We start from the raw sequence: 57,671 nt of genomic DNA on the forward strand, positions 1-57,671 counted from the left end.
AGTCCTGACAATACTTGCAAACTAGGTTATAAATTGTCTTCCTCCATGCTACATAAAGGATATGCGCAAGAAGCAATCTCCTTTCTGATACCAAGAATATTTCATGAATACAATCTATATCGAATAGAAGCTGATATTATGAGAAATAACCTTCCTTCCATTCGCCTTATCGAAAGACTAAACTTTCATCTGGAGGGTATTTCACGCGGTGGATACGAAGTGTGTGGACAAAGAGAAGATCATTTAAGGTATTCACTGCTTTATACAGAAATTTAATCATTCATAAGTAACATTCCAAAAAAGGTGGTAAATCTGATATTAGACTTACCACCTTTTTTTCATAAATTATTACAATTACCGATGATATTACAAAATTAACAAGTACTGTTATTGCTATAATCAATATAAATATACCAATATCCGAAATCCCCATCTCTTAATTTACGGCGTCTTGAACATTTAAAATCCTTAAATCCAAACATTCCTGCCATATGTTTTTCCCTTGCGTTATAGGCACCTGGTACCATAACCATATAATAAATTCCTTCTCGTGACATCTTTTTTGCAAAAAGAAGATGACGATAGGCAGAAAACGAATGGAGTATAAAGCTGTTATTTCCGAGAACCCAGGCATCAATAGGTAGTAACCCTAGATCTTTTGGTTCAATACGAACACATTCCGTTATTTCTCCGTCATCAAAAGGATACATATGAGGAAAACGATCCAGGATGGATCTTGCTGACGGGTGATCGCACCAGCCTTCTTTCTCGGACAAACTGGGTATGGCATTACAATTTGCGGCATTTACCATTTCATCATTATCATCAAGTACAAGTTCATCCTCCTCTAATAGGGCTTCTTTCTCTCCAATTCCTTTTGCAGCCTCAATCGATGAGACCATAAACTCCTCCTCAGTAATCGACCCTTTTGCTTCCTCATTTTCTTCCACCTCTTTTGTAACCTCAAAAACTTCTTCCTTTACACTAGGTGGAGCTATAATTGTTGCAGCTTTAAGTTCTCTCTCTTCCGATTCTAATGATAGCTTTATTGATTGTTCTAGTTTAACTTCCTCTTTTACTTTTTCTTGTTCTACTAAATCCTCTTTTAAGAGACCCCCATCTTCTATTTCTACTGTAGCTTCTCCTACTGTTACTGCAACTTTATCTTCATCTACTTTAGCTTCTTCTTCGACTACATCTTCTCCGATTAATCCTGTGTATTCTATTTTTTCTTTTGTTTCCACAACATCCCCTAAGACTTTATTATTTTCTAACTTAGTCGTTTCTGGTTGTACCTTGACAACCTCAATTACCATCTCTGATTTCGTATCAACAACTTCTATAGTGGAAGGTTGTTTTGTTGTTTCAACGTTATCTTTTACTTCCTCTTTGTTACCAGTATTCTTTGCTTCAAAAGCAGAAACCTGATGATATGTAATCGGGATATTATCCCATTCTGTTACAAAATAATTATCCTTAGAAAAACAAACGACTATGCCGGTTATGTCATAGAAACGTACCTTGGTATCTTCCATAACACCTCTTGGCATCGTTACTCTTGCCTCGACTCCATCGGCCTTTGTTATTGCGGTTCCTGTTAAAATTCCTTCCGTTTGATCACGGTTTCTTTTTACAAAGTATACTCTGCATACCCGTCCAGGAATCGTTCTTAGATTACAATTAAGGGAAACCTTACACATTTCATCACTAGTTTCTATTCTAGCATATCCAGTATTGTTTATTTTTCTTCCCGAATCATATTGATAAAAATACGATACAAAACGTTTGTAATTGGTCATACAGCACCCCTTTTCTTTCCACTATACCGTTCTTTCTCTATTACGCAGAATATTTACTATGAGCCCGTCTTATCCTAATATATGTTACGTTCCAATAACCTATGACAAAAATACTTGCTGGCACCAAACTATAATTACTAAAAATACCTAAAGATTGCGTTTAAAATGCAAATAGTGTAAAATGTGTCTAGTTATAACCCTCAAGATTAGAATGGAGTATACAATGAATTTATTAACCATGGAAAATATCAGCAAAAGCTATACCGAACGTATGCTATTTGATAAAGTAAGCCTTGGAATTCATGAAAATGATAGAATTGGCGTGATTGGAATTAATGGAACCGGTAAATCAACGCTCTTAAAATTAATTGCAGGAATAGAAGAACCAGATGAAGGTACCATAACCAAAGGAAAACAGGTAAGAATCGACTATCTGCCTCAAACCCCGCAATTTGATGAATCAATTACAATTCTAGAAAATGTAATTGAAGGAAAGACAGCTAGAGAAGAATATCGAAACCTTGCTGGAGAAGCAAAAGCAATGCTCTTTAAGCTTGGCATTGAAGACTGTGACCAAAAAACTACCTATCTTTCAGGTGGACAAAAGAAACGAATTGCTCTCGTTCGTACCTTATTAACCGAGGCAGACATCTTAGTACTCGATGAGCCTACCAACCATTTGGATAGTTCCATGACTGAATGGCTTGAAGAATACTTAAGTAAATTTCGTGGGGCTTTTATTATGATCACTCACGATCGTTATTTCCTTGACCGTGTTACCAATCGAATCGTGGAACTGGATAAAAGTAAGCTGTATTCTTACACTGCTAACTACTCAAAATTCTTGGAGTTAAAAGCAGAACGTGAGGAAATGGAGCTTGCTACAGAAAGAAAGAATAAGAGTCTTTACCGTGTAGAACTTGAATGGATGATGCGTGGTGCAAGAGCCCGTTCTACGAAGCAAAAAGCGCATATATCACGCTTCGAAGAATTACGAGATCGTAAGAAAATTGAAGTAGATCAGTCCGTAGAGATGTCTTCCATCTCTTCACGCCTTGGTAAGAAAACGATAGAATTAGATAATATTTGTAAAAGTTACGAAGATCGTACCTTAATTAACGATTTCTCCTATATCTTTCTTCCTGGCGATTATATCGGAATTGTGGGACCTAATGGTTGTGGTAAATCTACATTGCTTCGAATTCTTACGCAGACTATAGAACCAGATAGTGGCTCTGTGATCATGGGAACAACGGTAAAAATCGGCTATTTTTCTCAGGAAAATGAATATATGGATGAAAATCAAAAGGTTCTTGATTACATCCGAGCAACCGCAGACTATATTCAAACCACAGATGGAACCATCACTGCCTCCCAGATGTGTGAAAAATTTCTCTTTACTGGTTCCATGCAGCATCAGGTCATTTCCAAGTTAAGTGGTGGGGAGAAACGTCGTCTCTATCTGCTAAAGATATTAATGGATGCGCCAAACGTTCTTGTACTAGATGAGCCTACCAACGATTTAGACATTAAAACTTTAACCATTCTGGAAGATTACCTCTCTAGCTTTCAAGGTATAGTTATCACGGTATCCCATGACCGCTACTTTCTTGATAAAATTGCAACCCGTATCTTTGCTTTTGAAGAAAATGGATCAATTCGTCAGTATGAAGGTAATTTCTCAGATTATAAAGATGCGCTGGAACTTTATCCACAATCCCAAGGAGATAATGGGACCTCTATCAACAATACCAGTAATTCTTCCAATTCTTCTGTGGACAATACAAATACCAAAGCATCACGAACTACAGAAAAGAAGCTAAAATTCAGCTACAATGAACAAAGGGAATTTGATACCATTGATGCTGACATAGAAGAGCTCGAACAAAAAATTTATGATCTTGATAACGCCATTGCAGCTTCCGCTTCTGAGTACACAAAATTAGATGCTCTCATGAAAGAAAAAGAAGACCTAGAGTTTCAGTTAGAAGAGAAGATGGAACGCTATCTTTATCTTCAAGATTTGGCTGATAAGATTAATGAGCAAAATAGCAAAGGATAAATCGTATCTGTTCAACGGTTCGCGGACTTTTGACATATTAAATCGATGAGACTGTAAACTTTTAACTTTGATAAGCATAATAATCCAAGGAACGTACTAAGCATTTCCTTGGATTATTCTTTGTCATAAAATCAACCGCATTAAAAGATTAAACTAACCTTCAGATATCCGTTTCATTTTCATGTGGTAATGATTACTGTTCCGGTTAGGAATTTATTTTTACCTATTTATCCTATTACATTACGATATAAAAAATCAACTTCTGCTCAATATGAAAACCAAACTCTTTATACAGGTGAAATGCAGCTTCGCTTCTTGTACTAACCTGAAGTATTACGTCTTTTAACGGACTATATAGCCTTTGCAGAAGCATATCTAACATCTGTCTACCATAGCCCTTACCCTGTTCGGTTTTTCTTATTGAAATATCAAAGATGGTATCTGATTTCGTGCCTATATAAGCTCCGCATGTACCAATTCTCTTATTACCACTTTTCACAACATATAAGTTACAATCACAATCCTCGAAACATTCTTCTATATGTTGATTCGCAACTTCATCGTCCATCAAAAAAATGTCTTTTAAGGATTCAAGATAAAACTGAACCTCTTCATTCTGCGTTTTATTAAATTGTTCCATATGGAATAAAGTTTTATCCTTTTCCTCATCGCTACAACACGACTTAGCTTTTCTTTCTTCTGTAATAGCCTTAGTATTAATTGTCCCTCGCTCTAAAGCTTTCGCAACATTATTGCTACTTTCTCTCGAAAGACGCATAAAGCACTCCATATAATGAGGATAACTAGTCAGAAACGAAACTTCCTCTTCACCTATTACCGACAGATGCTTTATTTCTTCGTATTCTTTCTTAATACTTTCAATCAGATAATCTGCATATGCTTTCTCATTCTCACGAATATAAAATCTTCCTTCTGCAACAAGCTCCCCGTCACTATCCTCTTCTACACATTGTAATGCAAAAAATCCTACCACCATTTGCCCTTCCCCCTCATAAAGAAGGGCAAACGGTGGCAGGCCAAATTCTTCATATACTTGTGAACCAGCTATCATAGCTTCTCTTATTCTATCTTCACTGTCTAAGGTTAGTAGGTGATCTATCTGTTGCTTATGGCGATTTAATAGACGGCATAAGAATTTTACTTTCACGAATAACCTCCATTCTTATTATTTCGTTTTTGCATCAATAATATCTGCTAATTTTGCAAACTGCTCTAACGTAAGAGCTTCTCCACGAATCGTAGCCACAACGCCAAGTTCTTCAATTGCTTCGCTTATCATTTCTTTTGGAAGTGATATCTCCGGTGAGTTATTTAAGCCATTTGCCAATGTCTTTCTTCTTTGGTTAAAGGAAGCACGGATTAATCGAAACAGTAATTTCTCATTTTTTACCTTAATTGGTTGGTCTTGGTGAAGTGTTAAACGAATTACAGCAGAACCTACATTAGGACGGGGCATAAAGCAATTAGGAGGCACATTGGCAACAATATAAGGATCGGCATAATACTGAACTGCTAAAGATAAGGCTCCATAATCCTTACTTCCAGGCCCCGATTGCATACGGTCTGCAACCTCCTTTTGTACCATTACTGTTATATTATCAATTGGAACATGCGCTTCAAATAAGCCCATAATAATTGGCGTTGTGATATAGTAAGGTAAATTTGCAACCACCTTGATTGGCTTACCACCGTTCTTTTCTTTTACAATCTGATTAATATCAACTTTTAAGATATCCTCATTAATAATCGTTACATTGTCGTAGGCAGATAGCGTATCCTGCTCTAAAATTGGAATCAGGTTCTTATCAATCTCTACTGCTACAACCTCTCGCGCATTTTCACATAAATATTGTGTCATCGTACCAATACCAGGTCCAATTTCAAGCACCAGATCATCCTCTGTAATCTCGGCGGAACGAATAATTTTCTCCAGTACATGAGTATCAATTAAGAAATTCTGTCCAAACTTTTTTTGGAATATGAAACGATACTTATTAAGTATTTCGATTGTCTGTTTTGGATCTCCCAAATATGCCATTCATTCTCCTCTTTCTATGTCTTTCTTGCTTCCATACTGCTAAAATAGATACAAGCTTGCATGTAAGCTACTGCTGTATAAACTTTAAACTTCTAAAGCTTACCGAAGTCTATTGCTATAACTGATATACTTTCCTTGCATTTTCCGTTGTTTGTCTAATTACTTCTTCGGTACTTATATTCTTAAGAAGGGCAATTTCCTCTACCACGTGCTGTAGGTAGCCTGAATAATTTCGTTTTCCACGATAAGGAACGGGTGCTAGATAAGGGCAATCTGTTTCTAGTACAAGGCTCGTTAACGGAGCCTTCTGAACAACTTCCTTTAACTTTCTACCGTTTTTAAACGTAACGACTCCACCAATGCCAAGGTAAAATCCTTGCTTTAGATAATAATCTGCTATTTCCGTTCCGTAGGAAAAGCAGTGTATAATTCCTGTTAACGTATGATTCTGCTCTTTTGCAAAGGAAACTGCTTCCTTCATCATATCAAGTGTATCAGCAGCTGCATCTCTACTGTGAATAATTACAGGAAGTTTTTCTTTGATTGCTAAGTGTAATTGTTTCCTAAACCAGTATTTTTGTATTTCTCTGTCCGTAGCATCCCAGTAATAGTCTAGACCAATTTCTCCGATTGCAACCACTTTCTCTTCTTTTGCCATCTCACAAAGAGCTTGAAAATTTTCTTCATTTAATTCTTTTGTCTGATCAGGATGTACTCCGACAGCCGCATAGACAGTATCAAACTTCTTTGCTAGCGCTATGGAGGATTGTGAACTTTCTAAATTCGCTCCAATATTAACAACGTTTCCAATTCCCTCGTTCTTTAAATTATGGAGTATCTCTTCTCTATCTAAATCAAATGCTTCATCATCATAATGAGCATGCGTATCAAATATCATGTTTTCCTCTTTTCTATTATGCTTTTACGCATACTAACTATTGTGCCTCAGATTAATACAGGCACAGTACTTTTTCTTCTAACATTACAGTGATTCGTTATTTATTTTAAGAACCTTTTTATTAGAAGCCGCTTTGCATCTTCTAATAATCTATATTTTGTATTATAGAATGCCTATAATTATAAGGGCATATCCATTATTTGTCCATGAATATTTGAGGATATTGCTCTTTCGTTGGTAGCCAATTACTGAATGCACTTGCACTTCCCGTTTGTACCGATAGCTCAAATGCTTTCTGATAACTCCCTGTTTTTAAGTACCCTGCAAGAAATCCTGCCAACATGGAATCCCCTGCACCTACTGTGTTTTTTACCTCTCCCTTTGTTGCTTCCATTTGATAAGCTTCTTTTTGTTCTGTTACAAGAATTGCACCTTTTTCACCAAGAGACACCAATACATTTCTTGCCCCAAGTTCCTGTAGCTTTTCTGCGTAATAAATTACTTCTTCGCTCTTTGTTATATCTACCGAAAACAGTTCCTTAAGCTCTTCTTCATTTGGCTTTATTAAAAATGGATGAAACGGTAACACCTTTCGTAGCAGATCACCTTCAGCATCCACTATTGTTTTCACACCTTTTGATGCTAAACTTTCTAAAATTTTCTCATAGGTATCACTATTTAAAGTCGGTGGAATACTCCCTGCAAGTACTAGGAAATCATCTTTTTTAAGATTTGAAATTAAACTCATCATCTCCTCGATATATTCTTTTGCTATCACAGGCCCACTCGCATTAAGATCTGTTTCCTCGTTATCACGAATTTTAACATTGATTCGTGACATTCCCTCCTTGGTATAAATAAACTTAGTTTCACATCCTTTATCCGTTAACAATCTCTCAATCTCTCTGCCAGTAAAGCCAGCTAGAAATCCCATTGCTATATTCTTAATTCCAAACTCTGATAAAACAAAGGATACATTGATTCCTTTGCCACCAGGGTATAGTTCTTCCCGTTTGGTACGTTGAATTTTCCCCTTCGTTAGATGTTCCACATGAAGTATGTAATCAAGTGCTGGATTCCATGTCACTGTATAAATCATATTTACCCCCATTTGCGTGCGATAGCACGCATACTAATTATGACGTTATAATTTATTAATCAAACTGACCTCTATTATCCCTCTTAGATACCCCTTATAACATAGCAACTTTGTACATTATCAGAAGTTACTTAACATCACATATATAAGTTAGCTTAACATATATAAACTAACTTAGCAAAAATGACGTTTTCTGGAATTTGATTGCGTGATCTATTCTTTTTTGGTCTTCCTCACTAAACAGACTTGTTAGTTGTTTTATTTCAGACTCGAGAATCATCGGAAAACTAAAATAATAGCCACTCTCAATAGGAATACGAAGCACCCTACCATGGGTAACATCTCCAACGGATATTGTATTTAATCCCTCATGATAAATCGCCTTTAAGTCTCTATTAGAATTTAAGCACTCCAATTTCTGATTCATCTGTAGTAATAACTCTTGCACCTGTTTCATATCCTTTTCCTTTCCATCCGTATTATTTAATCGTTAGCAAAAGAGTTTCAAACTTATCAGTAAGATTTATCGGTAAACCTACTTGCCTTCTTGTTGATTTATTCTTCGAAACTCTGTTGGAGATATCCCTACAATATTCTTAAATAATCTCAAAAAGGTTGCCCTGCTAGTGATCCCTACTTCTTCCGCTATAATACTGATGGAATCTTCACTATCTAGCAATAATTTTTTAGCAATAGCGATACGATATTGTGCAATGTAATCACTTAAATTTACATTGGTATATGTCTTAAATATACGTGATAAATAATGAGATGAAATTCCAAAATAATCTGCGATTTCAGTCAGCCCAATATTCATTTTATAGTTTTTATGAATATAAATAATAATGTCATCCATTCTTTCTTTCAGGTTGTTAGTTTTTGACTTATAAAAATTGCATAAATTATTTGCTGCCTTACTTACTAGTTCAACATAGTTATCGAGACGCTCTGTAGCACTGCTGATTCCAAAGGTAAAATAATCCTCTTCTATCTCAGTTACTTTATAAAAATCTAATTTTTCTTCATTTACTAATTTATATATTCTACGATATACAGCATACCAAAAATGCTTCTGTTCCTGAACAAGTACTTTTCTCTGATTAAGTTCTTCTTTCCAGTCATTTAATTTCTTATTTAATATTTCGTCATTTCCAGACTTAATAATATTATCTATATTCGATAATTTATCCTTATCATAATTGGCATTATACGAAATTTGCCCCTTTTTGTAAGCAAAAAACTGAAACTTTTTATCATTCTCATATAAACTCGCCATTGTCTCTGCAATAAAATAACTTTTTTGAATTTCACGGATGCTTCTCGTTTTTGCACCGACACCTACTTTTATTTTACAATAAGTATAATCATGCTGGAAAATCCGTTCCAACCCTTGGATTGCATCATAAATCTTTTTATCTGTAATCTCTTCATCTCCTATTACAACAATATAACTTAAGTAATTTCTTGCAATTACATAGCCGTTTATCTTTTTTCGCAAAATATCTTCCAATAAATAGGAAACTGTGTCTTCAAATAAAAACTTTTGCCTGTTATCAAAATCCAACATTGGATTATCTCCCATCGGCTCAGGTAATATCTCTACCGCTACACAACAAATATCTTTTCCAAAGAAGGTTAACGATTTTAACAATTTAGTCTGCTCTGATTCTGATATTGGATATCTATTGTTAAACACAATCCTTTCCAGATTTGTTTTATAATAACTTCCTAATACCCTGTTTAAATTTTTTTGAGTACTTGTCCAGTTATTTCGTAAGCTTTGGACCTCACTCGTCATATCTTTAAATTCACTTCCATATCCATAGCACTTACTTTCTTCCATTATAATTTTTCTTAGATTAAGTATTGGATTATATAATTTAAGACTCATCACAACAATGAGAAAGCATAGCACTATAGCAAATAAAGTAAATAAAATGGTTAAATATCGGTATTTCTGTGAAATTTCCTGTTGTAAATTCTCAAAATCCAAGACACAATACACATTCATTTTATAGGACATCTTAGCTTGTAAAACAACACCATCCCCAGTTTTTTTAAATTCTTCTGACAAATAATAGGACAAATCTTTCGCATTACCATCGCTCTGATAGATAACATTATCATTACAGGTTATCCAAAAGTCTTGATAGCTTTCGCTATATTCCAATAAAATATTACCTATCGCAGAAAGTTCAATATCTTGAACTAGTACCATCCCATTCCAAAGTCTAGTAATAACCATTGGCAATACATAGGTGGTTTTATTTCCCCTCTTGAGATCTGACGGTGCCAGCAATGACATTGTTTCAGACTTCGTCCTAGTAGCGATTAAAGATTGCGTATCTGACGATAAATATCTATGATTTTCACTAAAAATATTCTTATCATAAATGCCACTTTCCGAGTATACCTTTTGATCATCAATAAAGAGATATGCATGTGATACGCTCTCTTCCCTTATCGTTAAATTTGCAAGCATATGTATTACATTAGGTAAGGCTAATCGATTTTCTATAGTCAGATTATCGTATTGCTTAACATTCGCACTTACCAAATCATCCTGTAATAAAATAATTCCGCTCTCATAGATATCCTGTAGAATATTATTGATTTCGTTTGTATTTCTAATGAATTTTTCATTGCATTGCTCAATAGCATCTTCCTTTGTAATTCTATTTAATTTAATAAAGAAAATTTGAATTAAAATTAAAAATCCAGCAAACAATACCCCAAAACTTAGTAATAGCTTCACTAAAAAACTCTTATCCATAAGTTTATTTTTTATCTCTATCATTCGTCTTCGCATAATACTCCCCCTTTACTCTTTTGCTGGATTTATATTATGTATTATCACCTATTTACAAAACACTTGAAGGGGCTGCTACAAAATAAATAAATTTTACTTGTAACAGTCCCTCTTATAGTATAATTCTAATAATTTGTTATTTCAATCTGGAATAAGCGGTATTATAAATTTCCTCTACTTCCGCTACTCCCATGCCTTTTAATTCTTCGACAAAGGATCCCCATTCTTCCATGGATCGTTGTCCTGTAATAAATTTATTAATTTCCTGATCGAAAACGGTATTCAAATTAGTTTCAAGAGTCGTTAAGCGCTCCGTCTCTTCGTTGGTGAAACTTGGGAAACTTTGTGTGTGAACTAAAATACCTTCCTCTTTTAATTTTTGGATACGGTCTGCCTGTGTCATATTTACAGGAGCAATACCTGTGACTTTTTCTTGATATTTAAACATATCCATATAAGTATTTTCGTTAACAAATCTTGCAATATACCAGGTACCTAAACCATAATTTGCACGAAGTGTAGCATAATCCCCTATTGCACTGATAGAATCTAATAATTTAGGTGTACCCTCTACCATTTCATAAGTTTCCCCTTCTACACCGTAATTCGTTAGTAAAGCACCCTCCTCAGTATATAGCCAGTTGAAGAACTTCACTAAGTCTTCTGCTCTTTCAACTTTTGAATTAATTACCGTAAATTGATCCCAGTCCTTAGAGAAAGTTACCTGTCTAGCTTTCGTATTACCACCATAGGTCAATGGATCTAACATATCAAAATATGCCTCAGGATACAGCTCTTGAATCGCATTATTATACGAATTAGTAAATGTTGTATTGTCGATTACTACAGCTAAAGTACCACTTGTAAGATACGAAGTTACCATAGTACGGTCCATAATATTATAATCAGGATGCAATAATCCATCTTTATAAGCATTCGCTAAATATTGTACGGCATTTTTAAATTCATCTTTTGCAGGACCATAAATATAACGGTCTTGGTCTGGTTCATAATAAACAGGAAATCCGTTCTGTGTTGCTCCATATCCACCAGCGCCCATGGAATATGCAATATTTCCAAGTAAATATGTGATACCATTTCTAGTTGAGAAAACATAGTTATTTGGATCATTCTCTTTCATAATTAGCATTGCATCATATAGTTCTTCCCAACTAGTTGGAGTTTTTATGTTGTATTTCTCTAATAAATCGGTACGAATAACAGGAAGCGGAGCAATACCTACGCGGTAATCTTCTAGTATTTGGAATCCATAAATATCCCCATTATATTTATAAGTTGCAGTATTATTCGCACGATCTTCGCCCTCAATCAAAGCAATATAATCTGGCATACTTTTTTCGTAATCCGATAAATTCAATAGCATTCCTGAACCTGCGACAGATTCAATTACATTACTGTCCACATCGACTACATCTGGAAGTGAATTCGTAGCAGTCATGGTCGACAACTTTGTTTCATAGTCGCTATCAGGGACAGCCATGATATGAATATCTACATTCATATTCTCACGTAGCCAGTTTAAGGTTAAGATGTCATCCTTAAGAGGAATATCACTTTCTGCTAGCATCCAGGTAAATGATAATGTGTCTTCAAAGTAGAGACTACTCTTTTTTTCACCTTCCGGATTGTTTTGCTCCTTGTCTGAAACACCTTTCGTTGGAGTAATGGATGGATTATCATTCGTTGGCTCTTTCTTCCCAGAACACGCAACACACTGCATAACCATCAACATTGTCAACATGATTGCCCCAAGTCTTTTCATTTTCTTCATATAATTATCCTCCTTTTCATTGGTAGTGCCATAGTATGACACTCCTTATTTAAAATCTTTACTGAAAGATTTTATTTCCTTAAAACTCCTATCCCTTTACAGCTCCAACCATTACACCTTTATTAAAATATTTTTGAATAAATGGATAAACACACAGAATAGGTAAAATGGATACAAATATAACTGCATATTTAATATTCATTGTGGATATATTCATTGCAGCTATGTCACCGCTCATTGATGACATCTCATTACTTATTACAATGTTGCGTAGGATTAGCTGTAAAGGATACAGTTTTTTTTCATCCAGATAAAGCAGCGGGCTTAAATAGCTATTCCATATACCAACTGCATAAAATAATGTTACTGATGCAAGAACTGGTTTTGATAACGGCAACATGATTTTGAAAAAAATTCTTAATTCACTTGCACCATCCATTTTTGCAGACTCTAGCATCTCCTCTGGTACATTTTGAAAAAAGGTTCGTATCATAATCATATAATAAACATTGATTGCACTTGGAAGTAAAATACTAAATACGGTGTTTCTTAAATGAAGAGCATCAACCACAAGGAATTTCGGTATCATTCCTACATCAAAGAGCATTGTAAATACAATAAAAAATGTTAGAAACTTTTTTCCAAATAAATTTTTTCTAGACAAAGGATATGCACACAAGGCTGACATAAACAAACATATTGAAGTTCCAGCCACTGTATAAAATACCGTATTAAAATAAGATCTTCCTAAACTCTCATTATTTAGTATCGTTTTATAGGAATTCCAGTTTACGTTAATCGGAAACCATTTTACTTCTCCACGCACAACATTCGCTGAACCACTAATGGAAACAATAAACATATAATAGATGGGATACAAAATGATTAGCACAAACAAAAGTAATAAGAATAAATTTATAAATCCAAAAATCTTATCTCCTGATATGCGTCTATTTCTTTTTTGCTTCACTATGTACATCCACACACCTCCTACCATAAACTTGCTGTTTCTGCTTTTTGAGCCGCCTTATTTGCAAGTATAATTGTTGTCAATCCTATAATTGCCTGAAATAAATTTACTGCAGTACCATAACTAAAATCTGCGGATATAATACCTCTGCGGTATACATAGGTTGATATTACATCTGCGGTTTCCATCGTAGCACCATTATATAAAAGCATAATCTTCTCATACCCAACCGATAATATTTCTCCAAGCGCCAACAATAGCTGTATCGATATAACAGAAGCTATTCCTGGTAAACTAATGTGAATTATCTGTTTCAATCGGGATGCACCATCAACTACAGCTGCCTCATATAACTGCACATCAACACTAGATAACGCTGCCAAATAAATAATTGAGGACCAGCCTGCCTTTTGCCAAATCTCAGACAGCACATAAATAGGTCGGAACCATTCTGGTTTATTTAAAAATGATATCTTTTCCATACCAAAGGCGGATAAAATCTGATTGATTAATCCGTCTAAGGAACATACATTTACAATAAGTCCACAAATGACTACAACGGAGAAGAAGTACGGTAAATAACTAATTGTTTGTACTACCTTCTTAAGTTTCTTTTGACGCACCTCATTTATCATTAGTGCTAAGATAATAGGAACAGGAAAATAAAACAGCAGACACCACACATTCATTAGAACTGTATTTTTTATGAGTGTTAAAAAGTAAGGATCTTGTAAAAAAGTTTTAAACCATTTGAGTCCTACCCATTCACTTTTAAGAACTCCCTTAATTGGATCATAGTCTTCAAATGCAACTACCATCCAAAACATTGCTCCGTATTTAAATATAATAAAGTACAAGATTGGTAAGAATAGTAGTAAATAAAGTTCTTTACTTTTCTTAAAGCTTTTCATTCTTTTTATATGATGTAATTCATCATGCCTCTGATATGTCTTCACCTTTTTGTCCCCCTTCTTTTCTTTTATCACACCAGTATTTACTCAGGAGTTTAACCTACAGATAGAATTGAGTTATCTTTGCAAATACTGATTGTTTATTTAATTATAACAAGAGATACCCTTTTTACAATTTTCAATATGTGCACTATGCATCATTTGTCCACTTTTGCGATGTATCAAAAATTTACGATAGCTCAATATTCCCTAATGGATTGACTTAGAATAAAAGATTAGAGTAGATTGAATTATAAGTTAAAAACTATTCGGGATATCCCAGAAAGGACAAAAAAATGTCAAATAAGTCTTTAATCTTGAATGCAGATGATTTTGGTATGTGCCACTCTTATAATGTGGCTATTTTTCATCTATTGGAAGAAAACAAAATATCTTCCAGTACACTTATGCCAGTAACTCCAGGATGCGAGGAAGCAATCTGTTGGTGCCAGAAGAAAAAAATTCACTGTGTTGGACTACATACTACCTTTACAAGTGAATGGAAGAATTTTCGCTGGAGAAGTTTAACTCACCTATCCTCGCTGGAGGATGCTGATGGTTTTCTTTATTCTGACATTGAAAGTTTTCTAGAGCACGCAACAACAGAGGATATAAAGAAAGAGCTAGAAGCACAATTTTCATTTTTTGAGAAAACTGGTATTTACTTTTCTCATGTAGATAATCATATGGGAAGCATATATCCTTACCCAAATTCAGATATTCCTGGATTTCTATCTGAGGTGTTTAAGCTATGTAACAAATATGGTAAGCTGCCATTTCGCATGTATCAAAACGCATTGTATGAAGACACTGTGATAACACCGGCGTCCTCAGTCGAATCAACTATCAATACGGCAATGCAGCTGCAAATACCTCTCATTGATAATTTATATTCTTATCCTTTTGCTCCAAAGGAGAATGAGACTTATACTTCTTTTAAACAAGAAATTTTAAATCTAATTTATAAAATACCAGCTGGTATCAATGAACTATATTTTCATCCTTCCGTAGAATCCGACGAAGTAAAAAAAATATGCTCCACATGGCAAAGGCGTGTTTGGGAACTGCAGTTACTATTTGACGAGGATTTTACTTATGCATTAAAGGATGCCAATATTCAACTAATTTCTTATTCCGATATAAAGTAGACCTTTGATCAAGGCTATTTAAGATAACAGTCGCAGTATGGAGGCGAAATATGAGCTATAAAATAGGAATAGATGGTGGTGGAACGAAAACAGAATATGCACTCTTTTCAGACTCTAGTAAGCCTCTTTTCAATCTGATTGGATGCAAAAGCAACCATGAGGTACTAGATGATGGAATTCCAGAAGCTGCAAAAATTCTTCATCAAGGAATATCAAAGCTACTTTCCATAGCAAATCTTACCCTGCAAGATATAGAAAAAGTATCGATGGGTCTTGCAGGTATGGACCACCCAAGCCAGATAAAAGAAATGAAGCAGCAACTTTTAAAATACAAGATACACTCACCAATCATATGCAATGATGGCTTTTTAATTATAAAAGCAGGGAGTCCCACAGGTTATGGTATCGGATATAATGCAGGGACAGGCACCTGCTGTAATGCAATCGATGATAAAGGGAATATGATGCAACTAGGTGGATTCTCAGAGTTTTCCGGTGACGTTGGAAATGCGAATTGGAATGCTACTAGAACTTTTCGAGCAGTGTATGATGATGTTGTTTTACATATTGAAAAATCAATGCTGACAGAGGAATATTATAAAACGTTTGCTCTCTCTAATACAGAAGAGTTTGTTGCATCGGTTGAGTACTTGCAAACAGATCATGAAAATAACAATATCCCTATTCTCAATCAGATTCTTTTTGATTGTATACAAAAAGGAGATGCGGCTGCCTTGCGTATACTAACTGAGATTACAGATCGTGCTTCTGATTTTATCGCTTGTCTTGCTCTTAAAATGACAGAATTAAAAGAACCAATCCCAGTTATACTTTCAGGTTCTGTCCATCAAAAACAAAATTGTTCTTATTATATGGACATGCTAAAAGAAAAATCGGTGCTAAAATGTGGCAAGCAATTAAGCTTTCATATTCTCGATTGTCCTCCCGTGACAGGTGCTTATTATCTTTAGCACACGTAATTCTCGAAAGGATAAGAACTCGAATTGTTATTCATCAATGTATTAAGTTCACAAATTATATCAACTGATAGGAGGAGTAAGATGAAAGAAATTAATGTAACGATTATTGGGTCTGGCAGTACATATACTCCAGAACTAATGGATGGTTTCTTAAAACGAAAGGACTCATTAACTCTTAAAAGAGTTACTTTTATGGATATTGATGAGAGAAAAAGAACTATCGTTGGCAATCTCTGTACTCGCATTTTGAGAAATGATGGTTGCGACTGCGAAATTGTTCATACAGACTCGCTAAAAGAAGCTATTACTGGAGCTGATTTTGTACTTACACAATTTCGTGTCGGTAAACTTCCTGCCCGTTATCTTGATGAAAATATTCCAATCAAATACAATCTTATTGGTCAGGAAACAACTGGAATTGGTGGATTTTTTAAAGCATTACGCACCATACCGGTAATGCAAGAAATTGCTTCTGCAATTGAAGCCTATTCACCGAATGCTTGGCTAATTAATTTTACCAACCCTTCTGGTATCATTACCGAATACCTTGCAAACTACACCCGTGTAAAACAGGTAGGTTTATGTAATGTTCCAATTAGTATGTATGATGATATTTATGAATCAGTTGGTAAGGATGTGAAGATTATGTACCTTGGACTTAACCACCTAAGCTGGGTTACTTCCGTCAAACGTGGTAGCACGGAGTTAATTCATAATCTTATTGCAAACGGTCTTACAACGAAAGTTATGGCAAACATTCATGATGATAAAATTCCTATGGAATGTCTGGCCGATATTAAGGCTTTACCCTCCTCCTATCTTCAATATTACTATAATAAGAATGCAAAACTGAACCAACAAAAAATTGAAAAAAAATGTCGCGCTCAAGTATGCATGGAAATTGAAGAAAAATTACTTGAACTATATCAAGACAAAAACTTAGTAACGAAACCTGCATTATTAGATAAGAGAGGTGGTCATAAGTATTCTTATGTTGCAGTATCTTTGATTGATGCAATTGCAAATGATAAAAAAGAGGTTCATGTTGTTAATTGTAAAAATAACAATGCCCTTTCCTTTATGTCGCAAGATGATGTTGTAGAAATAGAGGCAATCGTCGACGCTGATGGCATACACCCGATTCCAATAGAAAATTTTGATAATCCACATATTATTACACTCATGCAGGTAATAAAGCAATACGAAAAATTAACCGTAAAAGCTGCTTTAACTGGTGATGAATCTCTTGCAAGAAATGCTTTACTTCTTCATCCACTAGTTGGTGATTTTTATGCTGTATCTGAATGTTTTGAAGAAATGAAATGCGCCCATAGTAGTTATTTGACTCAGTTTTATCCTCATTAAATAGATGATTGGAAGTAATAAGTCTTTATCAATCACTTTTTTCTCTGCTTATTTGCTATTTGCTCTAATTTATCTGTGAAATTACACCTAAGAGTACAAGGAGGATTTATGAAAACTATCGCTCATGAATTAATAATACCAGAAGACCTAATCAATCGTAATTGCCATGCCAGCCATTGTCTCCCTTTATCTGACGGCAGTGTATTTGCTGTTTGGTTTGAAGGTACGAAAGAAGGAAATGATGATGTATGTATTTGGGGTGCAAAGCGTTCTGTCGATGGAACATGGTCTCAAAAGAAGCAATTAACAGAAGACAATCACCTGCCGCACTGGAATCCGGTTCTTTTGCAATCGACAAAAGACACAATTACTTTATATTATAAACAAGGGAAGCCAATCAGTAACTGGTATACAATGTATATGACATCGATTGATAACGGTAACTCTTGGTCGAAACCAAAAGAACTAGTCCCAGGAGATATCGGAGGTCGTGGTCCAGTTCGTAACAAAGCCATTGTTTTGTCCAATGGCTGGATACTCGCTCCTTCCTCCAGCGAAAGCTCCATTTGGTCAATGTTTTCTGATCTTTCAAAAGACAATGGAATTACATGGACCACCAGTAATAAAGTAAACATCTTTCATGATAGTGAAGTACCCCTTACCTGGTATGATAAACTACTGGATAATTCCTTAATACGAAAAAAACGAGGAGTCATACAACCTACTTTTTGGGAAAGTACTCCGGGTCATGTACACGCATTATTAAGAAGTAGTGAAGGAAAAATTTACTATGCCGAATCATTGAATTATGGTCAATCTTGGAATAGACCTCAAAAAACAATACTGCCGAATAATAATAGCGGTATTGATGCTGTTAAAACTCCAAATGGACATCTCTATTTAATCTATAACCCGGTAGATAAAAATTGGGGGAAGCGTTATCCTATATCACTAGCTATTTCAAAAGATAACGGTTCTACATGGAATAAAATAATGGATTTAGAAAGTGGTAGTGGTAAGGATGAATTGTCTTATCCCTGTATACAATTCCAAGATAACCGTTTATATATCACTTATACTCATAACCGCACCAATATCTCATTCTGGATATTAACGATTTAAGAACACCGTTGATTCTACACGTGGTATTTGCAGCTTTTATAAAGTGCATCCAATACATTACATGCTTTATTTCTGTATCATAAGCGGATTATCACACAAAATATGTCCCTGTTTCAATGATACAATAAAATGAGATGTGAGGCTGGAAAAAGCCTCACAGAAATAGAGCAAACTATGATGGACACGTACCAGTTGAGCAACAATACGAAAATATATACAGAAAATTATGAGTGTATTCTCAAAAACATGATAAACGAGATGAGCTCCGTTGTGCTTACAGACAGCATTTCAGGAAGCTTTATCACCCAGATGATCCCCCATCACAGAGCAGGCATCGTAATGAGAATCTTGATACGTTGGCAAATGTTTTAGCTTCTATGGGGGGCATTCCGCAAACACCTAATTTTTAAAAATGGAAGGAGACATATCGTATGGAGGAAACTAATTTTCCAGGTGGCGTTTGGCCAGTAATGTTAGCCCCCTTTAATAAAAACGATGAGCTAGATTATGGAGCACTTGAAGAATTAATTGAGTGGTATATTTATAATGGAGCAGCCGGACTTTTTGCAGTATGCCAATCAACAGAAATGTTTCATATGAGTTTAGAAGAACGTGTAAATTATGCTAAATTTGTATACGAGAAAGCTTTAGGAAGAGTTCCAGTAATAGCTTCAGGACATATTTCTGATTCCTTTGATGATCAAATCAAAGAGATTAAAGCGATTGCTGCAACAGGAGTAGATGCCACTATACTTATCACCAATCGTTTAGCAAAGCAAGAAGAAAGTGATGAGGTATGGCTTACTAACTTAGAGCGATTATTAAAAGAAATACCAAAGGATATAAAGCTTGGTTTCTATGAATGCCCTTATCCCTATAAGAGAGTATTATCAAAAGAGCTGACAAAATATTGTGCTGATTCAGGTAGATTCTATTTCTTAAAAGATACTAGTTGTAACATAGAAAATATAAAATCAAAACTACAAGTATGCAAAGGTACTAATCTTAAACTATACAATGCAAACACAGCAACGCTTCTTGAATCTTTAAAATTGGGAGCTGTTGGATATAGTGGGGTAATGGCAAATATGCAATGCAGTCTTTATGCTAAGTTATGTAATAGTTATGTATCAAAAGAGGTGTTGAAGTTATCGGATGAACTTACAATTTGTGCATTGATTGAACGACAGCTATATCCTCCAAATGCAAAATATTATCTTCAATTAGAAGGATTGAATATTACTACGAATTGTCGTGTGAAAGATGAGAAAGAATTGACTGATACAAGTAAAAGTGAAGTTCAAATGTTAAGACGAATAACGGAACATATGAAAAAAGAGTATCTATAAAAGAACATTGTTTACATGCAGAGAAGGAATAGACCATAGTTAATCGTAATTACATACTCCTCCCTAAGTAAGCATATAACCTTACTTTCGCCTAAAATAAAAAATCCTGATCCTATCGACCTTAACGTCTTTAGGTAAGGATTTTTTATTTTTTTATTTTTCCTCTTGTATTTTTTCGATAAGTGTATATAATCAATATATACAATATATATATTATAGATATCAATCCATGTTTTGATTTTCGGAATATGGTGCAGATAACGCACCTTTATCAGATTAGATTAAGTTCTAATCGTATTATCGAATCAAAACTCATATTGAAGTAAGGAATACCATAGGAGAGGAAGCATGAATATAAACATTAGTAATTCAAGTGGTCAGCCAATCTATGATCAAATTACTTCCCAGATAAAAAATCTCATCATCACCGGTGAATTAAAAGAAGGGGACGCCCTTCCTTCGATGAGACTTTTAGCAAAGGAATTAAGGATTAGTGTCATCACTACAAAACGCGCGTATGAAGAACTAGAAAGAGAGGGCTTTATCGTCTCCATGACTGGCAAAGGAAGTTTTGTTGCCAGCAAAAATATTGAATTTATCAAAGAGGAACAATTACGAAGTATGGAAGAACATCTTCAACAAGCAGTAGAGGCAGCCACTCTTGCCGGTGTTACTCTTCCAGAAATCATTGATTTATTAACCTATCTTTATAAAGGAGAATAGCTATGGAATATGCGTTAGAACTAAACAATGTCACGAAAAAATATTCTGACTTTACACTAGACCATATCAACCTTAATCTTCCGACTGGCTCTATTTTAGGGTTTGTTGGAGAGAATGGTGCAGGGAAAAGTACAACCATAAAATTGATTTTAGATACGATGAAACGACAGGAAGGAAGCATTACCGTATTAGGCGAAGATAATCTTACTCTTTCTGCGAAAACAAAAGAAAATATTGGTGTTGTTTTTGATGACTGTTGTTTTCCGGAAGTTATGAACTTAAAAAATGTTAACCAAGCCATGAAGGGTATTTATAAACAATGGGATTCTTCTCTCTTTTACCAATATGCAAAAAAATTTCGATTACCTGAGTCCAAAAGCATTAAGGAATATTCGAGGGGAATGCGCATGAAATTATCCATTGCCTGTGCTTTATCTCATCATGCAAAACTATTAATTCTTGATGAAGCTACCAGTGGATTAGATCCTGTAGTTCGAGATGAAATATTAGATGTTTTCTTAGAATTTATCCAGGATGAATCAAATTCTATCTTTATCTCTTCTCATATTATTAGCGATTTAGAGAAGATTTGTGATTATATCTGCCTGATCCATGATGGTCATATCTTATTTTCAGAACCAAAAGATGACTTATTAGAAACCTATGGAATCTTAAAATGTTCCGACTCTGACTTTACTCATGTACCAAAGGATGCTGTGATTGGGTATCGTAAAAATCAATTTGGCATTGAAGCTTTAGTTAAGAAACGTCTCGTGAGTAATCAATTTATCATAGATCCGGCTACTATTGAAGACATTATGCTTTTCTACATTAAAGGAAAACATTAATTCTCCTTGAAAACGAAAGCCTATACTGTTTCAGAAAATAGTATCGTTAGAATAAGTCGTTGACATACCAAAATAGAGGTTCTATAAGCCTCTTTGAATATACGCGTCTTAGCACGCAGATGGGAGTTTATATGATTGGATTAATTAAAAAAGACCTTTTTACATTAAAAAAGCAAATAATGTTCATCATCTCTTTCCTTGCATTCTACGGAATATTATGTTTTGCAGAACCAAATAATTACAGCATGTTTGCTTATATGATAACACTATTTAGTATCTTTATCCCGATGACTGCTCTTGGTTATGATGACCGTTCGGAGTGGAATAAATACGCAATTACAATGCCTATTACAAGAAAACAGTTAGTGTACAGTAAGTACCTTTTAAGCATTCTAGGAATTTGTCTATCTGGAGTTATGTGTATTATTCTCTCTCTACTTCTTCATAAGGCTATTACCACTGAGAGTCTTATTATCATTGCTAGTTCCTTATCTATTGGTACACTTTTTATGTCAATCAACATTCCTATTAACTTTAAGTTTGGCGTTGAGAAAAGCAGATTTATTATTCTTGGACTTTTTGGACTTCCAACCGTGTTGCTTGTCATTCTTAGTAAGGCAAACATTCCTCTTCCTAGTGAAGATTTTTTTATAAAGCTATTACGTTTTCTACCATTTCTAGCAGTCGCTGTATTAATTATATCTCTCTTAGTAAGCGTAGCTATTGTAGAAAAGAAGGAATATTAGAACATATTGTAAATAATTACAGAAAACGAATATTCACAAACTTTTCCTTGTCATTACAAAAAGGCGGATCATTGGAATATCCTTAAGTATATACCTGGATTTTCCAATAATCCGTTTTTCTTTTATCAAGTACTATGTTACGTAAGAAACATACCTGCAATCCTTCATCTGGTCATTTCCCTTTTCTTCCATCTGGAATTATGGTAAAATATAAGGAATAAAGTTTTGAAGGGAGGCTACTATGAATAAATTACACGGTGGAATATCTGCTTCCGAGGGAATAACTATAGGACAAGCATATGTTGTTATAAGAAAATCATTTCCCATACCAAACTATCTCCTATCAGAGAATCAAATTTCCTCTGAATATCAAAGATACTTAACGGCGGTAGAAGTAGTATCAAATGAATTACTAACTTTGCATGACAGTACCTCTATTCTTGCTGCTCAGGCAGAGCTTGTCCGTGATGAATCAATCATGGAGCATGTTAAACTTGCAATAAACCAAAAAAGAAAAAATGTAGAACTTGCCGTCTATGAAAGCTATCAGGATTATCTCACTCTCTTTGAACAATCGGACGATCCTTATCTAAAAGAGCGTGCAACTGATATTATAGAAGTCAGAGACCTCCTTCTCTTACATTTACAAGGAGCTTCAGAAAAGCTCTTTCACAATTTAATAAAACCATCTATTATCATAGCAGAGGACTTATCCCCCTCGGACATATTAGCGATTCCTTCTAATATGATCAAGGGACTTATCCTAGGACAAGGAAGTAGTAATAGCCATATTGCTTTGATAGCCAAAAGCTTAGAAATTCCTGCAATCGTAGCAGCAAAAGAGCTCCTCCCACAAATAATCAATGGAGAAGAGCTTATTTTAGATGCCTATGAGGCAGTTATTATACTGAAACCTACTTCAGATCAAATAGAGGAATATCAGTCTAAATTAAAGGAATTTTTAACATTAAAACAAGAAGAAGCTAAACTCACCTTATTACCAGTAGTCACGTTAAGTCAAAAACCTATTAAATTATCAGGAAATGCAATGAATTTAGAAGAAGTCGCAAGGTTTCAGAAAATTGGATGTGAGAATATTGGCTTATTCCGCAGCGAGTTTCTCTATCTAAATCGCAGTAACTTACCTTCCGAGCAGGAACAATATCAAGCTTATAAGGAGCTTTTATTACTTGCTGATGGCGAAGTTACAATACGTACCTTAGATATCGGAGGAGATAAAACTCTTCCTTACTATCCACTGGGAGCAGAAAACAATCCATTTTTAGGGTATCGAGGAATCCGAATCTACTTAGATCGTGAAGAACTGTGGAAACCTCAATTACGCGCCTTATTAAAAGCCAGTATTCATGGCAATTTAAGAATTCTCTTTCCAATGATAACAGAGGTGTCTGAGCTCATTCAAATGCAACAATTACTGACAATATGTAAGGAAGAACTAGGTCAAGAGGGAATCTCCTTCCGAACTAACATACCAATTGGGATTATGATAGAAACTCCGGCCGCCATATTAGATGCCGCCGTTTTAGCAAAGCACTGTGACTTTTTTAGCATCGGAACCAACGATTTGACACAGTATCTTTTTGCTATTGATAGAACTAATCCTATGGTTAGTAACCGTTATGAGCTCTTACCGAATGCTTTACTATCTGCCTTAACCATGACTTTAAGAGCAGCAAAAGAAAATCATATCCCAGTAAGTATCTGTGGTGAACTTGCAGGAAATGTTGCTGCCATAGATACACTCTTAACTCTTGGATTTGATGAATTTAGTGTTGCTATTACTCGGTATAATCCGATCAAGCGTTGTATTCGAAATTACCCATGATAAAATTAAACTTTACTAAGACGGATCTTTCTTAAATACCTAGAACTAACCCTGATGACTTTCCTATAACAAGGCAACCCCAATTTGTTACTTCATAATTTCATGAATCCCATGAACAAAGTACTGATGATAACTCCAGCTATCGTTGCTACTAGGGCTCCCGCTAATGTATACCTTGTTTTTTTCACACCAGCAGTCATATAATACACCGCCATTGTATAAAAGATTGTTTCCGTGCAGCTCATAATAATACTACTTAATCTACCAATATAAGAATCTGGACCGAACTCTTTGAATAAGTCCAATAATAAACTTGTTGCTGCAGAAGAAGAAAACATTTTAATAATTACTAGTGGAACGATCTCAGATGGAAACTGAAATATGGAAGTGATCCCTTCAAGAGAATTAGAAATCAGTAACAACACACCAGACGCCCTTAAAATTCCAATAGCAACCATTAATCCAATCAGTGTTGGCATAATACCAAGCACCACTTGAAATCCTTCTTTCGCCCCTTTTATAAAATCATCATATACCGGTCTTTTCATAAGAATCCCCATACCGATGATATAAAAGAATAGTAGTGGTATTATATAATCCGATAAGTAGACTACAAACTTCATGGTGCTTCTCCTCCATCTCTATTTTACGTTTCATAAATTTATGAGCATGATAAGGTAAAAACTTCTGATTTGTTTTCACAGATTTTAATTACGATTTCTTGGACAATTTTCTTGCAATAATAGAAAAAGCAACCCCAACTAACGTAGAACAAAGAGTAACAAGTATACTGACACCTAAGATGTCCGATGGATTAGCCGCACCATACTGACTACGGTATGCGATTATATTAACGGGAATCAGCTGAAGAGAAGATATATTAATAATAAGAAAGGTACACATATCACAGCTTGCAATCTTTGAGTTTTTATTTAGGGTAGCTAATTCTTTCATTGCTTTTAGACCTACTGGTGTGGCCGCCCATCCAAGGCCTAAGATGTTGGCAATCATATTCGATGCTATGTATTCATTTACAATATGTTCCTTCGGTATATCTGGAAATAACACTTTCAGTAATGGCCTAAGTTTCCTTGTTAATTGATCCATAAGCCCAATACCCCTAGCTACCTCCATAAGGCCCATCCATAGAGACATCACTCCAAGCATGGTAATACATAGAGTCACAGCCTCCTTAGCGGACGATATGGTAGTTGTACTGATATCACCCATCTTTCCTGTAAATGCACCATATACAATGCCAATAATAATCATGAATGCCCATAGATAATTTATCATCGTACAAAACCAATCGTTTTTTTAATCATATGAGATAATCCATGAATCTATTCTTCTTACTAATTGGTATTATTCCGTATCTGATTCCCTAATATTAGGATAACTTTATTAGTACTCATGCTATTTACAAGTGTTAAGATACCTGTTATTATTACTATCACAATTAATAAAATAACTTTGATATTACACGATATAAATTTTAATTATATCTTCTCTAATTTTCGGATAACAAGAAGTAAATCACTGTTAATTTTTTCATAGCTCGTTCTATTATACTGAAAACGCTTACAATCAAGATTAAAAATAACTAATTCATCAAAATAATTTATATAGCTACTTATTTTCAGAAAATTCGCCATATTTTTACAATTTCTCTTTTTAACAAGTAAATTACAGGTTGAAAACGCTAATTTTGACGAAACTATACCCTTATATTACATTTTGTGAACATGTATCTTAAAAAAATGCTAGAATGTAACATTTTTTTGAATTGACTTAGCCTGTATTTATATGATAATTTATAGTAAGTAATTCAAAATAATTACAGAATTTGACATTTTATATGTTTGTTTGACATTGAAAGGAGTACTATAATGAAAAGTACAGGTATCGTTAGAAAGCTTGACGAGTTAGGCCGTATCACTCTACCTATCGAATTAAGAAGAACACTTGGTGTTAGCGAAAGAGATCCATTAGAAATCTTCGTAGATGAAGGAAAGATTATTCTTCAAAAATATGAGCCAGCAGATATCTTCAGTGGAAGTAAAGATGATTTAGTAGATTATTGCGGTAAGAAAGTTGCTAAGAGCTCTATTATGGAACTTGCAAAACTTGCAGGCATTATTGAATAATTCATTTTTAATTTGGTATAACCTAACGTAGGGAAAGAGTTCTACATAATACAGTATTAAAATACTGTTCTTGACTCTGAAAAATTGTTTGATAGAAGTAGTTCTTCTTCTATCTTTACTGGTAAATTAACCAAGTGAATTGTTGTTTCTAGTGTGATTTAACATCATACAAACATAGATACAAACATCTACTTTGGCGGTCAAAAAAGTATAGAAAATCTTGCTTATTATAAAGGCATATTTTCTATACTTTTTTGATATCTATTATTCACTTTGTCACGCCGAATCCGTAGGGAGAATGCGCATTCCTTGGAGAGTTTTTAATAGATAGGAAAATGCGTCACAATTTCCTATCTATTAAAAAAGTTTACTTACCAATACTAATGATTAATTCGATTTATACGTTTTATTCGATTTACTATACGTTTTATTCTTGCTCTAACAACTGAGAATAGATCTCTCTTTTTGAAACACCTCGATCAGAAGCAACTAATTTCATGGCTTCCTTCTTACTCAACCCTTGTCCGAGATAGTAATCCATATGGGCTTCTAACGTCCATTCTGCCCATCGTTCCTGCTCTTCTTTTCTAAGTTCTTCTCTTGTGCGTCCTTCAATTAATAGCACACACTCTCCTTTTGGTTCACTGTCAGTATAGAACGCAAGCGCATCCTCTATCGTAGTTAAGAATGCTGTTTCATATCTCTTGGTTAATTCTCTACAAACGGTGATTCTTCTGTTACCGAAGGCCTCATGAAGAACATTTAATGTTTTTACCAAACGATGCGGTGCTTCATACAAGATAATTGTCCTTGTTTCATTGACAAGTTCATCAAGAATAGATTGACGTTCTTTTTTATCTACTGGCAAAAATGCTTCAAACACAAACCTTCTGGTAGACCTTCCAGAAATCGTTAGGGCTGTAATTAACGCACAAGCCCCTGGTAAAGAAGTCACTACAATACCTGCTTCATAAGCCATCATAACTAGCTCTTCCCCTGGATCTGAAATACCTGGGGTTCCTGCATCTGTAATTAGCGCCACATTTTTTCCTTGTAGCATTTCTTCTATCAGATATCTTCCCTTTTCTATCTTATTAAATTCATGATAGCTTGTCATCGGTGTTTTTATATTAAAATGATTTAATAACTTAATACTGTTTCTTGTGTCCTCTGCGGCAATCAAATCTACCTCAGATAATGTCCTTACAGCGCGAAAGGTCATATCCTCCAAGTTACCAATTGGAGTAGCACACAAATATAATTTTCCTGACATGATTCCTCCTAACACCCGTTGCATATCAAATCTAAAGCGCATATTATCCGCATACAGCTTTGATATTGCCAGAAACAAGAAAAAGTACGTTTCACAAATTTTTTCTTGCTATGAATAAGAAGTGTGAACATTGCTTTTATTTTCACACATACAGGTTTGTGTAACTATCTTTTCTATATACGGTCATATAAACTAATAACCATAGATTTTATAAATCTCATCGGTATAAACATTTACCTCTTGATAAACAACAAGCGGTGCTTCTATCGTAATCATAGGATTTCCACCACGCAAGCCTTCAATCAGCACCATGTTTGGTTCTTTATCTACATAGGGATGTACTAATTTCATCCGTTTTGGTTCTAACTTATATTGGCGCATCACAGAAAATATTTCAACTAAGCGATGAGGACGATGCACCATATAGAATCTTCCGTTCGGTTTTAGAATTTTAGCTGTTTCTCTTATGACATCTTCAAGACTACATAATATTTCATGCCTCGCAATTGCCTTTGGCATCGCTTCATTTACTAATCCATGCTGATGGTTCATATAAGGTGGGTTACACGTAACAACATCAAAAGAACCCGCTCCAAACAATTTGGAAGCTTCCTTAATGTCGCCTGTTACTATATCGATACGGTCTTGCAATTCATTATAGAGAACACTTCTTCTAGCCATATCTGCACTCTCTTCTTGAATCTCAAGCCCCGTAAAGTGTTGCCCCTTTGTTTTTCCTGCTAATAGGATAGGAATAATTCCTGTCCCGGTACCCATATCAAGAGTAGATTCGCTCGGTTTTATTTTAGCAAAACCAGATAATAAAACAGCATCCATTCCAAAACAAAATTTCTCGGGATTTTGAATTATTTTATACCCATTACGATGCAAATCATCCAATCTCTCTCCTGCAAAAAGAAGCTCTTCTTTTTGTGTTATGGAAACTTTCTCTGTTTTAGTCATCCAGATGATTACCTTCTTTTCTCTCTAACATTTCAAGTGCACGAAGTTCCTCATCAAGCAGCACTCTCTCTTTTTTCTTCTTTGGCTTAAAGCGAAGATCACTTACTTTGTATTCGCGAATTTCTTTTTCATCATTTTCCAAGACCACTATGACTTTTACCAATTGTTTTAATACACTTACACTTGTAACTTCACCACGAAGATTGTCATTCGTCGTTACAAAGTCACCTACACTTGGAAGCTTACTGTTTAAATCCTCATATGCCTCTTCCTCATTCTTAAGACAGCACATTAATCTTCCACATACACCAGAGATTTTGGTTGGATTTAATGAGAGATTTTGTTCCTTTGCCATCTTTATAGAAACAGGAGCAAATTCAGAAAGATGTGTATGACAACATAACGGTCTTCCACAAATACCGATACCACCTACTATTTTAGTTTCATCACGCACACCGATTTGTCGTAATTCAATTCTTGTCTTAAAGACAGAAGCCAAATCTTTTACTAATTCACGGAAATCAATTCTTCCATCGGCTGTAAAATAAAACAACACTTTATTATTGTCAAAAGTATACTCACAATCAATCAACTTCATTTCAAGTTGATGCTTAGTAATCTTCTCCATGCAGATACGAAATGCTTCTTTTTCCTTCTCTTTGTTTTTGTGCTCTATCTCATCATCTTCTGGTGTCGCTGTTCTCATAACCTGCTTTAAGGGTTGTACCACTTGGCTTTCTTCCACATCTCTTGGTCCAAGTACTACATTTCCATATTCCACCCCTCTTGCGGTCTCAACAATTACATTATCCCCCTGATTAATCGAAAAACCAGCTGGATCGAAAAAATAAATCTTACCAGCTCTTCGAAAACGTACACCGATTACATTTACCATAGTTTTTATCCTCTCTCCCTTTTCATTCACTTTCTATACGAATAAGCAATCAGAAACTAGACAATTTTGATTGGATACTCGTATAGGACATCTATTGATAACTTTCCTTCATAGAAAGTAATAAAAGCTCCATTGCAACTTCAAAGTTAACATTCGCATTCAAACGATCCTTGACCTTAGAAAAAGCTTGAATTATTTGTTCTAAACCTTCAAAACTGCTTAATTTTGCTTGCTTTTTTATCGTAGGCAGTTCTTCCTTATATACTAAAAGATTGCCGTCCTGTGTAGCCTTAAACATTAAAATATCTCGATACCATAGAAGCATTAAATCCAAACAGTCTAAAATATCACTTTTATTTTCTGAGAAATACTTAACCGCTTCCGCAATATCACTTAAGTCCATTCCCTCCATATTGTTCATAAGATGAATGATATCTTCTTTCATCTTTACAAATCGCTCTGAAGTTGCATACTTAATCGCTTTTCCTAGATTTCCTCCGGAAAAGGCTGCGCTAATTTGTGCCTGATAATCTACGATATGTTCTATATCGATAAGATATTGTTTAATTTTATTCTTATCCACCGCTTTAAAATTAAGCATAACGCAACGGGATAGTATCGTCGGTAAAAATATATTGTTATTGTTTGTTAATAACAAAATAATTGCATACTGTGGCGGTTCTTCGATCGTTTTTAAGAGAGCGTTTTGCGCTTGCTCAGTCATCTTCTCCGCTTCATCTATAATATAGATTTTATAAGGACCAACATAAGGCTTGATCGCAATATCATTGTTTAACTGAAGTCTGATATCATCAACGCCAATACTCGCTTTCTCATGTGTGATTCTACGGATATCTGGCTGATTTCCTGATACAGCTTGCAAGCAGGATTTACACGTGGTACAAGGATTTATTCCATGTTCGCTACACAAAAGAGTAGACGCAAAAATATTTGCCACAAAGTTTTTTCCAATCCCATCTTCCCCTTGAAAGATATAAGCGTGAGAAACCTTATTGGTTTTCATTGCATTTTGAAGATGATTCACGATTTCCTCATGCCCTATAACATCTCTAAAGGTATTCATGTGCTCCCTGCCTTTCTAAATCTATGCCAACAAGTCCAATAATAATCCTCTAATTTCATCAATTCGACTTAAGATTGCAATTGCATCTTTCTCCTCTTTTATTAGCTCTAAGGCTAATTCATCTAAGGTTTTGTCGATTAATTTTATCATACCATAGACACGGTGTCTTCCTCGTTTGTCTAAGAAATTCTGACGTGAAAATTTATGAGATCGGTTCACTATCTCATTCATAAATTCCTTGATTAATTCCCGATATCTTCTCATATCAGTAACATCCATATGCTTGGTGATTCGTTTCCCTTGCGTGGCAATTTCCTCCACTAATAGATTTAAACGCGCTTGAAGGGACTGCTCTTCAATATTACTAATTAAGGTAAAGCGAAAAGAATCATCTCCATTTGGTACAGGAGCTTTTACTTCTGCCTGACTAATTTGCTGTAATTGATTCACTTTAATCTCCATGCGCTCTCCTCCATTTCACCGTATCCTTTGATATGAAACATTATATCATGAATTTAAAATACCAAATTTATGATTGTGGTCTACACAAGCCTTTGGCTTGGCAGTCTTATTATATCATATGGTACCTATAAATTATAGCATTTTCTTTCAGCACACCTATATTACAACCGACCTTTGCTATCTGATTCTTTGCATCGAATCATGAAATCCTAGGCTATCATACTAACTCAATTTTTGATAACTCTTTATATCCTTTATAATTTCATTAATACAATCCGTTAAATCATTATTTTTATATCGTTTTATAACATTTGCTTCCTTCAATTTTTCTTCTGAAAAATCTTCTTCATCTGCGAGATACCTTCTACAAACCTCTGCATACTTAGGTTCTTCTTGCTTTCTTTCTCGGATAATCGACCTTTCCAATCGTATGTCATCAGCAACTTCGATATAGAAAGGAATTACGACATCATCACCAAAATATTTTCTAATTTGAACGAATCCCTCTAAAGTACTAATAAGAAGATAATCATTCGTACCCAGTGTAATTTGATCATCATTTACAGTGAAATAATTCCATTCACCATGCACCGTTTGGTAAGATCTATGCTCAATAATCAGACCTTTTTCTTTTAGATTTTTCATCTCTTCCACAGTCACAAAGCGATACTCTACACCATTTCTTTCTCCTTTGCGGATTGGTCTGGTTGTATACCCAACTGCTGTTTTAAGCATAAGCTCCTTTGACTCAATTATTCTTTGATAGACCGTATCTTTCCCGGTCGCACTTTTTCCCATGATTACAAAAATTTTAGACATGCTTTTCTCCTGCTTTTACTCTAATGAAGTCTCCTTCTTCCTCGACAAGCCCTTTTACTTTTAAAAAAGCCTGTTTAAATCGAAGAAGTTTTTCTATCATAGGCCTAGTAATAACCTCTCCAGGAACCAAAAGAGGGATTCCAGGCGGATAAAGATGGATATAATCTAGTACAACCCGTCCCTCACTTTTTATGAGTGGGATAACCTCCTCCTTGAAACCATCAAGTTCATAAGACTCATAGTAGCGCTTAGGTTTTTGCAGTTCTTTTATTTCACTCTCTAAGAATTCTATGTCAAGGAACGTTTGATTCAATTTCTCCAGGTTTGTGTTTTCGTATTTGGTATCCTCTTGTTCTACTAATGTATCTTCTGAACTTTTCTCATTAACACTTAACTCCCTAAATCTACCCTTTTCTATATCTTCTTCTATTGCTAAGATTGCCTTGATAAAACGTTCAAACCCTTCTTTCGTATCACATACACTAGTCATACATAACACATATTCTTTTGATGCCATCTCAGGCTGAATAAGATACTTTGTTCTTAACTCCTCATATAACATCATTCCCGTTATATGATTATGATTTGATGCAATTACAAGTTTAGAAGCATCCTTATATTCCGAATTCCAAAGCGTAAGATTTTTTAAATTAGCAAGTTTTTCGTATACTTCCTCTATATATCCCTGATAAAGTTCAAATTTATCTTTTCCTTCTGTTCTAAGAAAATCCATACATCTTACCAAGCTTGCCATTAATAAATAAGAAGGACTACTTGTTTCATATATTTTTAAAAATCTTTTTATATCTTTTTCTGATACCAAATCACTATTCCGATGCAAAAGAGCTGTTTGTGTAAATGCAGGTAACGTCTTATGTGTGCTTTGAATTACGACATCCGCTCCACATTCAAGCGCACTTTTTACCTTGCTTTTCTGGAATAACAAATGCGCGCCATGTGCCTCATCAACCAAAAGACCTGCTCCATATCGATGAACTACCTCAGCAATCTTTTTAATGTCAGAAACAATTCCTTCATAAGTTGGTGAGGTTATTACAACTAGCGTGATATCAGGATTATTTTCAAGAGTTTGAATTACCGATTCTACTGTTATCTGCCCCGCTATCCCAAACTGTAACATCGCTGGATAGAGATACACTGGCTTTAACTGTCTTTGATAAAGTGCATGATAGACTGCCTGATGTGAGTTTCTTGCAATTGCTACTTTATCTCCACGATTTGTCATTGCAGAAATCCCCGCTAGAATACCACAAGTACTGCCGTTTACTAGAAAAAAACTTTGCTTTGTCTGAAATAACTTTGCCGTTTCTTCCATCTCTTCTTTTAATATATCCTCTGCATCATGTAAATTATCAAATCCGTCAATTTCTGTTATATCAAGAGCATAGGGATTGACCATCAACCAATCTGGATTTCTCTTGTGGCCAGGCATATGCATCGGATAATACTCTGCTTTCGTATATTCCTGTAATTTTTCATATAAATTCACTTTGCCACACCTCTTTCCTATCCTCTATTTTCCAATTTTTATTGTAATTAACTTATCGTTATTATAGCGTACAAAACTTTAAAACACAAGAAAAAGCCCTATGAGGCAGTATGGTATATGGATAGTCCCAATTGACGAATAATAAGATAACAAGTATAATAAGCCTTAGGTTGATACACCTCAATCGGTTTAGAAAGGTAGGAGAAACATGCGACTTCGAAATATCCCCGGCTCAAGAGAATATATAGCCCAAAACGACTATGTAATCCATGATCCGGAACAAAAGAAAGGTAAATGGCACGAAGTATTCGGCAATCACAATCCTATTCACATTGAAATTGGAATGGGAAAGGGCCAATTTATCACTACTCTTGCAATGCAAAATCCTAACATAAATTATATTGGCATAGAAAAATACTCTAGCGTATTACTTCGTGCCATTGAAAAAAGAGAGGAATATGAAGGAAATAATCTATATTTTCTTCGTTTTGACGCAGAATATATCACAGATATTTTTGCTCCATCCGAAGTGGATCGAATCTATTTAAATTTCTCTGATCCATGGCCAAAAGACCGCCATGCCAAAAGAAGATTAACTTCGAATGAGTTTCTTGCACGCTATGATCAGTTCTTAGCAAAGGATGGCTTTATTGCCTTTAAAACAGACAATCGAGATTTATTTGACTTTTCTCTAGAGCAAGTTAAAGAGTCCGAATGGCAGTTACGTGATGTAACCTTTGATTTGCATCATAGTGAATTTGTGGAAGGTAACATCATGACGGAATATGAAGAGCGTTTTTCCTCTATGGGAAATCCAATTCATCGCTTAGTTGCATATCGAGAGAAAGAATAATTGGATATTTTTATGATTACCGTAATATGATATAAAAAAAGTATTGCTGGTTGATTATGAAGAATTCACCGAAAACTAAGATATCACATTCCCTGATGTCCAATCAAAACCTAAACAAGAGAGCATTAGACTTAAAAAGTTCTTGGGATGCTGTAGATAAGTTATTAAAAAACTCAAACTTATTAAAGAAAAATCCTAGTACACCTGAAACAAAAGCGAACACTACAGAAAAAAAACCTAGTGCTGCTGAAAAAAAACCTTCCAAATGAAACCTAGCTAAGCAGGTTAAAAGCCCTTAAATAAGGGTAAAATACAAAAAGGTGAATGAGACCTAAAGGTTACAAGTTACTAAGGGACAATATATCTATACCATACAACGGAGGTACTAATATGGCATTAATATTTACTGATGAAAATTTTGAAAAAGAAGTAATCCAATCCGATTTGCCAGTTTTGGTGGATTTTTACGCAGATTGGTGTGGACCATGTAAAATGATGGGACCAATCATCGAAGAATTACATGACCAGTATGAAGGTAAGGTTAAGATTGGTAAACTTAACGTAGATAATTCTCCAGAAACAGCAGCAGAATTCCGCGTTATGTCAATACCTACATTAATCTTCTTTAAAAATGGAAAAGCAATTGAAACGATGGTAGGCGTCGTTGCAAAACAAAAATTAGAGGATATGTTAAATGCATAAAAAAAATCCTGTTCCTAACATACTTTGCTAGGAACAGGATTTTTTATCGTATTTCTATATTTCGTTTCTTTAAATGTCCGGTTATCAGTATATCTGCTAGATAAGCAATAACAGCTACGATAGGAACTCCTAAAAACATTCCAAATACCCCGCCGTAAGCGCCTCCAACCGTAATACCAAAGATAACCCATAATGGTGTTAGTCCTGTGGAATCACCAAGAATCTTAGGTCCTAATATCCAGCCATCAAACTGCTGTAATGCAAGAATCATAAGCGCAAAGACTAAGGCTTGTATTGGACTTATAAATAGGTAAAGAAGTACTCCTGGTACTGCTCCTATAAATGGTCCAAAGTAAGGTATCATATTCGTAACACCTACAATAACACTAATTAAGATTGCATATGGCAATTTAAGTATAGACATTAATATAAAGCAAATAATTCCTATAATCGTAGAGTCAATTGTTTTCCCGACAATGAACCCAGTAAAGATTGATCCACATTCTCTTGTTACTTCAAGGAAAGAATCTGCTTTCTTTTTTGGGACAAAAGCATAAATCACACGTGCTGCATTTTTTGACAACATTCTTTTATCATAGATCATATAAATAGAAATCGCTATCGATAACAAAATGTTAAATGCAATCTTTGCAATTGATATGGATACATTTAATATCTTTGGAACAACATTTTTCACGAAGTCTGTTCCAAAAGAAATTAACTGAGGTAATGATGCTTCGATTTTATCCTGTATATATTCTGTATCAAGCATTGGAAACTTCTCACCAAATTCAATTAACCAGATTTCAGCTTGTTTATACAAATCATCGCTATTTTGAATCAACTCGGATATGCTTTTTGTCACCTGTGGTATAATATAAGTAAAACATATTACCAATAATGCAATTATTATGATATAAGCGGTTGCAATGCCCAGAGCTAGACACACCTTAGTTTTTTTTATCTTTAGTGTATTACCATAAAAGCGTTCTGACAATGCTTTCACAATTGGATTTATAATAAAAGCAATAAAGAATGCAACTATAAATGGCTGAATCACTATCGAAAAGTTTTTTAATCCTACTGTAAAAGAAGGAATATTTTCCAATGCATACTTAAATATAATAGCAAGTGCAATCACGCAAAAGGCATATACACTAATCGTAAAATACTTTTTGGTTGGCTCAAATCTGAATTTATAATCCTTAGGACGTTCTACTACTTCTTTTTCCTGATCATCAGGAACCTGCTCTTCTTTTAAAACTATTACTTTAATTTTTCCTGTCTCTTCTTGGATAACAGCTTTATTCTTTTTTTTCATACCGGAAAGTTTTAACTTCTTCGCCATCTTTAACCCCTTTGCTAAGCTATTCAACATTGGAAGATAGAGGGTCTCTTTTACTAATTGTGTAACCCCCCCTTACTTCCATTGTAAGTATATCCTATAATGCATTATATCGATTCTAAGTACTATAATCAACGATAAATATTATTCATTTGACTTTCAACCGTATTATTAACAAGATTCCTCTGACTTAGTCGATACTTTTACCTTTACTTAATTAAAAAGAGATTTATTATGGTATATTTTAACACTTTATTTTTTTAAAAAATGCTTGCTTTTTCTAAAACCATCGTATATAATAATTTTTGCGTTCAAGAGATAAGAAAACCAATTTTCTTAACATAATTATTATGCGTCTTTAGCTCAGTTGGTAGAGCACCTGACTCTTAATCAGGGTGTCCAGGGTTCGAGCCCCTGAAGACGCATTAGAAGTCTTCGTTTGGCAGATAATAGCTGCTGGGTGAGGACTTTTTTTATGCGTGTTAGTAGATTTTCACTATTTTAAAAGAGTTTGTATGCATTTTTAAGAAATTTTCAAAATAATTAAAAAAATGCTTGCAATTCTAGTCCACATCCTATATAATAACTAATTGTTGATACTGAATATGCGTCTTTAGCTCAGTTGGTAGAGCACCTGACTCTTAATCAGGGTGTCCAGGGTTCGAGCCCCTGAAGACGCATTCATAAGGTCCTCGTTTGGCGAACGCAAGAGTCGCTGGGTGAGGACTTTTTACTGTCTATCTTTCCCTACCGCAGCGGCTTTGTAATCCCTGTTTTCTTTTCTTTCGAAATTCCACCATGCATGTGATAAGTACTTGTATTTAAAAAGCAAGCTCTCATCACAGAATCATCTCCGTATCTTTTCCGTATAGAATCTATTGTTTCATCCAGTTTACTCAGTTTCTCATAGCGATCCCAATCAAAAAGATTGTATTGTATCGTATTTTCTTTGGTAATTCTACTTGTATGCACGCCCATTTGTCGTATTGGCGTCTTTCCATCCCATAGATGCTCAAATAAACGACAGGAAAAACAGTATACTTCCATTGTTGTATTAGAAGCAGAAAAAAGCATTCCCTGATGAGAAACTCTTTGAAAAGTATCCGTTGTAACTGATACAGACACGCACTGTCCCTTCACTCCATCTATTCGAAGTCTCGTACATACGGTTTCACTTAAAGATAATAATACAAGCTTTGCGTGCTCCATCGTGACAATATCAAAAGGCGTGGTTACGGAATTACCATATCCCTTGTTTGCTTCTAGTGGCACAAAAAGGGGCGATTCATCAATTCCATGAGAAAACTGATGAAGTACTTCTCCATACTTTCCAAAATGAGCCTTTAATATTTTTACATCTGTTTGTGCTAGCTCCCCTATCGTTTTTATTCCTAGATTAAAAAGCTTTTTTTCTGTCGCTCTTCCTACAAAAAACAGCTCTCCTACCGGTAGTGGCCACATCTTTTTTGGAATCTCCTCTGGAAATAAGGTATGCACTAAATTCGGTTTTTTTAGTTCTCCTGCCATCTTTGCTAATAGCTTGTTTGACGATACACCGATATTTACCGTAAATTTTAATTCTTCTTCTATTAAGTCTTTTAAATTATTTGCAACAATAACAGGTCCCCCAAATAATAGCTCACTCCCACTCATATCGACAAATGCTTCATCAATGGAATACTGTTCAACTTTTGGAGAATACCGATGTAAAATCTCAATTAATGATTTGGACGCCTTCACATACCTTTCGTAATTTGGCGGAATAATTACTAAATCTGGACACTTTTGTACTGCTGCCCCAAGAGCTTCACCCGTATGAATTTTTAGTTTTTTGGCAGGAGTAGATTTTGCTAAAACAATTCCGTGCCTGTTTTCTCTATCCCCTCCAATTACGGAAGGAATATCACGCAAATCTACGCTTTCTCCTAAAACATGAAGTCGATAAGCGGCCTCCCAACTAAGAAACGCAGAGTTAACATCAATATGAAAAAAAATTTTCTCCTGCATTGCTATACTCCTTAAAAAACTTAACCATTTAGCTTACCATTTTAAACAACGTCCATCTGCCCGAATCCGTATGATAGTGAAGTTCAGCCAAGCGAATCTCTCCAAATAGCTCTAAACGGCATCCATAAATAAGGATGGTCAGACCAGATGGCTTTATTTGTTTACGGTATGCAATTTCTATAATATCGGCAGTAACTCTCTCATGTGCATCATTCTCTAATCGTATTCGTAGTGGCTTAACCTCACCCAATGCACTGCAAAAGGTAATCATATCAACGGGAATGTTATTTTGCACTTTCCTACACCTCTTTTCAAACAACATAAATGCTTACATTCCATTTAAACTTCGAAAACTTAATAAATCTCTACAATAGTGTATGCTAAAACATCGAACATATGTACGATTATTATACCAGAACATATGTTTGGTTGTAAAGTGGTATTCTATAACATTTTTATTATTTAAACAAGAAAAAGCGCGCTTCGCGTACTATTTCTTGTCATGAATAAAAACAGAAAAGAAGTTCTATATAGGATAACTGTATTTAGTTTCTTTTATTTTTTGATATATTTAGTATATAATGGTAGTGAATAAGATCTAATTACTATATAATAAAAAATAAATCAGTAACGAAATAAAAGATAATAAAAAGTATCGTGAATCGAATAGAACGGATAATGGTATGGGAGAAAGTAACATACGCCATGTAAATGAATTATATTGGAATAAAAATTCGAAAGCAGAATAGAAAAAACAGAGCCCAATGTAAAATCCCCGGTGGTATAGGAAAGTGGAAGATTTCGTACAATACTTCATATGAATTAGGAAGGAGAACAACTATGTGTGGACGCTACTATGTTGATGAAGAAAGCAATGAAGAATTACTTCGTATTATAAGAAATTTGGACCAACGCCTCCAGGGGGAGCGTATACAGGCACCAGACCCGAATAATGAGGGTACACACGTCCCAAGAAAGTTTAAAACCGGTGAGATATTTCCGACCAATATTGCCCCTATTCTTTCGAAAAAAGATGAAAATATCGTGCCCTCTGCTATGACTTGGGGGTATAAAGGCTTTAAAGGAAGTAATGTAATTATTAATGCACGTAGCGAAAGTGCAGCGGAAAAAAGAATGTTTGCAAACGATTTGGAATCAAAACGTATTGTAGTTCCTGCAAGTGGTTTTTATGAATGGGAGCATAGCGGGTCCAAAACCAAATATTACTTTACCTCCGAGCACGAAAAACCCCTTTATATGGCTGGTTTATCTCATTCCTATGAAGATGAAGAACGTTTTGTTATCCTTACTACAGCTGCAAATGAATCTATGAAAGATATTCATAACCGTATGCCTGTCTTATTAAACGAAGATGAAATTGAAGGGTGGCTGTCCTCCAGAGAAGAGGCACTTTCTCTTATGAAACGCATACCAGAACAGTTAAAAAAGACCAAGTCTTCCCCTAAAGAAGAACCAGAATTTGAACAACTTAAATTTCCATGGTAACGTTCTCATGAATTTTACCATAAAGTGAGTTTATTTTTATTTTTCTTTGTTGCTTGTGTACATTGACAATTATTTAACATTATTATAAAATGACGTTGACTCAAAGAAGTCAAATTTTTTAAATAACTTTGTTAATTATTTAACAGTATTACAATATAAACTTTTCATCTGTAATACAAACAAGGAAAAGTTGATACGCGAACTTTTCCTTGTCGTGAATCATAAATCATAGGAGGATAAGGTTATGGCAAAAAAAGTGGAATTACAGACAACTGGGTTAGTTGACTCCCTCGAAGCATTAACAGCAAAATTAAAAGAGTTAAAGGAAGCACAAGAGGTATTTGCTACCTACACTCAAGAGCAAGTGGATAAAATCTTCTTCGCTGCTGCTATGGCTGCCAATCAGCAACGTATTCCGTTAGCAAAGATGGCCGTAGAAGAAACAGGCATGGGTATTGTAGAAGATAAAGTAATTAAGAACCATTATGCTGCAGAATACATTTATAATGCATACAAAGAAACAAAAACTTGTGGGGTAATTGAGGAAGATCCTAGCTTTGGTATCAAAAAAATTGCAGAACCAATCGGCGTGGTTGCAGCTGTAATCCCAACTACCAATCCTACCTCCACTGCTATCTTTAAAACTTTACTCTGTTTAAAGACACGTAATGCAATCATCATCAGCCCACATCCTCGTGCAAAGAACTCTACCATCGCTGCTGCCAAAGTTGTGTTAGATGCAGCCGTTGCAGCTGGTGCTCCTGCAGGAATTATTGGCTGGATTGACGTTCCATCACTCGAACTAACCAACGAAGTTATGAAGAATGCAGACATCATTCTTGCAACTGGCGGTCCTGGTATGGTTAAAGCTGCTTACTCTTCTGGTAAGCCAGCTCTTGGTGTTGGCGCAGGTAACACCCCTGTCATTATGGATGAAAGTTGTGATGTACGCCTTGCAGTGAACTCCATTATTCATTCCAAGACATTTGATAACGGTATGATTTGTGCTTCCGAGCAATCCGTAATTATCAGCGATAAGATTTATGATGCTGCTAAAAAAGAATTCAAAGATCGTGGATGCCATATCTGCTCCCCAGAAGAAACTCAAAAACTTCGTGAAACAATCTTAATCAACGGTGCTCTTAATGCAAAGATTGTTGGACAAAGCGCTTATACAATTGCAAAGCTTGCAGGATTTGAAGTTCCTGAAACCGCTAAGATATTAATTGGTGAAGTAGAATCCGTGGAGTTAGAAGAACAATTTGCACACGAGAAACTTTCTCCAGTGCTTGCAATGTATAAATCAAAATCCTTTGAAGATGCAGTAAGCAAAGCTGCTCGTCTTGTTGCAGATGGTGGTTACGGTCATACCTCCTCTATCTATATTAATGTAGGTACAGGAAAAGAGAAAATTGCAACCTTCTCTGATGCAATGAAAACTTGCCGTATTCTTGTAAATACACCTTCCTCCCACGGTGGTATTGGTGACCTTTACAACTTTAAATTAGCTCCTTCTCTAACACTTGGCTGTGGCTCCTGGGGCGGTAACTCTGTATCAGAAAACGTTGGAGTGAAGCACTTAATTAACATTAAGACCGTTGCTGAGAGGAGAGAAAACATGCTTTGGTTTAGAGCACCTGAAAAAGTATACTTTAAGAAGGGTTGTTTACCAGTTGCCCTCGCAGAATTAAAAGACGTAATGAATAAGAAGAAAGTATTTATTGTAACCGATGCTTTCCTTTACAAGAATGGCTATACAAAATGTGTTACGGATCAATTAGATGCTATGGGAATTCAGCATACTACCTTCTATAACGTTGCTCCAGATCCATCTTTAGCTAGTGCTACCGAAGGTGCAGAAGCGATGAGACTCTTCGAGCCAGACTGCATTATCGCAATCGGTGGTGGTTCTGCAATGGATGCCGGAAAGATTATGTGGGTTATGTACGAACATCCAGAAGTAAACTTCCTTGACCTTGCAATGCGTTTCATGGATATTAGAAAGCGTGTTTATAGTTTCCCTAAGATGGGTGAAAAAGCTTACTTTATCGCAGTTCCAACTTCCTCTGGTACTGGTTCTGAGGTTACACCATTTGCCGTTATTACGGATGAAAGAACTGGAGTAAAATATCCACTTGCAGATTATGAATTACTTCCTAAGATGGCTATCATTGATGCTGACATGATGATGAATCAGCCTAAGGGATTAACTTCTGCTTCTGGTATTGATGCACTTACTCATGCATTAGAGGCATATGCATCTATTATGGCTACTGACTATACCGACGGTTTAGCATTAAAGGCTATGAAGAATATCTTTGCATACCTCCCACGTGCCTATGAAAATGGCGCAGCGGATCCAATCGCAAGAGAAAAGATGGCTGACGCTTCTACTTTAGCTGGTATGGCATTTGCAAATGCATTCTTAGGAATTTGCCACTCCATGGCTCATAAATTAGGTGCTTTCCATCACTTGCCACACGGTGTTGCTAACGCACTCTTAATCAATGAAGTAATGCGCTTTAACTCCGTAAGTATACCTACAAAGATGGGTACATTCTCTCAGTATCAATACCCACATGCCTTAGATCGTTATGTAGAATGTGCTAACTTCTTAGGAATAGCTGGAAAGAATGATAACGAGAAATTTGAAAACCTTCTTAAAGCAATTGATGAGTTAAAAGAAAGAGTTGGTATCAAGAAATCCATCAAAGAATATGGCGTAGACGAGAAGGCATTCTTAGATACTTTGGATGCTATGGTTGAGCAGGCATTCGATGATCAGTGTACTGGTGCTAATCCAAGATACCCATTAATGAAGGAAATCAAGGAAATCTATCTTAAGGTGTACTACGGTAAATAATACATGTATGTAACTGGAACCGTCAAACCTTATACTAAGACTACAAGTTCCATATTATAAAAATAGATCCCGTGAATAATATCATTCTATAGTATCCTGTTTACTTCCCCTTAAGGGTTCCTATAGAAAAAGAAGGAAGAGTATCTCCAGTTCTCTTCCTTCTTTTATATTCATGACAAGTGGATCGGTTACTAGATTGTACATCCTCTCTCTGCTATACTCCTTTTCCCCTCATAATAACAGCTTTGTTCTAAATAAAAGTCCTCTAAATTCTTATCTTTATCTAGTAATTCTTTGATACCAACTGTTCCTAGATTATTTCCTTTTGATAGTATCATTACACGATCACAAAGTTTTTCCATTTCCCAAAGCATAGTACTTGATACCAATATACAAATTCCTTGTTCATGAGATACTTTTTTTAAAAAATCTCTAATTTTTTTTGTAGCAATCGGATTAAAATCCCTCACTGGTTCGTCTAGTACAAGAATCATGGGCTTACTAAGAAGTGATAATCCTATTGAAAGGATAAGTTTCATTTCAGCAGAATAACTCTTAACTTTATTATTTAAATCAAGCTGAGAAGAAACTAAGACTTTCACTCTTTCTAACTGTTCTTTTCCTTTTTGACTTGCTTTTGCAAACCGAGATAAGGTATCTATTCCCGACAAATGTTTCAATAAGCGAGGTAACCTCACTAATACAGCGATTTCCTTTATAGCGTCTTCATAATTATAATCAATGTCATAGCCGCCTATAATTATGGTTCCTTCTTCTTTTTTAAGTAACCCGGTTACTATCTTGATAATCGTAGTCTTTCCATCTCCTTTTTGACCCAATATGCCAAGGATTTCGCCAGAATACCCAGTGAGAGAGACCCTATTTACAATCTTATATTTTTTATATTGTTTCGTTAATCCAACGACTTGCAATGCGATAGTTTTCATTTTACCTCCATGGACGTACCTTACTTAACCTTGAAAGACTCTTATCCCACATCTTTAAATTGAATTACCTGTATAATTAAAGTATTACCGTAGGTAATTACTTTAACCAGCTTTTTAATGCTTCTTTGTTTTGCTTCTTGTTTTGCTTCTTCGTTTTATAGATTCAATATATTATATTGAGCACAAGCAATCTTATCAGCATATTGGTATGTAATACTTGTATAAAGGTAACTGTCCTATGGATGGTAAAAAGAAATAGACCATTTTGAAATAAACTTTAGCTTAAAAGCTTATCTCAAAATGGTCTACACTATTTATTATTTATTCATATTCTACAACATCCAACCACTTCATTAATAGTTCTTTTTCTTCTGGCTTATCCTTACTTAACTGAGCTGCTGCCACAATTGGTAACCAAGTCTGCACATATTGCTTCTCAGTCTTGCTCTTTTTACAAAATACATCAAGATAATAATCTGCAAGTTTCTGATCTTCTAAGGCAAACAATAGATAGGTTCTGGCTGCATCTGCACTTGCATTTCCTTGGGTAGCATGTACCCAGTCGATCACATACATTTTACCGTTTGATACGATAATATTGTTTGGATTAAAATCACCGTGACATACTTTAACATGCTTTGGCATACCATCTAATCTGGTTAGTAGATCGTACTTTTTAATATTGTCTAACATCTCAAGGCTATTAATCTGGCGGATTAATTTATCTTTTAATTTGTTTAATAGTGGAGCTCTCTTAGAGTGGATTTCAAGTTGAAGGTCAACCATTTGATTTATGTACTCTTCTTTTTTATCTGGATTTTCTTTCATTAATTGACCTAATGTTTTTCCTTCAATGTAATTCATAGTAATTGCCCATTGTCCATCTTCAATTCCAACTTCGCTAATACTTGGGATCGCTAGACCAGTTTCTTCTACTCTGGTTGTGTTTAATGCCTCATTAAGTACGTCCGTTTTGTTTGTTCCCTTATTGAAAACCTTAATTGCATTTTCACCATCACGATAAACACTAGCTTTCTGTCCTTTTGAAATTAAGTTTGTAAGCTTCATAATATTTGCTCCTCTCGTCTAGTCTTTGATAAGTCGTACTATATCTTCATATCCTATATAGTTTTGTGATATTTATATAAAATACTCTGAATTGATACTATAATTATAGCATATATTGCTAAATTTGTATAGTGTTATCTCTAACTTACTTCATACTATTTTTTCGTATTATCCAGTTAACACATAGATGTTTTAGATTTACGAACTAATCCTGTATTTATCCTACTTGACTGTAATAACATACCTCTCTTCCATACAAGCATCAACTTTCTTTACTTCGATATTTGCTTGTACTATAATAAATACAGACACTTATTCTATTATACATAACAGGGGGAAGAAAAATGTTAGAAAAGTTGAAAGACGAAGTTTATCAAGCTAATATGATGTTACCAAAACACGGATTGATTACCTTAACCTGGGGTAATGTTTCTGCCAGGGATAAAGAAACAGGATATATTGTAATTAAACCATCCGGAGTTGAGTATACTAATATGAGACCAGAGGACATGGTTGTGGTAGACTTAGAAGGACATGTAATAGAAGGTGCCCTAAATCCTTCTTCAGATACCGCAACTCATATTGAACTATATCAAGCATATCCTGACCTTGGAGGTATTGTTCATACACATTCACGCTTTGCAACCATTTTTGCACAAGCTGGCGCTTCTATTCCTGCACTTGGTACGACCCATGCAGATTACTTTTATGGTACCATTCCTTGCACTCGTAAAATGACAAAAAGTGAAATCAAAGGTTCCTATGAGAAGGAAACAGGAAGTGTTATCATTGATACTTTCGAAAATCTTAACATTGATCCCTATCAGGTTCCATCCGTTCTCGTTCATAGTCATGGTCCATTTACCTGGGGAAATAGCGCTATGAAAGCGGTAGAAAATGCAATTGTTTTAGAAGAAGTGGCGCAAATGGCTTGGCATACTTTACTACTCTATCAAAGTAATCACATTACCAATACTTGTCCTTCCATGCAACAGGATTTATTAGACAAACACTACCTTAGGAAACATGGTCCAAACTCATATTACGGTCAAAAACGTTCATAATAGTTCTTTGTTGCTGTTTCAATGATTTATAGGATTTCATCTTGCGACATGTACAAAAATACATTATAATAACAATATACGGGCACCCCGTCAAGTTTAGCTTGAACGGGGTCTTGTCGTTTATCAAAGCAATTGCCAAATAATCGCTTTGCAATCGCTTTTTCACATAGATTCGGAGGATTTTATGAAGGAAAAATTAAGAAAAAACTTCCGTAGGCTCCTTGCAATTACATTCACCGTATTATTTACGGCTTCCCCAACCTTAGCCTATGCGGATTCCAATACAAACAAAGAAAATGTTTCATCTACTGTTGATGTATCTGATTTTACCTGGCCAACAGGTCCAGAAGTATATGCCGACGCTGCCATCGTTATGGAGGCTAGCACAGGCTTAATTTTGTATGAAAAAGATATTTATGATAAGCACTACCCTGCAAGTATCACCAAAATCATGACAACCTTGTTAGCAATTGAAAATAATAATCTAAATGAAACCATGACAATGTCCCATGCAGCAGAGTGGGATGTTGATTTTAATAGTAGCCGAATTGGCCTCGTGGAAGGTGAATCCCTTACTTTAAAGGATGCCTTATATGGTGTAATGCTTGAGTCCGCCAACGAAGTATCGTATGGTGTTGGTGAGCACGTTGCTAACGGTCCAATCACAGATTTTACTGCAATGATGAATGCTCGTGCCAAAGAGCTTGGCTGTGTAAATACCAATTTTGTTAATCCTCATGGACTTCATGATGATAACCACTATACTTGTGCCTATGATATGGCTCTCATCAGCCGTGCAGCGATTGCGCTTCCGGAATTTCGTACTATCACAGGTACAAGGACTTATACTATACCTGCAACCAATAAAAATGTAGCACGCCCTTTAGCTAACCATCACCGTTTTATTCGAAAGACTTTGAATTATGAAGGTGCAATCGGCGGGAAAACCGGTGGAACTACAGAAGCTAAGACGACACTGGTTACTTATGCAGAACGTAATGGTTTGACCTTAATTGCTGTTGTTCTGCATGTTGATACTGGTTTACACGCTTATGAAGACACCGCAAAAATCCTTGATTTTGCGTTTGATAATTATGCTCTCTATCGTATTGAAGATACCGAAAGTGTGAATACTTCTGGATTTACATCTTTATTTAAAGATTTTCCTGCCTTTGTTAAGCCAGAGCAAAGCCCATTGCGACTCAGTTCAAATAGTAATGTTGTACTTCCTATCACAGCAAACTATAAAGATGCTGAAAAAACTATAACATATACTCCTGTAAAAGAATATGTCCATGGTAATAATGTCGTAGGACAAATCTCGTATACCTATGCTGGAAAATACGTAGGATCAACTGATATTATATACTATAACAAAGACTATCCTCTAACAAAAGCAGAGTTTGATGCCCAATGGCCTGATTACTTGATTCCTCCTGAGCTCATTTTTACAGACTCTGAAACTAATGATCCAGAAACATCTGAAAAAGAAAACATACCAGTAACCTCAGATTCGACAAAGGATAAAGAATCAAAGAAGGAAGGTTCCTCTCTACTAAAGCCAATACTTCTTGGCGTAACGGTATCTGCTATTGTTTTATTAGTAGGTTACTATCTGCTTTTTATTGAGTTACCACATCGCAAGCGTCGTAGAAGATATCATGAAAATCATAAACGCAGAATGGAATCAATGCGTAGAAATTATCGTGATGATTTTACAGAATAAAATATCAAAAACATATTAACATAAGGTCAGCACTACTTCTTAGCGCTGACCTTACTTATCTACTTTTTATTCAATTCTTTTTACTTTCGTTTATTAGAAAACTAGTCTACTATTCTTCTGTTGTCTTTGTATCATTTCCTACTATTTTTTGCAATAAAGCGTTGATTCCTTCCAGGTTTTTCAATATATCTTCCATCTCATTTTGATAATTATTATTCAATGTTACAATTTGATCTTCCAATCCGGAATGATTGTTTGTAAGAAGATTCGGTAGTGCTTCTTCTAACATAGAAACAGCATAATTAATTTCCTTTAGAGTAGACTGCGTATTTTCATTTGTATTTAATGCTACTTGACGTGCATTTTCTCTACTATATTGAACCAAAGCCTTAATCCCATGACGAAGGAGCTTTGTATTATCTTCTTGATCTTTTTGTATCTTTTGCTCTAAGGTTTCTAAACGAGTTAATACATCAAGCATGGAAACACTATCGACTTCTTCCCCGTCTTCTTCTTGAGCCGCTTTATAAATTGCTCTTTCTAATCTTTCAATCTTTGTATAATTACGTTTCACCTCAAACATAGCTTGCTCAAACTTATCATCGAAATCACATTGATCAAGCTGATATTTTTGATATATATCATGTTCTATCTTATCTACTAGAAAATAAGCTGCAATTAACATTAAAACAGCGGACAGTCCTACTGCCAGATAATCCTTATGGAATTCTATTAAGATAAATGCTGCAAAAAAGGCTGCTGCAACAAAGAAGATAATATAAATAACCTTTGATTTTCTGTTCTTCAATCTGTTTTCCTCCTATGCTGTTTTACACTCTGTCTATATCATGACTTATCAGAAGATGCTATTTTACCACTAATATAGCACACTGGCTTTTTGTATAGTAATCTAATTATCGAAACATAAACTTTATTCTTATAATATACTTATCGGATTGTACACGTAATTATATGATATTTATTTTATTTTTATCTAAATTTCTAAAGCTATAGTTTTATATTCTAAAATACAAAAAGCTGTAGGTTAATACCTACAGCCTATTACGTCCCCAACAGGAATCGAACCTGTAACTAATCCTTAGGAGGGATTTATTATATCCGTTTAACTATGAGGACTTATGGATAACACAATATTTATTATATTCAAATTATGCGATAAAGTCAACCATTCCCTGCATCCAGATCGTTCCTCTAAATCTTCTTCCTACTTGTGGTTCACCAAATAAATCTTCTTTATTAATGCAAACCTCAAAGGTTAATCCATTGCATTCTAATTGCATTAGATATAACATTTCCTTTGTTTCTTCATTACTAACTTCTCGCCACTCAATAATAGTACCTAAGACGGTATAATTATCAGACTCTGATCCATATGGAATAAATGATGTTTCTACAATGGAATAAATATCTTCCTTTTTAATCCGTTTTGAGACCATAGCATACATATCTATATCATCTATAGTAAGGCTATCAATAGCTTCTTGATTTCCTTTTTTTGCTTCTGCAATTAATTGGTTGCGATATTTCATATCTGCCTTATTGCTATCTATCTGACGTTCTGTCTTTTCTACAGGCAGTAATATCTTTCCTTCTTGTGCCAATCCAGCTAAGGTTATTGATCGAAGTCCCATAGAATCCGTTTTTTCTTTTATTGATAGATAATCAATCGCATTCTGTAAATAAAAGATAAGAGATACTCCTAAGCGATAATCATCGCACATTCCGGTATAAGCATCTGTATCAACGCGTTTACTAATATAAACTTCTTCCCTTGTGCTAACATTTTGACCATGAAAATAAGGATAATAATGTTCTACATGAAATTGATCATTCTCATCATATTCACCCCGTACTGTTAACCCTATTCCTTCTGCAAATTCAAAAGATAATTCTGCCACAGCAGTATTATCCTTAAAACTATATTTGCATTTATTGGTAGCTTGTTCCACTACTTTATGAATTAAGGCTTCCACCTGTCTTCTATTATTTAATTTACTAAATCCTATTGCTCTTAAAAAACTATGCATTAATTCACCTAATAACTTTCTTTTTGCTGTATTTCATTCTATGTGAAAACTTCATTTCTTAGTTATATCATATTAATGATAACTTAGCAACTAGGGAATATAGTAACTATTATATCGTCATCTACTCCTCGATTGTGTCTCGTACATAAGTTGTAAGTTCCTTTGATAAATCAACGATTCTTCCCTTTTTGCTTAAATCTAATTCTTTTACACCTAAGACCTGTACAATTGGACGTGTTGGCATGCGATAGTTTTGGCGTATTACAATTCCAATTTCTTCAGTATTAAGAAGAACATATGTTCCTATTGGATATACAGCTACAACTTCGACAAAAGCATTGACTATCTTAAAATCAAATAATATACCCGCTTTACTCATTATATTATCAATTACATGGTGAACTTTATATTTAAGCCTTTGATTGCTGTAAACAGCACGATCTAGCTCATCACAAATTGCCACAATCTTTGTTTCTATACTAATCTTATCCTTTGTTAATCGCATTGGATATCCGCTTCCATCATCTCTTTCATGATGACTTAAAATAATATCCTTCGCTGTATTTGTTAACCAATCCTCATCCTTTACCATGGTATAGCCTGTTAATACGTGCTTTTTAATCTCAACTAATTGTTTTTCATCACATTCCTCTTCGTTAACTTTCTCATAATCGAATGGCAAATAAGCGATGCCTAGGTCATGGAGCAAAGCGCCAACTGCAATCTCTTGAATCTTCTTTTGTGGTAATTTTAGTTTTGAAGCAATTAAAACTGCCAAGGTTGAAACATTAATGCTATGAGTATAGGTAGAATGATTTTTCTCTCGTATCGTTGAAACGTTATACATTACATTAGGTTGTTCTAGTATTTCTTGAATAATATGATTTGCTACATCTACGACTCCAGTTAATTCATTACTAGCACAACACGTATAGCGTTCGATTGTATCTTTAATTTGTCCAACACACTCTTCTAATATTTTTTTCTCAACCTGAATTTCCACAGTTCCTTTCACTAAATTATCTATTTTTTGATTTTTTACTTCCTCAACATAGATCCAGTCAATATGTAGCTCTTTTAATTTTTGGATATATTCTTTTTTTATTTTTGATCCAACTGGAATGATGACAAGACCATGATTTGTTGCAATCTCCTTTGCAACGGTCTCTCCGCCTATTAAATTATCTACAGACATTCGTTTCAATGAGCTACTCCTCCACTTCTTAATGAACATGATGTATAAGCAAGCAATCTCGTTTATTAATAATCACTTCAATAAAATGTATTTATTAATAAAAAGTCTTAGAACGAAGACACTTCTTTCATTCGCTCTAAGACTACTTTTTTTACTCAAAATAGTTCTTCTTGTTTTTTGCTTCGCTTAATACCTGTTTTTCTTCTTCTGATAAAAGTACAAATGATTCTCCTTTAATAATCTCCTTTACATAAGTATAGCAACCTTCTCTACTGCTATGCATCGATGTAATAATAAATCCCCCATTATTATCATCTAATAAACAAAGGGAAAAACTTAATTTACCTCCCATTTCTTTGAAGGCATCATACTTAACAATACTACATTTTTGATAAGTATTCAATAAGTTCTCAGTAATTTTATGAATACTAGTTTTCATAGACTTTGTATCTTCTTTTAATTGATCCACCTCTTGAAAACGGTTTAAAATTGTACTTTCAAGAGTTTTGCCTTCGCTTCCTTCCATGAAAGCATTATATTTCTTCTTTAATTTTCTTTGCTTTACTAATATTACGATTTGTATTATAAATATTATTAATAACGCAACTATAGCTCCCAATACTACATAACTACCATCTATACCAAGTCTATCAAATAGTTCCATTCTCCTTCTTACCTTCCTCTACTTTTTTCGATTGTTTTATAATTTCTCTAATTTCTTGGTATTTATTTTTCTAAGCTAATGTATTAATTAAATCTAGAATACGCTCAAAGTCATCTTGAGAATAGTATTCGATTTCTATTTTCCCTTTATTATTAGTTCCTCTACGAATCTCAACTTTACTTCCAAAGATAGCTTTCATACGTTCTTCAATATCTTTATAAATAAAGCTATTATCATTCGTTGCTGCTATTTCCTTTTCTGGCTTGTCCTTTAGCATATGCTTGACTAGTTTTTCTGTTTCACGTACACTTAATTTTTCATCAAACACTTTTGTAGCTAAACGATATTGCAGCTCAATATCTTCAATTCCCAGCAAAGCTCGTGCGTGACCACCTGATATCATATCATCAATTACCATCTGTTGTACACGCTTGTCCAACTTTAATAAACGCATACTATTGGTAACAGAAACTCTACTTTTTCCAACCCTTTCAGCTACTTCATCCTGCTTTAGTTTAAATTCAGATATTAGTTTTTCATAAGCAATTGCTTCTTCTATTGCATTCAAGTCTTCTCTTTGAATGTTTTCAATTAACGCAATCTCCAATATCTGTTGCTTTGTATATTCTTTTATAATGATCGGGATTTCTTTGAGACCTGCAATCCTTGATGCTCTCCATCTTCTTTCTCCCGCTATAATTTCATAACGTTCTCCTTTTTTATGAACAATTAAAGGTTGAATTACACCATGCATCTTAATAGAATCCGCTAACTCATGTAATGCATCCTCATCAAAATGGGTACGTGGTTGTGTTTTATTTGGTTCTATCAAATTAATGTTCACTAATGTTTCACGTGAAACCTTTTCTTGATTCTCCTTTGTTTTAGGTTCACTTTTTTCTATCTTCTCAACAATAAGTGAATCTAGACCCTTACCTAAACCTTTTCTTGGTGCCATAACTATTCTCCTTTTCTACGTCCGAACAAACTTTTATTTTTCTTTTTCTGCGTATCCTTGTTTGTTTGAACTGGAACCTCTTCTTCTACATAAATCTTATCTTGCTTCATAACTTCAGCTGCTAAGTCACGATACGCATCTGCTCCTGCAGATTTTGGATCATAAATACTTATTGGTAGTCCATGACTTGGAGCTTCTGCCAATCTAACATTTCGAGGAATAATAGAATTATATATATTTTGCTGTAAATTACTTCTTACATTTTCTACAACTTGTAAGGAAAGATTCGTTCTAGCATCATACATGGTAAATACAACACCTTCTATTTCAAGTGATGCATTCAGTCTATTTTTTACAAGATTAATTGTATGTATTAACTGAGATAACCCTTCCAAAGCATAATATTCGCATTGTATTGGAACAAGTACAGCATCGGCTGTAGTCATTGCATTGATTGTTAACGTATTCAGAGAAGGCGGACAGTCAATAATAATATAGTCGAAGAAATCTTTCATTGGATTAATATGTTTTTTAAGTATATATTCCTTATCTTCAATTCCTATTAATTCAATTTCAGCACCAGCTAAATTTACATCTGATGGAATAACTACTAGATTTGGTACGACACTGTCACATATACACTTCTCAACATTACATTCCCCAATTAATAATTCATAAACAGTATTTTCCAAAGAAGTCTTATCGATACCAAGACCACTTGTAGTATTACCTTGAGGATCAATGTCAATTGCAAGCACCTTCATGCCTTTTTCTGCTAAACATGCTGCTAAATTGATTGCGGTAGTAGTTTTTCCAACTCCACCTTTTTGATTTGCAACTGCTATCGTTTTTCCCATTTCATCAACCTTCATCTTTCTTATGCTAACTTTTTTAATTATATCACGATATGATTTATATAGCTATAGCTAATATGTAACAAATCGTAAAAACATATGAAAATGTTACTTTTTTCTACAGTAATTATAATAATAATTCTATCTATTTCTACTTTTTATTATAAAATACGTTAAGTTGAAATTAATATACTTCATCACAATAAGAAATTAAATATAAACGAACAATCTTAAACTCACCTGCTTATCTCAATATTTAAATTGAAAAGATCCTTTTGTAAGAAGAAGTAAATAATTAGATAATTACTATCCAGATTGGTATTAATATAAAACATTACACAAGGTCACATGCATACACGGCATCCTCATTGATCAATAATATATTGCCACTATGCTGATATTTAAACATCTATCTTTAGTCGAATATATCATTATCCTACATTGACTAAAAGATAGTTGTAAGATCCTACTATGGAAAAAGAAATAATTTGCAAATCTAAAAAATTAGGGGGGGGTTAAGTACGTATACACTCATAGGGCAGGATTAATATTCCTTACCGTCGAATCTGATAATGGTAAATGTTTAGCACGTTTGTTTAGACTAAAAATGTTTCACGTGAAACATTTTTAATTTTTTTTAACATATTTTAAATAGTATTGATAAGTTTCCAAAATTCCTATGATGTATTTCTTATTATCTTTGAAAATTTTCTATGAGTAGTTAAAACTAATATATGTAATCTAAAATGTACTGAATATTGGTAGATCTATTTACAAAATCAACCTTAGTTATATTAATTATAAATACTCATTAATTAATATTGTTTCACGTGAAACATTTTAATATTATCTTAATATATGGTTTAAATTATTGTTACGTTTGCCGTGTTCCTTCGTCCTTCTTATAATGTCCTCTAAAAATATTCTATGAATAGTGAAAACTAATATATGTAATCTAAAATATTGGTAGACTAATTTATATTTCATTTTAAGCTAGTTATTAATTTTCTATTTATTAAAATCCTCTTTATTTACTATTAGTTTCACGTGAAACATTAATATTATTAAAATATGTAGTTTAAATTTGTATTTCATTTAAGCTAGTTATTAATTTTCTATTTATTAAAATCCTCTTTATTTACTATAGTTTCACGTGAAACATTAATATTATTAAAATATGTAGTTTAAACAATATAGATACGTTTGCCGAGTTCCTTCGTCCTTCTTATAATGTCCTCTAAAAATATTCTATGAATAGTGAAAACTAATATAAGTAATCTAAAATATTGGTAGATTAATTTGTATTTCAATTTAAGCTAGTTATTAATTTTCTATTTATTAAAATCCTCTTTATTTACTATAGTTTCACGTGAAACATTAATATTATTAAAATATGTAGTTTAAACAATATAGATACGTTTGCCGAGTTCCTTCATCTTTCTTATAATATGATCGGAATATTTCATATAAATAGTGAAAACTAATATATCTCATCTAAAATATTGGAAGATAAATTTGTTGTTCAATTTAAGCTACATATTAATTTTCTATTTATTAAAATCCTCTTTATTTACTATTAGTTTCATGTGAAACATTTATTATTTTTCCAAATATATAGTTTAAACAAAACAGATTAGTTTACTGAGTTCCTTCGTCTTTCGTATAATATCCTCGAAAACTTTTCAATGAATAATGAAAACTAACATATGCAATCTAGAAAGTGTTTCATATTGGTAGATAAATGTGCAATTTCAATTTAAGATATATATTAATTTTCTATTTATTATAAATTCTCATAATCTTGAATATTTGTTTCACTTTAAACATTTATTAACTTAATATAATTAATGGTCTACCTAAATAGTATCACAAAATTACGGAAAATAAACACTTAAACTTTAATTAGCACATAAGAATTAAAATCCGCCTTCAAGATAGATGTACTCTGTATAAAATATCAAAGGAATTAAATCATGCAACATGAGTTTACTTTTCATTTCCATATTTATTAGTTTACTTTTCACATTCATATACATCCTTTGAATCCTAAGTCTCTTATCCTGTTTTTATACTTCCGTTTGTTTCACGTGAAACATTTTAATTTTCATCATTATTACTTAAGTTATTATCCATTATACTATTCAATTTATTTAACTCAAAATAATAAAAAAGAGATAGATGAAAATTCTCTATCCCTTATCATTACTTAATTTTTATTAAAACATATTCACAAAATTATTTTTTATAGCATATACTGCGGCTTGTGTTCTATCAGAAACACTAATCTTTTTAAATATATTAGAAACATGATTTTTTACTGTTTTCTCACTTATACTTAATCGATAAGCAATTTCCTTATTAAATAATCCCTCTGCTAATAATTTAAGCACATCAATTTCTCTACGGGTTAAAACTTCTGTATTAGCTAAACTAGAACTTCTTTGCATACGTTCTTTTAATTCAGGAGTTAGCGATGGTTCAATATATGTGTTTCTCCTTGATAAATTGTATATATTGCTTTCTTTAATACAGAAGACTCAGAATCTTTTAATATATATCCATTCACACCTATATCAACTGCACGTAATAAATACTCTATTTCATTATGAATTGTTAACATCAGAACCTTTTGTTTATTATTATTTCTTCTGAGTTCTTGTAAAGTCTGTAATCCATTCATTGCTGGCATATTAATATCAAGGAGTAAGACATCTGGGTTGGTTTCAACTACTTTTTGTAAGCATTGTTCCCCATCACTTGCTTCTCCTACTACTTGTATATCACCATCAAGTTCCAGAAGTTGCTTCAAACCCTCTCTGACCATTTTATGATCATCCGCAATTACTATTCGTATTATACCCATTTACTAATCCCCCTTATCAATACAACATGGTATAGTTACAATGATTTTAGTTCCGCTTTCATTGTTTGATTCTATTGAAAACTTTCCAGAAAGTAAATAAACTCTTTCTTTCATATTGGTTAACCCAAAGCCACAATTCTCACTGGTTCCTTTACATTTAGAACTCTCCTCAAAACCAATACCATTGTCCTCAATTGTCAACTGAATTGATTCTTCTTTTTGTAATAATCCTATTTTACAAATTGTTGCTTGTGCATGCTTGGATATATTATTACAAGCTTCTTGTATGATACGATAGATAGTTATACTAACCACCTGATTTTTTATTTCAAGAGCATCTTCAATTGAAACTATTACGTGTAATTTATTATGTTTCTTATAATTATCAACATATCTTTCGATTGCTGCTTTTAATCCTAGATCATTTAAGGTCATTGGCCTTAAATCATATATAATTTCTCTCATATCATTAATAATTGTACGTATGCTCTCAATCATAGTAGCCAACTCGAGCTTTGCACGAATAGCGTCTAAATCAAAAAGCTTGATACAAAGTTCTGTCTTATGTACCAGCGATGCTAAATTCTGCACAGTAGAATCATGTAAATCTCTGGCTATTCTCTGACGCTCTATTTCCTGTGTTTCTAATATTTTAAGTCCAAGATCCTCATGATTTATTAATTCTTCTGAACACATTTTTGATTTAATAGTTTGTAATTCTATGTTTTGTCTATCTAAAAGGTTATCTAAACATGAAAGTATTAATTGATACTTATTTTTCAGTTTATAATGCTGTTCTAGAAGATTTAGTATACTAGGAAGGTTTTCTTTTAGTTTCTCTAGCTCCTTCTTAATATAATCTTCTTCTCTCTGTTTATGTGAGTCCTCATAAGGAGAGAATAATAAATGATTTTTATCTTGACCTTCATTCAACTTCTCTAAGGTATGTTCCAACTCTTTTTTCTGCTTTTCAACTATATCGGCTTTTTCTTTTAGTTTATGAGATTGTTCTTCCAATTTATTTAACATCTCATAACCAAATTCCATAGCTTCTTTTGTTTGTTCAATCTCGTTGATAATATCCTTATGAGTTTTTTCCATGTGTATAAATCCTCACTATTCTTGTCTTAAACTAACTATAACATATTTTAACATATAACACTGAAAATGTCTATTTCATAGTATGAGGATATTTTTAATATTATTTTACTTTTTGACAAGTTTTACATAAGTCTTGTTGACTTAATTCCATGCCAATATGCTCTATACCATCTTCCATATATATTTTCC

The 57,671-nt window shown here is 34.2% G+C and carries 53 protein-coding genes and 3 tRNA genes (2 of these 56 only partly in view); 21 read left to right on the plus strand and 35 right to left on the minus strand.

The features are described 5' to 3' along the window. A protein-coding gene (locus CC92_RS0111515) for a GNAT family N-acetyltransferase (RefSeq protein WP_029502736.1) crosses the window boundary here: on the plus strand, nt 1-276 show its end. The gene continues 276 nt to the left of window position 1, outside the view; only the last 276 of its 552 coding nucleotides appear in the window; the start codon falls outside the window, past its left edge; it ends in the stop codon at nt 274-276. A 98-nt stretch (nt 277-374) separates the two neighbouring features. Here CC92_RS0111515 and CC92_RS21665 read toward each other — a convergent pair whose 3' ends face one another. Then, complete coding sequence (locus CC92_RS21665) at nt 375-1,799, minus strand: hypothetical protein (RefSeq protein WP_051650692.1); 1,425 nt, start codon at nt 1,797-1,799, stop codon at nt 375-377. A 223-nt stretch (nt 1,800-2,022) separates the two neighbouring features. Here CC92_RS21665 and CC92_RS0111525 point away from each other — a divergent pair, with 223 nt between their 5' ends. After that, a complete protein-coding gene (locus CC92_RS0111525; RefSeq protein WP_029502734.1) occupies nt 2,023-3,861 on the plus strand; it encodes an ABC-F family ATP-binding cassette domain-containing protein in 1,839 nt (612 codons plus the stop codon). Nucleotides 3,862-4,096: 235 nt separating this feature from the next. On the opposite strand, the gene CC92_RS0111530 is transcribed toward CC92_RS0111525, so the two are convergent. The 9 genes from CC92_RS0111530 to CC92_RS0111570 form a co-directional block, all read right to left on the minus strand. Beyond that, nucleotides 4,097-5,029 (minus strand): GNAT family N-acetyltransferase, encoded by a 933-nt coding sequence (locus CC92_RS0111530; RefSeq protein ID WP_029502733.1) that lies wholly within the window; start codon nt 5,027-5,029, stop codon nt 4,097-4,099. Nucleotides 5,030-5,047: 18 nt separating this feature from the next. Continuing rightward, nucleotides 5,048-5,920: a 16S rRNA (adenine(1518)-N(6)/adenine(1519)-N(6))-dimethyltransferase RsmA gene (gene rsmA / locus CC92_RS0111535; protein WP_029502732.1), complete on the minus strand. Its 873-nt coding sequence runs from the start codon at nt 5,918-5,920 to the stop codon at nt 5,048-5,050. Nucleotides 5,921-6,035: 115 nt separating this feature from the next. Next, nucleotides 6,036-6,818, minus strand: coding sequence for a TatD family hydrolase (locus tag CC92_RS0111540; protein WP_029502731.1), 783 nt, complete (start codon nt 6,816-6,818; stop codon nt 6,036-6,038). Nucleotides 6,819-7,014: 196 nt separating this feature from the next. Next, nucleotides 7,015-7,917: a 1-phosphofructokinase gene (gene pfkB, locus CC92_RS0111545; RefSeq protein WP_029502730.1), complete on the minus strand. Its 903-nt coding sequence runs from the start codon at nt 7,915-7,917 to the stop codon at nt 7,015-7,017. A gap of 169 nt (nt 7,918-8,086) precedes the next feature. Further along, a complete protein-coding gene (locus tag CC92_RS0111550) occupies nt 8,087-8,374 on the minus strand; it encodes a hypothetical protein (protein WP_029502729.1) in 288 nt (95 codons plus the stop codon). Between the two features lie 78 nt (nt 8,375-8,452). Beyond that, nucleotides 8,453-10,726: a helix-turn-helix domain-containing protein gene (locus tag CC92_RS0111555; protein WP_029502728.1), complete on the minus strand. Its 2,274-nt coding sequence runs from the start codon at nt 10,724-10,726 to the stop codon at nt 8,453-8,455. Between the two features lie 136 nt (nt 10,727-10,862). Continuing rightward, nucleotides 10,863-12,518 carry an extracellular solute-binding protein gene (locus tag CC92_RS0111560; protein WP_029502727.1) on the minus strand — a complete coding sequence of 552 codons (1,656 nt, stop codon included), beginning with the start codon at nt 12,516-12,518 and terminating at the stop codon, nt 10,863-10,865. Nucleotides 12,519-12,606: 88 nt separating this feature from the next. Next, nucleotides 12,607-13,497: a carbohydrate ABC transporter permease gene (locus tag CC92_RS0111565; protein ID WP_029502726.1), complete on the minus strand. Its 891-nt coding sequence runs from the start codon at nt 13,495-13,497 to the stop codon at nt 12,607-12,609. Nucleotides 13,498-13,508: 11 nt separating this feature from the next. After that, a complete protein-coding gene (locus CC92_RS0111570; protein WP_242841339.1) occupies nt 13,509-14,444 on the minus strand; it encodes an ABC transporter permease in 936 nt (311 codons plus the stop codon). A gap of 290 nt (nt 14,445-14,734) precedes the next feature. On the opposite strand from CC92_RS0111570, the gene CC92_RS0111575 reads away from it, so the two are divergent. The 9 genes from CC92_RS0111575 to ptsP all read left to right on the plus strand — a co-directional run bounded on the left by CC92_RS0111575 (nt 14,735) and on the right by ptsP (nt 24,565). Further along, nucleotides 14,735-15,586, plus strand: coding sequence for a polysaccharide deacetylase family protein (locus CC92_RS0111575; protein WP_029502724.1), 852 nt, complete (start codon nt 14,735-14,737; stop codon nt 15,584-15,586). A 50-nt stretch (nt 15,587-15,636) separates the two neighbouring features. After that, a complete protein-coding gene (locus tag CC92_RS0111580) occupies nt 15,637-16,557 on the plus strand; it encodes an N-acetylglucosamine kinase (protein ID WP_029502723.1) in 921 nt (306 codons plus the stop codon). A 90-nt stretch (nt 16,558-16,647) separates the two neighbouring features. Further along, nucleotides 16,648-17,931 (plus strand): glycoside hydrolase family 4, encoded by a 1,284-nt coding sequence (locus CC92_RS0111585; RefSeq protein WP_029502722.1) that lies wholly within the window; start codon nt 16,648-16,650, stop codon nt 17,929-17,931. A 108-nt stretch (nt 17,932-18,039) separates the two neighbouring features. Further along, on the plus strand, nt 18,040-19,053 hold the full coding sequence (locus CC92_RS0111590; RefSeq protein WP_034218395.1) for a sialidase family protein: 1,014 nt from the start codon (nt 18,040-18,042) through the stop codon (nt 19,051-19,053). Nucleotides 19,054-19,484: 431 nt separating this feature from the next. Continuing rightward, nucleotides 19,485-20,402, plus strand: a complete 918-nt coding sequence (locus CC92_RS0111595; RefSeq protein ID WP_029502720.1) for a dihydrodipicolinate synthase family protein — start codon at nt 19,485-19,487, stop codon at nt 20,400-20,402. 348 nt (nt 20,403-20,750) lie between these two features. Further along, complete coding sequence (locus tag CC92_RS0111600) at nt 20,751-21,125, plus strand: GntR family transcriptional regulator (protein WP_029502719.1); 375 nt, start codon at nt 20,751-20,753, stop codon at nt 21,123-21,125. Nucleotides 21,126-21,127: 2 nt separating this feature from the next. After that, the gene (locus tag CC92_RS0111605) at nt 21,128-21,973 is read left to right on the plus strand and encodes an ABC transporter ATP-binding protein (protein WP_029502718.1); all 846 of its coding nucleotides are present in this window, start codon (nt 21,128-21,130) and stop codon (nt 21,971-21,973) included. 131 nt (nt 21,974-22,104) lie between these two features. Further along, nucleotides 22,105-22,719 (plus strand): ABC-2 transporter permease, encoded by a 615-nt coding sequence (locus CC92_RS0111610; protein WP_029502717.1) that lies wholly within the window; start codon nt 22,105-22,107, stop codon nt 22,717-22,719. Between the two features lie 241 nt (nt 22,720-22,960). Next, complete coding sequence (gene ptsP / locus CC92_RS0111615; RefSeq protein WP_051650691.1) at nt 22,961-24,565, plus strand: phosphoenolpyruvate--protein phosphotransferase; 1,605 nt, start codon at nt 22,961-22,963, stop codon at nt 24,563-24,565. A gap of 92 nt (nt 24,566-24,657) precedes the next feature. On the opposite strand, the gene CC92_RS0111620 is transcribed toward ptsP, so the two are convergent. Both CC92_RS0111620 and CC92_RS0111625 read right to left on the minus strand, forming a co-directional pair. After that, a complete protein-coding gene (locus tag CC92_RS0111620) occupies nt 24,658-25,188 on the minus strand; it encodes a spore maturation protein (protein WP_029502715.1) in 531 nt (176 codons plus the stop codon). Between the two features lie 88 nt (nt 25,189-25,276). After that, nucleotides 25,277-25,861 (minus strand): nucleoside recognition protein, encoded by a 585-nt coding sequence (locus CC92_RS0111625; RefSeq protein ID WP_029502714.1) that lies wholly within the window; start codon nt 25,859-25,861, stop codon nt 25,277-25,279. Nucleotides 25,862-26,454: 593 nt separating this feature from the next. Between CC92_RS0111625 and CC92_RS0111635 the strand changes: the two genes are divergently transcribed. Continuing rightward, nucleotides 26,455-26,712, plus strand: a complete 258-nt coding sequence (locus CC92_RS0111635) for an AbrB/MazE/SpoVT family DNA-binding domain-containing protein (protein ID WP_012201903.1) — start codon at nt 26,455-26,457, stop codon at nt 26,710-26,712. Between the two features lie 427 nt (nt 26,713-27,139). Here CC92_RS0111635 and rsmI read toward each other — a convergent pair whose 3' ends face one another. From rsmI to CC92_RS0111670, 7 genes are all read right to left on the minus strand, one after another. Beyond that, the gene (rsmI, locus tag CC92_RS0111640; RefSeq protein WP_029502713.1) at nt 27,140-27,985 is read right to left on the minus strand and encodes a 16S rRNA (cytidine(1402)-2'-O)-methyltransferase; all 846 of its coding nucleotides are present in this window, start codon (nt 27,983-27,985) and stop codon (nt 27,140-27,142) included. 192 nt (nt 27,986-28,177) lie between these two features. Further along, nucleotides 28,178-28,948, minus strand: a complete 771-nt coding sequence (locus CC92_RS0111645; protein ID WP_051650690.1) for a tRNA1(Val) (adenine(37)-N6)-methyltransferase — start codon at nt 28,946-28,948, stop codon at nt 28,178-28,180. Further along, a complete protein-coding gene (locus CC92_RS0111650; protein ID WP_029502711.1) occupies nt 28,941-29,843 on the minus strand; it encodes a PSP1 domain-containing protein in 903 nt (300 codons plus the stop codon). Before CC92_RS0111650 ends, CC92_RS0111645 begins: the two co-directional genes overlap by 8 nt. Nucleotides 29,844-29,934: 91 nt before the next feature. Beyond that, entirely contained in the window at nt 29,935-30,927 is a 993-nt protein-coding gene (holB, locus tag CC92_RS0111655) for a DNA polymerase III subunit delta' (protein WP_029502710.1), read from the minus strand. Nucleotides 30,928-30,948: 21 nt separating this feature from the next. Further along, nucleotides 30,949-31,389, minus strand: coding sequence for a YaaR family protein (locus CC92_RS0111660; protein WP_029502709.1), 441 nt, complete (start codon nt 31,387-31,389; stop codon nt 30,949-30,951). A 222-nt stretch (nt 31,390-31,611) separates the two neighbouring features. Further along, nucleotides 31,612-32,208, minus strand: a complete 597-nt coding sequence (locus CC92_RS0111665; RefSeq protein WP_029502708.1) for a guanylate kinase — start codon at nt 32,206-32,208, stop codon at nt 31,612-31,614. Beyond that, the gene (locus CC92_RS0111670) at nt 32,201-33,718 is read right to left on the minus strand and encodes an aminotransferase class I/II-fold pyridoxal phosphate-dependent enzyme (protein WP_029502707.1); all 1,518 of its coding nucleotides are present in this window, start codon (nt 33,716-33,718) and stop codon (nt 32,201-32,203) included. Before CC92_RS0111670 ends, CC92_RS0111665 begins: the two co-directional genes overlap by 8 nt. A gap of 208 nt (nt 33,719-33,926) precedes the next feature. On the opposite strand from CC92_RS0111670, the gene trmB reads away from it, so the two are divergent. From trmB to trxA, 3 genes are all read left to right on the plus strand, one after another. Next, on the plus strand, nt 33,927-34,571 hold the full coding sequence (gene trmB / locus CC92_RS0111675; protein ID WP_029502706.1) for a tRNA (guanosine(46)-N7)-methyltransferase TrmB: 645 nt from the start codon (nt 33,927-33,929) through the stop codon (nt 34,569-34,571). Between the two features lie 56 nt (nt 34,572-34,627). Next, nucleotides 34,628-34,840 carry a hypothetical protein gene (locus CC92_RS22550; protein ID WP_155998337.1) on the plus strand — a complete coding sequence of 71 codons (213 nt, stop codon included), beginning with the start codon at nt 34,628-34,630 and terminating at the stop codon, nt 34,838-34,840. A gap of 121 nt (nt 34,841-34,961) precedes the next feature. Further along, a complete protein-coding gene (trxA, locus tag CC92_RS0111685; RefSeq protein ID WP_029502705.1) occupies nt 34,962-35,273 on the plus strand; it encodes a thioredoxin in 312 nt (103 codons plus the stop codon). Between the two features lie 43 nt (nt 35,274-35,316). Here trxA and CC92_RS0111690 read toward each other — a convergent pair whose 3' ends face one another. After that, nucleotides 35,317-36,621 (minus strand): AI-2E family transporter, encoded by a 1,305-nt coding sequence (locus CC92_RS0111690; RefSeq protein ID WP_051650689.1) that lies wholly within the window; start codon nt 36,619-36,621, stop codon nt 35,317-35,319. Between the two features lie 349 nt (nt 36,622-36,970). On the opposite strand from CC92_RS0111690, the gene CC92_RS0111695 reads away from it, so the two are divergent. After that, nucleotides 36,971-37,043 (plus strand) — tRNA-Lys (locus CC92_RS0111695). Nucleotides 37,044-37,225: 182 nt separating this feature from the next. Continuing rightward, nucleotides 37,226-37,298: transfer RNA gene (locus CC92_RS0111700), tRNA-Lys, on the plus strand. A 67-nt stretch (nt 37,299-37,365) separates the two neighbouring features. On the opposite strand, the gene CC92_RS0111705 is transcribed toward CC92_RS0111700, so the two are convergent. Together CC92_RS0111705 and CC92_RS0111710 are read right to left on the minus strand one after the other, a co-directional pair. Further along, complete coding sequence (locus tag CC92_RS0111705) at nt 37,366-38,625, minus strand: DNA polymerase thumb domain-containing protein (protein ID WP_029502703.1); 1,260 nt, start codon at nt 38,623-38,625, stop codon at nt 37,366-37,368. A gap of 28 nt (nt 38,626-38,653) precedes the next feature. Next, the gene (locus tag CC92_RS0111710) at nt 38,654-38,920 is read right to left on the minus strand and encodes a hypothetical protein (protein ID WP_029502702.1); all 267 of its coding nucleotides are present in this window, start codon (nt 38,918-38,920) and stop codon (nt 38,654-38,656) included. 545 nt (nt 38,921-39,465) lie between these two features. Between CC92_RS0111710 and CC92_RS0111715 the strand changes: the two genes are divergently transcribed. Next, nucleotides 39,466-40,131 (plus strand): SOS response-associated peptidase, encoded by a 666-nt coding sequence (locus CC92_RS0111715; RefSeq protein ID WP_051650688.1) that lies wholly within the window; start codon nt 39,466-39,468, stop codon nt 40,129-40,131. Nucleotides 40,132-40,375: 244 nt separating this feature from the next. Then, nucleotides 40,376-42,994 (plus strand): bifunctional acetaldehyde-CoA/alcohol dehydrogenase, encoded by a 2,619-nt coding sequence (adhE, locus tag CC92_RS0111720; RefSeq protein ID WP_029502700.1) that lies wholly within the window; start codon nt 40,376-40,378, stop codon nt 42,992-42,994. Nucleotides 42,995-43,185: 191 nt separating this feature from the next. Here adhE and CC92_RS0111725 read toward each other — a convergent pair whose 3' ends face one another. Next, the gene (locus tag CC92_RS0111725; protein ID WP_029502699.1) at nt 43,186-43,941 is read right to left on the minus strand and encodes an ATP-binding cassette domain-containing protein; all 756 of its coding nucleotides are present in this window, start codon (nt 43,939-43,941) and stop codon (nt 43,186-43,188) included. A gap of 321 nt (nt 43,942-44,262) precedes the next feature. Then, nucleotides 44,263-45,009, minus strand: a complete 747-nt coding sequence (locus tag CC92_RS0111730; protein ID WP_029502698.1) for a phosphotransferase — start codon at nt 45,007-45,009, stop codon at nt 44,263-44,265. Between the two features lie 344 nt (nt 45,010-45,353). Here CC92_RS0111730 and CC92_RS0111735 point away from each other — a divergent pair, with 344 nt between their 5' ends. Further along, on the plus strand, nt 45,354-46,073 hold the full coding sequence (locus tag CC92_RS0111735; RefSeq protein ID WP_029502697.1) for an L-ribulose-5-phosphate 4-epimerase: 720 nt from the start codon (nt 45,354-45,356) through the stop codon (nt 46,071-46,073). A gap of 184 nt (nt 46,074-46,257) precedes the next feature. Further along, nucleotides 46,258-47,799 carry a D-alanyl-D-alanine carboxypeptidase family protein gene (locus CC92_RS0111740; protein ID WP_051650687.1) on the plus strand — a complete coding sequence of 514 codons (1,542 nt, stop codon included), beginning with the start codon at nt 46,258-46,260 and terminating at the stop codon, nt 47,797-47,799. Between the two features lie 109 nt (nt 47,800-47,908). Here CC92_RS0111740 and CC92_RS0111745 read toward each other — a convergent pair whose 3' ends face one another. The 11 genes from CC92_RS0111745 to CC92_RS0111790 all read right to left on the minus strand — a co-directional run. Further along, nucleotides 47,909-48,607 carry a hypothetical protein gene (locus CC92_RS0111745; RefSeq protein WP_029502695.1) on the minus strand — a complete coding sequence of 233 codons (699 nt, stop codon included), beginning with the start codon at nt 48,605-48,607 and terminating at the stop codon, nt 47,909-47,911. A 257-nt stretch (nt 48,608-48,864) separates the two neighbouring features. Next, a tRNA-Arg gene (locus tag CC92_RS0111750) sits at nt 48,865-48,936 on the minus strand. A gap of 32 nt (nt 48,937-48,968) precedes the next feature. Then, entirely contained in the window at nt 48,969-49,847 is an 879-nt protein-coding gene (locus tag CC92_RS0111755) for a DUF3881 family protein (RefSeq protein ID WP_029502694.1), read from the minus strand. A gap of 121 nt (nt 49,848-49,968) precedes the next feature. Beyond that, entirely contained in the window at nt 49,969-51,042 is a 1,074-nt protein-coding gene (locus CC92_RS0111760) for an HD-GYP domain-containing protein (protein WP_031420370.1), read from the minus strand. Between the two features lie 151 nt (nt 51,043-51,193). Further along, nucleotides 51,194-51,706 (minus strand): DUF4446 family protein, encoded by a 513-nt coding sequence (locus tag CC92_RS0111765; protein WP_031420371.1) that lies wholly within the window; start codon nt 51,704-51,706, stop codon nt 51,194-51,196. Nucleotides 51,707-51,776: 70 nt separating this feature from the next. Next, nucleotides 51,777-52,664: a ParB/RepB/Spo0J family partition protein gene (locus CC92_RS0111770; protein WP_029502691.1), complete on the minus strand. Its 888-nt coding sequence runs from the start codon at nt 52,662-52,664 to the stop codon at nt 51,777-51,779. Nucleotides 52,665-52,666: 2 nt separating this feature from the next. Further along, the gene (locus tag CC92_RS0111775; RefSeq protein WP_034218393.1) at nt 52,667-53,521 is read right to left on the minus strand and encodes a ParA family protein; all 855 of its coding nucleotides are present in this window, start codon (nt 53,519-53,521) and stop codon (nt 52,667-52,669) included. 2,213 nt (nt 53,522-55,734) lie between these two features. After that, nucleotides 55,735-55,965 carry a response regulator transcription factor gene (locus CC92_RS23350; protein WP_330372720.1) on the minus strand — a complete coding sequence of 77 codons (231 nt, stop codon included), beginning with the start codon at nt 55,963-55,965 and terminating at the stop codon, nt 55,735-55,737. A 20-nt stretch (nt 55,966-55,985) separates the two neighbouring features. After that, nucleotides 55,986-56,381, minus strand: coding sequence for a response regulator transcription factor (locus CC92_RS23355; protein WP_330372719.1), 396 nt, complete (start codon nt 56,379-56,381; stop codon nt 55,986-55,988). A 3-nt stretch (nt 56,382-56,384) separates the two neighbouring features. Continuing rightward, the gene (locus tag CC92_RS20970) at nt 56,385-57,482 is read right to left on the minus strand and encodes a sensor histidine kinase (protein WP_051650686.1); all 1,098 of its coding nucleotides are present in this window, start codon (nt 57,480-57,482) and stop codon (nt 56,385-56,387) included. 100 nt (nt 57,483-57,582) lie between these two features. Next, a protein-coding gene (locus CC92_RS0111790) for a GNAT family N-acetyltransferase (protein ID WP_155998335.1) crosses the window boundary here: on the minus strand, nt 57,583-57,671 show its end. Its footprint extends 463 nt past the window's final position; only the last 89 of its 552 coding nucleotides appear in the window; its start codon lies off the right edge, out of view — the gene reads right to left on this strand; the stop codon is at nt 57,583-57,585.

Source organism: Lachnoclostridium phytofermentans (genome assembly GCF_000733755.1).
Classification (GTDB): domain Bacteria; phylum Bacillota; class Clostridia; order Lachnospirales; family Lachnospiraceae; genus Lachnoclostridium; species Lachnoclostridium phytofermentans_A.

Excerpts from the sequence above, each read along its gene's own strand:
- CC92_RS20970 (WP_051650686.1), bottom strand. The coding sequence starts at position 57,482 with ATGGAAAAAACTCATAAGGATATTATCAACGAGATTGAACAAACAAAA.
- CC92_RS0111600 (WP_029502719.1), top strand. The coding sequence starts at position 20,751 with ATGAATATAAACATTAGTAATTCAAGTGGTCAGCCAATCTATGATCAA.
- CC92_RS0111625 (WP_029502714.1), bottom strand. The coding sequence starts at position 25,861 with ATGATAAATTATCTATGGGCATTCATGATTATTATTGGCATTGTATAT.
- CC92_RS0111580 (WP_029502723.1), top strand. The coding sequence starts at position 15,637 with ATGAGCTATAAAATAGGAATAGATGGTGGTGGAACGAAAACAGAATAT.
- CC92_RS0111645 (WP_051650690.1), bottom strand. The coding sequence starts at position 28,948 with ATGACTAAAACAGAGAAAGTTTCCATAACACAAAAAGAAGAGCTTCTT.
- CC92_RS0111765 (WP_031420371.1), bottom strand. The coding sequence starts at position 51,706 with ATGGAACTATTTGATAGACTTGGTATAGATGGTAGTTATGTAGTATTG.
- CC92_RS0111715 (WP_051650688.1), top strand. The coding sequence starts at position 39,466 with ATGTGTGGACGCTACTATGTTGATGAAGAAAGCAATGAAGAATTACTT.
- CC92_RS0111540 (WP_029502731.1), bottom strand. The coding sequence starts at position 6,818 with ATGATATTTGATACGCATGCTCATTATGATGATGAAGCATTTGATTTA.
- ptsP (WP_051650691.1), top strand. The coding sequence starts at position 22,961 with ATGAATAAATTACACGGTGGAATATCTGCTTCCGAGGGAATAACTATA.
- CC92_RS21665 (WP_051650692.1), bottom strand. The coding sequence starts at position 1,799 with ATGACCAATTACAAACGTTTTGTATCGTATTTTTATCAATATGATTCG.
- CC92_RS0111590 (WP_034218395.1), top strand. The coding sequence starts at position 18,040 with ATGAAAACTATCGCTCATGAATTAATAATACCAGAAGACCTAATCAAT.
- CC92_RS22550 (WP_155998337.1), top strand. The coding sequence starts at position 34,628 with ATGAAGAATTCACCGAAAACTAAGATATCACATTCCCTGATGTCCAAT.
- CC92_RS0111775 (WP_034218393.1), bottom strand. The coding sequence starts at position 53,521 with ATGGGAAAAACGATAGCAGTTGCAAATCAAAAAGGTGGAGTTGGAAAA.
- CC92_RS0111770 (WP_029502691.1), bottom strand. The coding sequence starts at position 52,664 with ATGGCACCAAGAAAAGGTTTAGGTAAGGGTCTAGATTCACTTATTGTT.
- CC92_RS0111555 (WP_029502728.1), bottom strand. The coding sequence starts at position 10,726 with ATGCGAAGACGAATGATAGAGATAAAAAATAAACTTATGGATAAGAGT.
- CC92_RS0111635 (WP_012201903.1), top strand. The coding sequence starts at position 26,455 with ATGAAAAGTACAGGTATCGTTAGAAAGCTTGACGAGTTAGGCCGTATC.
- CC92_RS0111605 (WP_029502718.1), top strand. The coding sequence starts at position 21,128 with ATGGAATATGCGTTAGAACTAAACAATGTCACGAAAAAATATTCTGAC.
- CC92_RS0111525 (WP_029502734.1), top strand. The coding sequence starts at position 2,023 with ATGAATTTATTAACCATGGAAAATATCAGCAAAAGCTATACCGAACGT.
- CC92_RS23355 (WP_330372719.1), bottom strand. The coding sequence starts at position 56,381 with ATGGGTATAATACGAATAGTAATTGCGGATGATCATAAAATGGTCAGA.
- CC92_RS0111725 (WP_029502699.1), bottom strand. The coding sequence starts at position 43,941 with ATGAAAACTATCGCATTGCAAGTCGTTGGATTAACGAAACAATATAAA.
- pfkB (WP_029502730.1), bottom strand. The coding sequence starts at position 7,917 with ATGATTTATACAGTGACATGGAATCCAGCACTTGATTACATACTTCAT.
- CC92_RS0111565 (WP_029502726.1), bottom strand. The coding sequence starts at position 13,497 with ATGTACATAGTGAAGCAAAAAAGAAATAGACGCATATCAGGAGATAAG.
- CC92_RS0111585 (WP_029502722.1), top strand. The coding sequence starts at position 16,648 with ATGAAAGAAATTAATGTAACGATTATTGGGTCTGGCAGTACATATACT.
- CC92_RS0111735 (WP_029502697.1), top strand. The coding sequence starts at position 45,354 with ATGTTAGAAAAGTTGAAAGACGAAGTTTATCAAGCTAATATGATGTTA.
- trxA (WP_029502705.1), top strand. The coding sequence starts at position 34,962 with ATGGCATTAATATTTACTGATGAAAATTTTGAAAAAGAAGTAATCCAA.
- CC92_RS0111620 (WP_029502715.1), bottom strand. The coding sequence starts at position 25,188 with ATGAAGTTTGTAGTCTACTTATCGGATTATATAATACCACTACTATTC.
- CC92_RS23350 (WP_330372720.1), bottom strand. The coding sequence starts at position 55,965 with ATGCAAAGAAGTTCTAGTTTAGCTAATACAGAAGTTTTAACCCGTAGA.
- CC92_RS0111755 (WP_029502694.1), bottom strand. The coding sequence starts at position 49,847 with ATGCATAGTTTTTTAAGAGCAATAGGATTTAGTAAATTAAATAATAGA.
- CC92_RS0111650 (WP_029502711.1), bottom strand. The coding sequence starts at position 29,843 with ATGGTAAATGTAATCGGTGTACGTTTTCGAAGAGCTGGTAAGATTTAT.
- rsmA (WP_029502732.1), bottom strand. The coding sequence starts at position 5,920 with ATGGCATATTTGGGAGATCCAAAACAGACAATCGAAATACTTAATAAG.
- CC92_RS0111595 (WP_029502720.1), top strand. The coding sequence starts at position 19,485 with ATGGAGGAAACTAATTTTCCAGGTGGCGTTTGGCCAGTAATGTTAGCC.
- CC92_RS0111575 (WP_029502724.1), top strand. The coding sequence starts at position 14,735 with ATGTCAAATAAGTCTTTAATCTTGAATGCAGATGATTTTGGTATGTGC.
- CC92_RS0111550 (WP_029502729.1), bottom strand. The coding sequence starts at position 8,374 with ATGAAACAGGTGCAAGAGTTATTACTACAGATGAATCAGAAATTGGAG.
- CC92_RS0111690 (WP_051650689.1), bottom strand. The coding sequence starts at position 36,621 with ATGGCGAAGAAGTTAAAACTTTCCGGTATGAAAAAAAAGAATAAAGCT.
- CC92_RS0111760 (WP_031420370.1), bottom strand. The coding sequence starts at position 51,042 with ATGTCTGTAGATAATTTAATAGGCGGAGAGACCGTTGCAAAGGAGATT.
- trmB (WP_029502706.1), top strand. The coding sequence starts at position 33,927 with ATGCGACTTCGAAATATCCCCGGCTCAAGAGAATATATAGCCCAAAAC.
- CC92_RS0111560 (WP_029502727.1), bottom strand. The coding sequence starts at position 12,518 with ATGAAGAAAATGAAAAGACTTGGGGCAATCATGTTGACAATGTTGATG.
- CC92_RS0111740 (WP_051650687.1), top strand. The coding sequence starts at position 46,258 with ATGAAGGAAAAATTAAGAAAAAACTTCCGTAGGCTCCTTGCAATTACA.
- CC92_RS0111730 (WP_029502698.1), bottom strand. The coding sequence starts at position 45,009 with ATGAAGCTTACAAACTTAATTTCAAAAGGACAGAAAGCTAGTGTTTAT.
- CC92_RS0111665 (WP_029502708.1), bottom strand. The coding sequence starts at position 32,208 with ATGTCTAAAATTTTTGTAATCATGGGAAAAAGTGCGACCGGGAAAGAT.
- CC92_RS0111610 (WP_029502717.1), top strand. The coding sequence starts at position 22,105 with ATGATTGGATTAATTAAAAAAGACCTTTTTACATTAAAAAAGCAAATA.
- rsmI (WP_029502713.1), bottom strand. The coding sequence starts at position 27,985 with ATGTCAGGAAAATTATATTTGTGTGCTACTCCAATTGGTAACTTGGAG.
- adhE (WP_029502700.1), top strand. The coding sequence starts at position 40,376 with ATGGCAAAAAAAGTGGAATTACAGACAACTGGGTTAGTTGACTCCCTC.
- CC92_RS0111660 (WP_029502709.1), bottom strand. The coding sequence starts at position 31,389 with ATGGAGATTAAAGTGAATCAATTACAGCAAATTAGTCAGGCAGAAGTA.
- holB (WP_029502710.1), bottom strand. The coding sequence starts at position 30,927 with ATGAATACCTTTAGAGATGTTATAGGGCATGAGGAAATCGTGAATCAT.
- CC92_RS0111705 (WP_029502703.1), bottom strand. The coding sequence starts at position 38,625 with ATGCAGGAGAAAATTTTTTTTCATATTGATGTTAACTCTGCGTTTCTT.